58 protein-coding genes and 1 pseudogene (2 of these 59 only partly in view) are annotated in these 57,671 nt (G+C 44.4%); 47 read left to right on the forward strand and 12 right to left on the reverse strand.

The features are described 5' to 3' along the window. The 4 genes from FRY98_RS12635 to ltrA all read left to right on the forward strand — a co-directional run. Positions 1 to 23, forward strand: the 3' portion of a protein-coding gene (locus tag FRY98_RS12635; protein ID WP_148452221.1) for an endonuclease/exonuclease/phosphatase family protein. 778 nt of this gene lie to the left of the window's left edge; 23 of the gene's 801 nt are visible here — the last part of the coding sequence; the start codon falls outside the window, past its left edge; its stop codon occupies positions 21 to 23. Positions 24 to 103: 80 nt separating this feature from the next. Continuing rightward, positions 104 to 1,492, forward strand: coding sequence for an ABC transporter substrate-binding protein (locus tag FRY98_RS12640; protein ID WP_148452223.1), 1,389 nt, complete (start codon positions 104 to 106; stop codon positions 1,490 to 1,492). A 199-nt stretch (positions 1,493 to 1,691) separates the two neighbouring features. Beyond that, entirely contained in the window at positions 1,692 to 1,895 is a 204-nt protein-coding gene (locus FRY98_RS12645) for a hypothetical protein (protein ID WP_148452225.1), read from the forward strand. Positions 1,896 to 2,395: 500 nt separating this feature from the next. Then, on the forward strand, positions 2,396 to 3,688 hold the full coding sequence (gene ltrA, locus FRY98_RS12650) for a group II intron reverse transcriptase/maturase (protein ID WP_148452227.1): 1,293 nt from the start codon (positions 2,396 to 2,398) through the stop codon (positions 3,686 to 3,688). A 107-nt stretch (positions 3,689 to 3,795) separates the two neighbouring features. Here ltrA and FRY98_RS12655 read toward each other — a convergent pair whose 3' ends face one another. After that, a complete protein-coding gene (locus FRY98_RS12655) occupies positions 3,796 to 4,014 on the reverse strand; it encodes a helix-turn-helix domain-containing protein (RefSeq protein WP_148452229.1) in 219 nt (72 codons plus the stop codon). A gap of 150 nt (positions 4,015 to 4,164) precedes the next feature. Here FRY98_RS12655 and FRY98_RS12660 point away from each other — a divergent pair, with 150 nt between their 5' ends. From FRY98_RS12660 to FRY98_RS12740, 16 genes are all read left to right on the forward strand, one after another. Continuing rightward, complete coding sequence (locus tag FRY98_RS12660; protein WP_148452230.1) at positions 4,165 to 4,452, forward strand: DUF6809 family protein; 288 nt, start codon at positions 4,165 to 4,167, stop codon at positions 4,450 to 4,452. Positions 4,453 to 4,754: 302 nt separating this feature from the next. Continuing rightward, on the forward strand, positions 4,755 to 5,051 hold the full coding sequence (locus tag FRY98_RS12665) for a hypothetical protein (RefSeq protein WP_148452232.1): 297 nt from the start codon (positions 4,755 to 4,757) through the stop codon (positions 5,049 to 5,051). A gap of 463 nt (positions 5,052 to 5,514) precedes the next feature. Continuing rightward, a complete protein-coding gene (locus tag FRY98_RS12670) occupies positions 5,515 to 6,312 on the forward strand; it encodes an HNH endonuclease (protein ID WP_148452234.1) in 798 nt (265 codons plus the stop codon). Positions 6,313 to 6,798: 486 nt separating this feature from the next. Next, entirely contained in the window at positions 6,799 to 7,719 is a 921-nt protein-coding gene (locus FRY98_RS12675; RefSeq protein WP_148452236.1) for a Hachiman antiphage defense system protein HamA, read from the forward strand. Further along, positions 7,712 to 10,372, forward strand: a complete 2,661-nt coding sequence (locus tag FRY98_RS12680; RefSeq protein WP_148452239.1) for a DEAD/DEAH box helicase — start codon at positions 7,712 to 7,714, stop codon at positions 10,370 to 10,372. Before FRY98_RS12675 ends, FRY98_RS12680 begins: the two co-directional genes overlap by 8 nt. 172 nt (positions 10,373 to 10,544) lie before the next feature. Further along, complete coding sequence (locus FRY98_RS12685; RefSeq protein WP_148452241.1) at positions 10,545 to 10,673, forward strand: L-arabinose isomerase family protein; 129 nt, start codon at positions 10,545 to 10,547, stop codon at positions 10,671 to 10,673. 230 nt (positions 10,674 to 10,903) lie between these two features. Then, complete coding sequence (locus FRY98_RS12690) at positions 10,904 to 13,948, forward strand: P-loop NTPase fold protein (RefSeq protein ID WP_148452243.1); 3,045 nt, start codon at positions 10,904 to 10,906, stop codon at positions 13,946 to 13,948. 821 nt (positions 13,949 to 14,769) lie between these two features. Further along, the gene (locus FRY98_RS28655; protein WP_211373284.1) at positions 14,770 to 15,177 is read left to right on the forward strand and encodes a hypothetical protein; all 408 of its coding nucleotides are present in this window, start codon (positions 14,770 to 14,772) and stop codon (positions 15,175 to 15,177) included. Positions 15,178 to 15,360: 183 nt separating this feature from the next. Continuing rightward, entirely contained in the window at positions 15,361 to 15,894 is a 534-nt protein-coding gene (locus FRY98_RS12700; protein ID WP_148452245.1) for a hypothetical protein, read from the forward strand. Between the two features lie 253 nt (positions 15,895 to 16,147). Then, positions 16,148 to 18,784: a winged helix-turn-helix domain-containing protein gene (locus tag FRY98_RS12705; protein WP_148452247.1), complete on the forward strand. Its 2,637-nt coding sequence runs from the start codon at positions 16,148 to 16,150 to the stop codon at positions 18,782 to 18,784. Positions 18,785 to 18,940: 156 nt separating this feature from the next. After that, complete coding sequence (locus FRY98_RS12710; RefSeq protein WP_148452249.1) at positions 18,941 to 19,612, forward strand: DUF4386 domain-containing protein; 672 nt, start codon at positions 18,941 to 18,943, stop codon at positions 19,610 to 19,612. 338 nt (positions 19,613 to 19,950) lie between these two features. Beyond that, positions 19,951 to 20,409 (forward strand): hypothetical protein, encoded by a 459-nt coding sequence (locus tag FRY98_RS12720; RefSeq protein WP_148452251.1) that lies wholly within the window; start codon positions 19,951 to 19,953, stop codon positions 20,407 to 20,409. Positions 20,410 to 20,842: 433 nt separating this feature from the next. Further along, the gene (locus FRY98_RS12725; protein WP_148452253.1) at positions 20,843 to 21,235 is read left to right on the forward strand and encodes a hypothetical protein; all 393 of its coding nucleotides are present in this window, start codon (positions 20,843 to 20,845) and stop codon (positions 21,233 to 21,235) included. A gap of 57 nt (positions 21,236 to 21,292) precedes the next feature. Next, complete coding sequence (locus FRY98_RS12730) at positions 21,293 to 21,958, forward strand: hypothetical protein (RefSeq protein ID WP_148452255.1); 666 nt, start codon at positions 21,293 to 21,295, stop codon at positions 21,956 to 21,958. Positions 21,959 to 22,136: 178 nt separating this feature from the next. After that, on the forward strand, positions 22,137 to 22,562 hold the full coding sequence (locus FRY98_RS12735; protein ID WP_148452257.1) for a hypothetical protein: 426 nt from the start codon (positions 22,137 to 22,139) through the stop codon (positions 22,560 to 22,562). Between the two features lie 32 nt (positions 22,563 to 22,594). Beyond that, positions 22,595 to 23,119 carry a hypothetical protein gene (locus FRY98_RS12740; protein WP_148452259.1) on the forward strand — a complete coding sequence of 175 codons (525 nt, stop codon included), beginning with the start codon at positions 22,595 to 22,597 and terminating at the stop codon, positions 23,117 to 23,119. Between the two features lie 341 nt (positions 23,120 to 23,460). Here FRY98_RS12740 and FRY98_RS12745 read toward each other — a convergent pair whose 3' ends face one another. Next, entirely contained in the window at positions 23,461 to 24,183 is a 723-nt protein-coding gene (locus FRY98_RS12745) for a hypothetical protein (protein WP_148452261.1), read from the reverse strand. Between the two features lie 25 nt (positions 24,184 to 24,208). Beyond that, positions 24,209 to 24,538, reverse strand: coding sequence for a hypothetical protein (locus tag FRY98_RS12750; protein WP_148452263.1), 330 nt, complete (start codon positions 24,536 to 24,538; stop codon positions 24,209 to 24,211). Between the two features lie 156 nt (positions 24,539 to 24,694). On the opposite strand from FRY98_RS12750, the gene FRY98_RS12755 reads away from it, so the two are divergent. The 14 genes and pseudogenes from FRY98_RS12755 (at position 24,695) to FRY98_RS12820 (ending at position 34,033) form a co-directional block, all read left to right on the forward strand. Next, positions 24,695 to 25,162 carry a DJ-1/PfpI family protein gene (locus tag FRY98_RS12755; protein WP_416367234.1) on the forward strand — a complete coding sequence of 156 codons (468 nt, stop codon included), beginning with the start codon at positions 24,695 to 24,697 and terminating at the stop codon, positions 25,160 to 25,162. A gap of 179 nt (positions 25,163 to 25,341) precedes the next feature. Then, positions 25,342 to 25,791: a hypothetical protein gene (locus tag FRY98_RS12760; protein ID WP_148452265.1), complete on the forward strand. Its 450-nt coding sequence runs from the start codon at positions 25,342 to 25,344 to the stop codon at positions 25,789 to 25,791. 225 nt (positions 25,792 to 26,016) lie between these two features. Further along, complete coding sequence (locus FRY98_RS12765) at positions 26,017 to 26,985, forward strand: helix-turn-helix transcriptional regulator (RefSeq protein WP_148452267.1); 969 nt, start codon at positions 26,017 to 26,019, stop codon at positions 26,983 to 26,985. Between the two features lie 149 nt (positions 26,986 to 27,134). Beyond that, positions 27,135 to 27,630, forward strand: a pseudogene (locus FRY98_RS29290) (CPBP family intramembrane glutamic endopeptidase); the annotation flags it as partial. A 67-nt stretch (positions 27,631 to 27,697) separates the two neighbouring features. Next, complete coding sequence (locus FRY98_RS28660) at positions 27,698 to 27,904, forward strand: hypothetical protein (RefSeq protein WP_211373301.1); 207 nt, start codon at positions 27,698 to 27,700, stop codon at positions 27,902 to 27,904. Between the two features lie 229 nt (positions 27,905 to 28,133). Then, on the forward strand, positions 28,134 to 28,976 hold the full coding sequence (locus FRY98_RS12780) for a nucleotidyltransferase domain-containing protein (protein WP_148452270.1): 843 nt from the start codon (positions 28,134 to 28,136) through the stop codon (positions 28,974 to 28,976). A 153-nt stretch (positions 28,977 to 29,129) separates the two neighbouring features. Next, complete coding sequence (locus FRY98_RS12785; RefSeq protein ID WP_148452272.1) at positions 29,130 to 29,510, forward strand: VOC family protein; 381 nt, start codon at positions 29,130 to 29,132, stop codon at positions 29,508 to 29,510. Positions 29,511 to 29,621: 111 nt separating this feature from the next. Further along, positions 29,622 to 29,981: a hypothetical protein gene (locus FRY98_RS28665; protein ID WP_148452274.1), complete on the forward strand. Its 360-nt coding sequence runs from the start codon at positions 29,622 to 29,624 to the stop codon at positions 29,979 to 29,981. Positions 29,982 to 30,102: 121 nt separating this feature from the next. After that, entirely contained in the window at positions 30,103 to 30,600 is a 498-nt protein-coding gene (locus FRY98_RS12795) for an SF0329 family protein (RefSeq protein ID WP_148452276.1), read from the forward strand. 553 nt (positions 30,601 to 31,153) lie between these two features. Next, entirely contained in the window at positions 31,154 to 31,750 is a 597-nt protein-coding gene (locus FRY98_RS12800) for a DJ-1/PfpI family protein (protein WP_225038408.1), read from the forward strand. An 81-nt stretch (positions 31,751 to 31,831) separates the two neighbouring features. Continuing rightward, positions 31,832 to 32,305 carry an NUDIX domain-containing protein gene (locus tag FRY98_RS12805; protein ID WP_148452278.1) on the forward strand — a complete coding sequence of 158 codons (474 nt, stop codon included), beginning with the start codon at positions 31,832 to 31,834 and terminating at the stop codon, positions 32,303 to 32,305. 94 nt (positions 32,306 to 32,399) lie between these two features. Beyond that, positions 32,400 to 32,684 (forward strand): histidine phosphatase family protein, encoded by a 285-nt coding sequence (locus FRY98_RS29435; protein WP_148452280.1) that lies wholly within the window; start codon positions 32,400 to 32,402, stop codon positions 32,682 to 32,684. 130 nt (positions 32,685 to 32,814) lie between these two features. Next, positions 32,815 to 33,495, forward strand: coding sequence for a protein kinase family protein (locus FRY98_RS12815; RefSeq protein WP_148452282.1), 681 nt, complete (start codon positions 32,815 to 32,817; stop codon positions 33,493 to 33,495). Positions 33,496 to 33,568: 73 nt separating this feature from the next. Next, positions 33,569 to 34,033 (forward strand): VOC family protein, encoded by a 465-nt coding sequence (locus FRY98_RS12820; protein ID WP_148452284.1) that lies wholly within the window; start codon positions 33,569 to 33,571, stop codon positions 34,031 to 34,033. Positions 34,034 to 34,125: 92 nt separating this feature from the next. Here FRY98_RS12820 and FRY98_RS12825 read toward each other — a convergent pair whose 3' ends face one another. Then, positions 34,126 to 35,280: an epoxide hydrolase family protein gene (locus FRY98_RS12825; protein ID WP_148452286.1), complete on the reverse strand. Its 1,155-nt coding sequence runs from the start codon at positions 35,278 to 35,280 to the stop codon at positions 34,126 to 34,128. A 290-nt stretch (positions 35,281 to 35,570) separates the two neighbouring features. On the opposite strand from FRY98_RS12825, the gene FRY98_RS12830 reads away from it, so the two are divergent. Then, positions 35,571 to 36,425: a helix-turn-helix domain-containing protein gene (locus FRY98_RS12830; RefSeq protein WP_148452288.1), complete on the forward strand. Its 855-nt coding sequence runs from the start codon at positions 35,571 to 35,573 to the stop codon at positions 36,423 to 36,425. Positions 36,426 to 36,887: 462 nt separating this feature from the next. On the opposite strand, the gene FRY98_RS12835 is transcribed toward FRY98_RS12830, so the two are convergent. The 5 genes from FRY98_RS12835 to FRY98_RS12855 form a co-directional block, all read right to left on the reverse strand. After that, on the reverse strand, positions 36,888 to 37,796 hold the full coding sequence (locus tag FRY98_RS12835) for an EamA family transporter (protein WP_148452290.1): 909 nt from the start codon (positions 37,794 to 37,796) through the stop codon (positions 36,888 to 36,890). A 188-nt stretch (positions 37,797 to 37,984) separates the two neighbouring features. Then, positions 37,985 to 38,554, reverse strand: a complete 570-nt coding sequence (locus FRY98_RS12840; protein WP_148452292.1) for a YdeI/OmpD-associated family protein — start codon at positions 38,552 to 38,554, stop codon at positions 37,985 to 37,987. 4 nt (positions 38,555 to 38,558) lie between these two features. Beyond that, the gene (locus tag FRY98_RS12845) at positions 38,559 to 39,077 is read right to left on the reverse strand and encodes a DinB family protein (protein ID WP_148452294.1); all 519 of its coding nucleotides are present in this window, start codon (positions 39,075 to 39,077) and stop codon (positions 38,559 to 38,561) included. Positions 39,078 to 39,158: 81 nt separating this feature from the next. Further along, a complete protein-coding gene (locus FRY98_RS12850) occupies positions 39,159 to 40,076 on the reverse strand; it encodes a helix-turn-helix transcriptional regulator (protein WP_148452297.1) in 918 nt (305 codons plus the stop codon). Positions 40,077 to 40,110: 34 nt separating this feature from the next. Beyond that, positions 40,111 to 41,073 (reverse strand): hypothetical protein, encoded by a 963-nt coding sequence (locus FRY98_RS12855; RefSeq protein ID WP_148452299.1) that lies wholly within the window; start codon positions 41,071 to 41,073, stop codon positions 40,111 to 40,113. Between the two features lie 86 nt (positions 41,074 to 41,159). Here FRY98_RS12855 and FRY98_RS12860 point away from each other — a divergent pair, with 86 nt between their 5' ends. Both FRY98_RS12860 and FRY98_RS12865 read left to right on the forward strand, forming a co-directional pair. Next, positions 41,160 to 42,230, forward strand: coding sequence for a hypothetical protein (locus FRY98_RS12860; protein WP_148452301.1), 1,071 nt, complete (start codon positions 41,160 to 41,162; stop codon positions 42,228 to 42,230). A 72-nt stretch (positions 42,231 to 42,302) separates the two neighbouring features. Next, positions 42,303 to 42,500 (forward strand): hypothetical protein, encoded by a 198-nt coding sequence (locus tag FRY98_RS12865; protein ID WP_148452303.1) that lies wholly within the window; start codon positions 42,303 to 42,305, stop codon positions 42,498 to 42,500. 102 nt (positions 42,501 to 42,602) lie between these two features. On the opposite strand, the gene FRY98_RS12870 is transcribed toward FRY98_RS12865, so the two are convergent. Genes FRY98_RS12870 through FRY98_RS12880 form a run of 3 tightly spaced genes read right to left on the reverse strand, consistent with a single transcriptional unit; the run spans position 42,603 to position 43,851 of the window. Continuing rightward, a complete protein-coding gene (locus tag FRY98_RS12870; protein WP_148452304.1) occupies positions 42,603 to 43,073 on the reverse strand; it encodes a hypothetical protein in 471 nt (156 codons plus the stop codon). A gap of 16 nt (positions 43,074 to 43,089) precedes the next feature. After that, positions 43,090 to 43,332, reverse strand: a complete 243-nt coding sequence (locus tag FRY98_RS12875) for a VOC family protein (RefSeq protein ID WP_148452306.1) — start codon at positions 43,330 to 43,332, stop codon at positions 43,090 to 43,092. Between the two features lie 42 nt (positions 43,333 to 43,374). After that, positions 43,375 to 43,851, reverse strand: a complete 477-nt coding sequence (locus FRY98_RS12880) for a MarR family winged helix-turn-helix transcriptional regulator (RefSeq protein ID WP_148452308.1) — start codon at positions 43,849 to 43,851, stop codon at positions 43,375 to 43,377. Positions 43,852 to 43,968: 117 nt separating this feature from the next. Here FRY98_RS12880 and FRY98_RS12885 point away from each other — a divergent pair, with 117 nt between their 5' ends. The 10 genes from FRY98_RS12885 to FRY98_RS12930 form a co-directional block, all read left to right on the forward strand. Further along, a complete protein-coding gene (locus tag FRY98_RS12885; protein ID WP_225038417.1) occupies positions 43,969 to 44,553 on the forward strand; it encodes an RNA polymerase sigma factor in 585 nt (194 codons plus the stop codon). After that, on the forward strand, positions 44,534 to 46,039 hold the full coding sequence (locus FRY98_RS12890; RefSeq protein ID WP_148452310.1) for a hypothetical protein: 1,506 nt from the start codon (positions 44,534 to 44,536) through the stop codon (positions 46,037 to 46,039). The genes FRY98_RS12885 and FRY98_RS12890 overlap by 20 nt, the downstream gene beginning before the upstream one ends. Positions 46,040 to 46,148: 109 nt before the next feature. Next, positions 46,149 to 46,925, forward strand: a complete 777-nt coding sequence (locus FRY98_RS12895; RefSeq protein ID WP_148452312.1) for a DUF4367 domain-containing protein — start codon at positions 46,149 to 46,151, stop codon at positions 46,923 to 46,925. 243 nt (positions 46,926 to 47,168) lie between these two features. Further along, on the forward strand, positions 47,169 to 50,306 hold the full coding sequence (locus FRY98_RS12900; RefSeq protein ID WP_249043397.1) for a hybrid sensor histidine kinase/response regulator: 3,138 nt from the start codon (positions 47,169 to 47,171) through the stop codon (positions 50,304 to 50,306). A 250-nt stretch (positions 50,307 to 50,556) separates the two neighbouring features. Next, on the forward strand, positions 50,557 to 51,198 hold the full coding sequence (locus tag FRY98_RS12905; protein WP_148452314.1) for a FusB/FusC family EF-G-binding protein: 642 nt from the start codon (positions 50,557 to 50,559) through the stop codon (positions 51,196 to 51,198). Positions 51,199 to 51,514: 316 nt separating this feature from the next. After that, positions 51,515 to 52,081: a delta-aminolevulinic acid dehydratase gene (locus FRY98_RS12910; protein WP_148452316.1), complete on the forward strand. Its 567-nt coding sequence runs from the start codon at positions 51,515 to 51,517 to the stop codon at positions 52,079 to 52,081. A 309-nt stretch (positions 52,082 to 52,390) separates the two neighbouring features. Further along, positions 52,391 to 53,359, forward strand: coding sequence for a LacI family DNA-binding transcriptional regulator (locus FRY98_RS12915; protein WP_148452318.1), 969 nt, complete (start codon positions 52,391 to 52,393; stop codon positions 53,357 to 53,359). 173 nt (positions 53,360 to 53,532) lie between these two features. Then, positions 53,533 to 55,269: a sensor histidine kinase gene (locus FRY98_RS12920; RefSeq protein WP_148452320.1), complete on the forward strand. Its 1,737-nt coding sequence runs from the start codon at positions 53,533 to 53,535 to the stop codon at positions 55,267 to 55,269. After that, complete coding sequence (locus FRY98_RS12925) at positions 55,266 to 56,909, forward strand: response regulator transcription factor (protein WP_170287081.1); 1,644 nt, start codon at positions 55,266 to 55,268, stop codon at positions 56,907 to 56,909. Before FRY98_RS12920 ends, FRY98_RS12925 begins: the two co-directional genes overlap by 4 nt. An 81-nt stretch (positions 56,910 to 56,990) precedes the next feature. After that, positions 56,991 to 57,671: the 5' portion of an ABC transporter permease gene (locus FRY98_RS12930; protein ID WP_148452324.1), read on the forward strand. The gene runs 285 nt beyond the window's last position; 681 of the gene's 966 nt are visible here — the first part of the coding sequence; its start codon is at positions 56,991 to 56,993; its stop codon lies off the right edge, out of view.

Here is a 57,671-nt window from a genome sequence, read left to right on the forward strand (position 1 = left end):
ACATGGAAATGCAAGCAGATTAACCTGCCCATTCAGACGCAGACCCAGAGCACTGATAGGTAGTTAATATAAAAAAACACATAACCCTTAGGAGGATTTGGGAATGAGGAAAACCATAGCAGTACTTGCCGCATCGATCATACTACTTACCGGGTGCGGGACGAAAACCGACACAACCGCTTCTTCCATGGACGCCAGCAGCAGCGCGGTGGCTAATACCAGCCAATCCGGAACGGTTCATTTAACATTTTGGCATGCCATGGGAGGCACGAATGAAGGTGTGGTGAAAGAAGTCGTCCAAAATTTCAACGATACGATAGGCAAGGAAAAGGGGATTGAAGTTACGCCGGTATTTCAAGGCAGTTACCAGGACTTGCTGAAAAAAGTAAAAGCGGCCGTCCAGGCGAAGGATACCAAAAACTTACCGGATATCGTACAAGTTCCCGCATCGGACACGGCATATATCAAGGACGTGCCTAGTATTATCTGGGCGCAATCGATGATCGATAAAGACCCTTCTTTCAATATAGCGGATTTAGAGCCCAATACCGTTTCTTCCTTCAGCTTCAAAGGTAAATTGGCGGGCGTTCCGTTTGCTAACTCTACAGTTTTATTGTACTACAATAAAAACATGTTTAAAGAAGCGGGGTTGGACCCGAATAAACCTCCTCAAACCATTGATGAAATGGGCCAATACGCCGCCAAGATGACGAAGAGGAACGGAGATCAAGTGACGCAATGGGGTCTTTCCGTAACGCCGGACCAATATCACTTATCGAGCTGGATCGGGATGCAGGGAGGCTATATCGGCAATAACAAAAACGGTCGTGAAGACACCATGACCCAAGTAGAATTTGATTCGACAGGGACGATGAAAGAATTCCTAACCACTTGGAAAAAGGCTGTGGAATACGGCGGCATCCAAACGGGCCCGGAAGTAAAAACGAACGAGGTCTTTGCTGCAGGAAAGCTGGGTATGTTCCTTAATTCAACAGCAGGAGTAAAAGGAACGTTAACCGCGGTGGGCGATAAATTTGAAGTAGGCACCGCGTTCTTGCCTAAGGTCCATGAGAGTGACAAAGGCGGAGTAGCTGTCGGCGGTTCGGCGCTGTACCTGGTGGACAGAGGCGAACCATCGAACATCGATGCCGCATGGGAATATATGAAATACAGCACTTCTCCAAAAACACAATTTACATGGCATACAGGCACCGGTTATTTCCCGGTCAACAAAAAAACCTATGATTTGCCTGAAATGAAGCAGCATTTGGAGAAAAATCCTTTATTTAAAACCGCAATCGAGCAGCTCCACGCATCGTCTCCGGAAACTCAGGAACCCATGAACCCGGTCTCCGGTGAATTCAACCGCGCGATAAAGGACGAAACCCTGGCCTATGTTACAGGCAAAAAAGATATCGACCAAGCCATTAAAGATATGGCCGCCGCCTCCAACAAAGCTTTGGAAGACTACAATAGGGTGAATAAGAAGTGATCCTTAGAGTAAATAAAAAGTAATCCTTGTTAATCGTGTTGTAATGACAAATAGGAGACGTGCATGGGGAGCCTTGATCGGCCCGTGCACGTTCTTTTGTTGTAAATGGACACGATTAAGGAGTTTGCTTGAAGGGGATGCAGGTGGAGGATATCCCGAGTCGCTTGGCTAACATCGACGGCTAGGATCTTGACAAGATTTGAACGTGCGATATAATGCCGCGCTGGAAGAAGGCCAAAGCGGCGGGAGACACCACGATTGGAGCGGATCCGAGTTTAACGCGGCGAAATTGCAGGGATCGTTGGTGGAGAAGTATGGGGAGGAAAAAAGACAAGCCCAGTTGTATATGAACTTGGGCTTGTTTATTTTTTATTTAGCGTGCCCAGACGCACGCATCTTCTAGCCGGTGAAAGTCCGGTCACGGGAAGAGCCAAGTCCCCGTGTAGCTTGGATACTTGCGTATGGCGAAATCTGTGCGTAAAAGCGTATCGACAAAAGTACCTGTCGGAGACAGGGCGAGCAACATACCAGGCCGTAACATAAAGTGAATCCTGCCGCGTCGTCAAAAAGGCCTCGCAAGAGGGAAGAGAGGGAGCCGAGTCTCGTGAATATGGACGAAGGCCAAGGAAGCTGTTTTGAACTTGGAGCGACAGCGAAGAGCCCTCCGGCGTATGGGGATCGGCATGGTATGAAAGAAGACGCAGTGAACTGGGGAGACCCTCCCCTGCACGAAGAAATTTTTTTTTTTTCGTAAGAGGATGCTCTATAAATCCAAAGGTGAAGTGAGCCATTCGCAGGAAGGGAGTCCGAGGGGCTCGTAGTACTGAGGAACCGCAGGACAACATAACCTGCGGGAGGGAAGGAGCCCTGCTTTGTTCACGTTTCTTAAGGAGGTACGAGTCAGTGAATGCCAAGCGGCTAACAACACCAAAGGAAAACGTTCAACAACTCCAAGAGAAACTAGGTCATGCGGCCAAGGAAAGCAAGAAGCGCAGATTCCATGCGCTGTACGACAAGGTCTACCGAATGGACATTCTGTGGGAAGCGTGGCGAAGGGTTAGGGCTAATAAAGGGGCAGCGGGAGTGGACGGTGAAACGCTGTCGGACATCGAGAAGCAGGGAGAGCATCATTTCCTGCAAGAATGCCACCGCATCCTTAAGGAAGGAAACTACCATCCACAGCCTGTTCGACGGCACTACATCCCGAAGAAAGACGGGAAGCAAAGGCCGCTCGGCATACCCACTGTCCGAGACCGAGTCATACAGATGGCAACGAAGATGGTCATAGAACCGATCTTTGAAACGGACTTTCAGGAATCCTCATTTGGGTTCCGACCGAAGAAAAGCGCGAAGCAAGCGCTCGACCGAATCCGGAAGGCATGCAACCGCAAAGGCAATTGGGTGGTCGACGTCGACATCCAAGGCTACTTCGACAACATTAATCAAGAGAAGCTCATGAAGCTGGTGGAAATGCGAGTCAGCGACAAACGCATCTTGAAGTTAATACAGAAGTGGTTAAACGCGGGAGTCATGGAAGAAGGAAAGGCAAGACGCTCAGATTTAGGAACGCCGCAAGGCGGGGTGATTTCTCCGCTGTTAGCGAACATCTACCTAAACTACTTTGACATTCTGTGGGGACGACATGGCGACGGGATTGGAGAACTTACGCGTTATGCAGATGACTTCGTGGTTGTGTGCAAAACGAGGAAGGATGCAGAGCGAGCCTACGAGCTGATCCACGCGATCATGGAACGGCTCGAACTCACATTGCATCCGACCAAAACGCGCTTTGTCGGTCTTTGGACAGGAAAAGAAGGCTTCGACTTTCTAGGTATGCACCATCGCAAGACGAAGGCTGAAACCTCCGAAGGGCGGGTGTACTACACCACGCAACAATGGTTAACCCGGAAAGCGGAAGAACGCATCCGGGAAGTCGTTAAGGAACGATTGGCTCCACCGAACATGAGACATAAGTCATTATTAGAACATGTGAACTGGCTGAATCCCAAGATTCAGGGATGGAGGAATTACTACTATACGGCTTACAGTCAACGTAAGATGGCAAAATTGGATTGGTACATCTTGCAAAGGTTTGCAAGATGGTACGCCAAGAAACGCCAACGCAGACGATGGATGAGTTCGTTCCGCGAGATTAAAATCTTGACCAGTCAATTTGGACTCAAAACGCTCTTGTAATCTGCATGCACATGGATGACGAACATCGGAAAGCCGTATGAGGGAAAACCTCACGTACGGTTTGATGAGGAGGGGCAGAATTTATCTGCCCTTTACTCTAGACCAAACTATTTTTCCGTAGGTCGCTTAGAGATATTTGTCTGACCCAGAATGTAGTCGATACTTACTTTGTAAAATTCGGATAACTTAATCAACACAGAACTCGGCACATCCAAATTCCCGCTTTCGTATCTGGAATAGGTTGCTTGAGAGATGTTTAGATACTCTGCCAATTGTTTTTGCGTCATATCCCTGTCCTCACGCAAATCGCGTATTCTCTTGTACATCGTTCATCACCCAAGCTAAGTTTAATTTATGCGAAAACAGCATATTGAGTTTTATGCATTTTTCGCATAAAATCTATTTATACTAGAATTGTTGACCGTTTTAAATATTCTAAACTATACCGTTTACATAATTCCTAGAGGGTGAGTCGAATGAAGAGTATTTTGGAGGAGCTTTACAGAGGAAATCTAAACCCAGAAGAGCAAATGATCCCTACCGATCCTGAATATCGTCAACTCAATAGAAAACTATCTGATTTGATGTTGGAAGCCAAGAGAAGATTTTCGGAGGACGATTTCAAAACCCTTGAGGAGATCTTGGATTTGAACGGGGAGACTAGTTCTATGGTAGCGAGTGAGGCTTTTGTCCAGGGGTTTAGGATGGGGGCTTTGGTGATGGTGGAGGTGTTTTGGGGGACGGGGGAGGTTTTTAAGGAGTGAGGTTGGTGAGGGCAGTCTGGGGGGAATATAAAATCAGGAAGAATAGATGATATAAATCCGAAACTTTCGCTAATCATTTTTGCGGAAGTTTTTTTGTTTTTTTGAGTAAAGATTATTAGTTTGTATTCCATTTTATAGTAGAATAAGGCTGTAGTTCATTTAGACTATTTCATAATATTTTCAATGAATTCTGTTATTCACGTACTTTGTAAATACACGTTATCCGAAACTACTGAACCTATTTTTAGACAAAGGAGATAGTACATATGATTTAGGCGTCTTCGTGTTGGAAAAATGATCTTTTGGCACTTTCAGAGAAGATAAAAACTAAATATGCAGTAACATCATTTTCTGAGGAAATGGCTGTTGATTTTGAGAAAGATATTCTGATAGCCCTATATTCGGTTCGAAAACTAGAAGAAGCAGGTAAACTGTCTTTAAATACAAAAGGAATACAAATTCAAGTAAAGTCATACAAAAACATGAAGGATGTTACAAGACTTAATTGGCATAGAATAGACGAACTGTATACATTAGATACTCCCGAGATACTCCCGTTACTGAAAGGCTGGGCGCAGACAAATTATATAATCAAATAATACACAGCTATATATTTTTAATATCAACTGATGAAAAGAAGTAATTGATGGTTTCTTTTTTTGTTCTGATAGAATGAGAGACAGGAAACTATATTTTATTAAATTACTCGAATTGGATAAATTCATATCTACTGGGAAATGATTACCCTACTAAAGTAAAATACGATTTTGATGAGTCAATTAAAGATTATAGAGTCTATTCAGAAGCATAGGGAGGCTAACTAGAAGAACAAGTTTATTATTCGAAGAAGAGGTGATCGTGATAACAGCGTATTCACGCGCCGGCCCTCTAAGCCCTTTGTTCGTCAGATGATAAGGAGCCAAGAAAGTTGAGTCAGGCGAATAACCCTGCAGCCCAAGTCCTCGCCACGTTCGCTTCGCCCACTTAGGGCTCTCAGGTTTGTGAATACCAGAGCGTTATCTGAAATTAACTAGTTGGTTTTACTCAAAGGAGTATATTAGAATGATGGAATCATTTAAAGAATTTAAATACAGATTTACATACCCAAATGTTTCATTTATTTATGAAACAGTATTCGATAGGGCGGAAGAGGAATATTTGGAGGATTATTTTGATCCTGAGGATGGAGCCTTTAGATTAAGGATTTCTAAACCCCAAAAAGATACATTATTACACGATTTTTTAAGAGTTCGACTCAAACTAGATTATGAATATTTTGAAGATAAGGTTGGTTACTCTGAAATTATTGATGAGTATGAGAAAATCTTAAACACGTACCATGTTCCATTTCTGCCGAGTAAAGAGTTTGAAGGCTCAGTTAATGACGATGGTTTATTAAAAGAATGTGAGGACACAAAATTCAATTATATTCAAAATCTTAAGCAACTATTAATTCCAATATTCGAACAAATTGTGCAAGAATCTTTTACAATATTGTTTGGCGATAGGATGTTTTTATTAAAATTCAATGAGATTGTTGCCTCTATAACAAAAAAGATGAGGAAATACGATTATCCTGAGATAATGAAACGTGATGGGGTAGTAAAGAGAGCGACTTATATTCCTAGATGGCTTAAGGATGCAATTTTTCATAGAGACAAAGGGAAATGTCAAGTTTGCGGAAGGGATTTATCAGGATTAATGTTTCTAGGTGAGGAAATTCATTATGATCATGTTATTCCGCTAAATTTAGGTGGAAACAATGACCCTACGAATTTTCAATTATTATGCAAAGAGCATAACTTATCAAAAAGCGGAACCCAGATAATAACTTCTGAAAGATATCAAACCTATTGGTAATACTGCGATAACTATGGGATTGACTACATAGAACTTAATTAAAATTTGATGAAGTATATATATATTATGAAGGATGTTTTTATTCAATTTATGAAAATTTAGAGACAACGCCTATATTGTAACTTAAAGTTGAGAAAACAAAGGAGAAAGTCAAATGCAGGGAATTAACTCGATAGTTAGCTAGTTTGATTCAACATGTAGAATTGTAATTGATGAATTTACTTTCATTTTTAAGGGATATACCAAACAAGATTGGAAATAATTCAATTGTAAAAAAGACTTGCCCTTCTATGTAAGGGCTTATTTATTACCCTAGAACTAGGGGTTGTTAACTTTTTCCAAATAAGGTACTATATTTATAGGTAGAATGTATGATTGTGTATTCTGGATATTTCAAAATTTCTTGAATGTATCAAGTTAATTGACTTGCATTTAAATTATTTTATTGCTTTTTTCGATAAAAGTTAACCTAAAGGTAGTGAATTTATGGAGTGGAAGAAACTCGTACAAATCGATAAAGAATGGATTAACAAATATTTATTAAATCAACACTTCGCGCAAGATTTTAAACTAAAAATCAGGGGCTATAGTATTAGGTTTTCTGGCAACCTATTAGACTTTAATTCTTTAGGTCTATTTACTGCGGAGTCAATCGAGAAATACGTTTATAGTTCAAAACAAATCGAAGAACTAGGAGAAAAAAGGGCATGGATTCAAGCTCAAAAGTACTTTGGGAAAAAAGATCCGAATACCGATGGTAAATATGGTGAGGTTTTACTTTTTTTACTAGTAGAGAGTGTTCTTGGCTGTCCTATGGTGGCTCATAAGATCAAGTCACTGACTAATCCAAAGGATCAGATAAAAGGTGGGGATGGCATTTTTCTTGGTGAATATGAATATCAGAGTGGAAAGTTCCATTCTGCATGTTTAATAGGGGAATCCAAAATAATGGATTCCTTTGCTGGAGGAATAGAAGATGCTTTTTTATCACTGGATAGGTTCCATAATGAGCTCACCTCAGCACAATTTAGTTCAACTGAATTTATGGTTGCTAAACAAAACTTAAGTGATGATTTCGACCTTGATTCTGTTTATGATGCTATAACACCAGGTTCTGAAGAATATCGAAGCAATATATTAGTTCATCCCATATTTATAATGTATAACACAAACGAAATAAATAATATTGAAAGACAAGCACTGACTCAAGATGAAGCCGAAGAGATGATAAAGAAATATTTCAGTCGAAGGGGGAAAGAACACTTACGATTAATTCAAGATAAGCTGGCGAACTCAAGTAATTTACAAAAGGTATTTTTAGACTTCTTTATTATTCCTGTGCATAATGTTCAAAAATTTAGAAATACTGTATTTTATCATATTCATGGAGTAGATTATAATGGCTAGTATTTACGATAATGCTTATTATCATGAAACATTTAATTTTATGCTTGATACGCTATTGGATAATTATATTCGTAAGCAATTAAATATTCCTTTTAGTAAAAACATTGATTTTAGTCTATTAAGAAAAGCGGGTTGGATTGCATCTATTCTTGCTGGAAGTAACGAAGAGATTCACAAACAAAAAGCACAGACATTCGCTGTATTATTGTTTTTATATAATACTAGTGATATCAATTTTAGTAAACTGAGCTATGTCTTATTTTCAAGAACTGGTAATTTATTGGCGACAAAATTTTTGTCTCAGCTATTTAACATAGTGCCTAATCTTCCTAACCAAGTATCCTTTAAGGAAGAGTTTGGTACATTGTTAGATTTTGAAGTTGGATTGAAACTATACGAAAACACAATAGAGTTGAACGACGATTTCGTAATAACAACAGATTTTCAAAAGAAGTTATGGACAGCTCTTAATATTTACCAAAATGTTTCTATTTCAGCTCCAACTTCTAGTGGGAAATCATTTATCATTCAACGCTTCATTAAGTATCAATTTGAAAATGCAGAAAATTTTTCTGTTTTATACATAGTACCTTCAAAGGCATTATTAAACCAAGTTAGTGAACAATTCAGGGCGGTTTTAAATAAATCAATACAGATTAAAACAGCATTTATAGGGGAAAACACTGATAATATAAGTGAATTTGTTCGCCAGAAACAAATGTATGTATTAACACCTGAAAGGTGTTTGAATGCATTAAACCAAACCAGTACAGTGGAATTTTCCCCGAATTTAATCTTCATTGATGAAATTCAGAATGTAGAGGATGAAGAAGGCCGCGGCGTTCTTATGGAGTACGTACTTGGAGAATTAAGCAAGAAATGGGCAAACGCAAAAATTATAATAGCAGGGCCAAGTATTTCTGAAAGTGATGAGTTATTCAAGGAATTGTTTAATCAGGAAAGCGAGAATGTCGAAACCTTACTCTCACCGGTGATTCAAATTAAGGCATTGGTAATACCGGATAAACAAAGTAACCAATTGAAGCTTAAAGTCAAGTCTTTTAGTGATACAAAAGATATTACTATTCCAATCGAAGTTGATTTTGATGTGAAATCAATTTTTGAATCGAGTCAAGGATCTATTGTTTCAAGAGTTATTTCCAATATATCAAGAGGAGAACAAAGTATTATTTATGCTCCGAGAACAGACTTCGCAGAAAAATGGGCACTAGAATCACTTAGTTTTTTTCCTTCAGTTGATTTACGCTCTATCAGTGAGTTAATTGACTTTTTAAAGGAAGAAATACATCCTCGTTATTATCTAATTGATTGCTTAAGGAAAGGAGTGGCGTTCCATCATAGTAAATTACCAGAGTTAGTCCGAAAAGAAATAGAATACCTGTTCGATAAGGGCCAAATTAACTACTTGTTTTGTACTTCGACCTTACTTCAAGGTGTTAACTTACCCGCCAAGAATTTGTTTTTAATTTCAGCTAGAAAACGGAGTGATAGTTTATCTCCATTTGAATTTGGTAATTTAATAGGAAGAGCAGGGAGAATTAAAGATTCGTTGTATGGTCAAATTTTTTTTATAACTAAACAAAGTGTAGATGAAATTATTGCTCAAAAATATTTTTCTGAAAATTATCAAAAAGAAGTTATATTAGCAAGTACGAAGTCCTTCTTGAAAAAAGATTTCATCGATAAAGATTTGAAGAATACAGAACTGGACAGCAATAAAAATAAAAATGGATATACCATTACACATTTAAGGCAGAAATATCTTGCAGGAAAAGATGAATTAAGAGATTATTTGATCAGGAAACAAATTAATAATACTCAGATAGAGCAAGTCGTTACACAACTAGGTGAACAACTTTCAGATATAAAAGTACCCTACGAAATTATTAAGTTAAATCCATCAGTTGATCCATTACTACAAAATAAACTCTATCTTAGAATAAAGGAAGAAGGATACCAAAACTGGGCGATAACACCTAACCCGAACTTTAATAGAAGAATAAAGAAAAATAAAATTGTGGAACATCCTTTTCAAGATTTAAGTTTCTTTTGGCAGTTTTCTATTATATGCCAAAAATTAGATGAAGTGTTTGAGATAGGGAGAGAAACCTACTTTAAACACAATATATCTAACTTAAGTATAGGTAGTATTTCTTATTTCGGGTTTAGATGGCTTCAAAATACTGGATTTAGAGAAATAATTGAGGATGATATTAATTTTTACGGCAATATTAGAAAGAAAATAAACCCAGATAATGTTGAAGATATTAATAATAGAATAAAAGAAGTTATGAATATTCACTCAAAGGTAATTACTTTTACATTAGTTAAATATTTCAAAGTACTTACTGATATTCTTGAACTATTCTTTTCTGAAGATGACAGGGAGAAATACAAATTAACGCTTTCCCTACCTGTTATGCTTGAACTGGGGACTATGGATCCTATCATGATACGAATGATTTCCTCTGGTATTAATAGAAGTGTTGCGTTACAAATTTATCATGAATTTATTAAAGTAAATAATTATTTAGAAATTGATGTTATCAATTGGTTATATGAGAATGGTGAAAACATCAAAATAAAGCCAATATACACAAAATATCTAAAGGATTTAGGTTTTATTCAATAGCTATAGAAAGACTACACATTAAATTTGAAGGTAAGGAGCTTTTTTAACGGTATTAATAAAGAAGTTAGTTTATTACGGCTCTCTTCGAAGGGCCGTTTTTTTACTCGGACAGATCAAATCAATTTAAATAGCGGTAAATCTGTTATCTTTAGCATAACGAAGGGGAGATAATATGCAGCTTACAGGCTTGGCAATGCTGCGCCTGATGAAAGCAGGTCACGGCTTCGTTGGCGAAGGCGATTGGAAAACCTCGACCCTGACGCGCGTGCTGAATGTGCTAGGATATTCAGGGAAGTCTTAAAATACTCGCATATATCATTATGGATCACTTTTACAGTATAATCGAGGACCTCTTCCTCCCAAATCGTTTATAACAAAAAAATTAGTAATTTTTAATTCGGAAGGAATAGCATAAAATTTTATTTAAGAGCTTTCTCAGGTATTGATATCATATAACACTATTTTCATGACTGGAGGCGCTGACAAGCCTTTTAATTTAAACAATAATAATTAGCAGATAGGTGAAATATAATGGAGAAATTTAATTATAGATTGATAAATTTTATTGAACAAGTAATGGTAAAAGTTAATCATTTTATTTCGAAAAGCTACTTACACTTTAGTGAATTTATAGAAAATTATAAAATCGTCATTTTGTTATGTATTTTACTGTCTGGTTTAATTTACTGGTATAAAGCCAAAAAACAGAAGAAGTTGTTAGTAAATAAATTGCAATTTATTAACTTATTAATTCATATAGTGCTAGTATGTGTATTTGGTTGCGTAATAAATCTCTCTAATATACCTAAAATAAATGAGTTATTATCCATATACTGGTCAATCGGATGGATTCTGTATCTCTTCTTTTTTATTGTGTTCATAAAAGAATTAGTTAATTATCAAAAGTCAATGAAAAAAATTATTCTGAACTTTTCTAAGGTATATTATTTTTTGGGTTTGACTTATATTTTTACGGCATTCTCCACCAATCAGTTATATATCGTCAATGACTTATTACTGATTAGTTTATTTATTGTTGGATGGTTTATATTGCAGTTGTTGTCTCGCGAAATTGCAACTGAAAGTTTTGATAAAGTAAATGAAGAATCAGATGTTGATATTAATACATATGAACAATTGCTACCTACTCGAAAGCAGGAATTTAGTAGTTTGCTTGAAGTTTTAAGGATAAATAATTATGACGAACCCTTTGCTCTGATATTAAATGGGGATTGGGGAACAGGGAAAACTAGTCTAATAAACGTTTTGTCAAAAAAATTATCGGAGGATGGAAATTATACGATCTTCATACAACCGATGATCTTAGATACAACTGAAAAGCTAATGGAATATTTTTTTAGCCAACTTAAAGATATATTAAGTTCCAATAGGATTTTTACAGGGAAAGATAGCCCGTTTAAGAATTATGTGAATATTATTTTTCAAACATTAAACACATTAAATTTAAAACAAGTAATAAAATTAGATAAGTTATTGGAAAGTTTGGATAATGATGAACTGAGTGATTTTAGAAAACGCAAACAATGGTTAGAAAAGGATATACATAAACTGTTATCGAGTAAATTGAAGAAAAACAAAAGAAAGATGGGTGGTAGTGGAGATGAGGAAGATGAAACTAGGAATAAAAGTAAAATTTATATTATTATAGATGATTTTGATAGAGTTGAAGAAGAGACTTTTAAATCTACATTAATATTTATAAAAGAACTAGTCAATTTTAAAGGTTTCAATGTTATTTTCTTGATGGATGAGCAAAGAATAGATGGAAATAAAAAAGTAGACCGGTCTTACTTGGACAAATTTGTAAATAGAAAATTCCAGCTATCTAAAATAAACTTTCAAGAAATATTTAGCTATTTTATAAAAAATATTGGTGTAGACCAATTACGTGCAGGATTGACTCAGGAAATCAGCAATAGAATAAAGCAGAATGTAATTTATTACATAATGGACTTAATAAAAGATATTAGTAATAAATTAACTGACATTCAAGGGGAAATTGATTCAATAAGCAAGAAAACTAAAACTAATCAATACAATAATGATGAACAAGTGTCCCTAGAAAAGTTAAATAATAGTAAAGGGGAAGTTGAGGATATTCTTCGGAGGTTAAATGATGGAATAACAAATATAAGGAAAGTTAAGAAAATAATTAGGGAAATAAAAGAATTGTTAATAACTATCGATCATCGAATTTCTGAACATGAAATTTTTAAATTGAATTTAAGTGGAGTAGAACGAATTGACGAAATAATTGTTAGGACCATGATACTTAAAATACTTTTCGGAGAATATGTAGATAAATTAATACAACAAGATAATGATTTTTCTAATGTTATGTTCGAAATTAAATATTTTAAGAAAAATTATTTGTTAAGTTCATTTTTTTCGGTGTTTTTTAAAAATCATATTAGTGAAGAACAAGGATTGAAAATGGATATTTTGAATGATTTTTGTAATGCAATAGTACTTAATAGATCACTCGATAAATTAAATGCGGATAAGGAAACAAATACTAAAAGAATTCTTAATAAATTGGACGATCCGAATCATTGTTTGACCATTAATACTATTGAGGAAATAAAGGAATACTTAAAAGTGATTTCGTACAATAACTATGGAGTTGCGAGTCAGTTAGTTAACTCAAGAAGAAATAAATTAATAAAGCATATAATTGTTTTATTTGAAAAAGGAATCGTTTCCCTTATGAATCTTTTTGAGATTCTTGGAGAACCCCAAAGAAATCCATTGATAGAAACCGATGTTTATTTTACGGAATTAAACGAAATATTAGGTAGGGATACATATTTTCAAAATGCAAAAGATAAAAATGGGAGTTATTTTTATGTTAATGAGACAACAACACCTATTTTTCTACCCTATAAAAACTATATCGTTATGATTATAAGTCTATTGAAATTGAAGGATCTATCGTACAGTTATGAAAGCATTAGTGCAGATTTGAGTGGTATTTATGAACTCAAAGAAATGGTAAAGGCAATCGGAAGGATAATTAATGAAGAGAATCTCTATATCTCGGAGTTGGACTTTTTTGATCAATGGGTTAGTAAATCAATCAACTGTATAGCTACAGAGAATAAAGATAATGAATATATTATTGAATCAATTAAATATTACCAATATAGACTTAACGAATTTATAAGAATATATCGTTTAAAAGAGCGAATCTCAGAAAAGATTAAAAGCATTTCAGTAAAACCTATCAACAAATTTAATGGAGAGCCGTTTGCACAATCAGAAGAGGAGCTGATTTGTGAAATTCTAGAATTTCACGACTATTTTTACATTCAGAAAGAATTAATGACGTCACAGAATCTAAGATATTTTAGTTCCTTACTTGTATTATTGGAAAGACATACAAGAAATAATAAGGTTGAAGACGAAATTATAATTAAAATGGAGGAGCTTTACCTGATTATACCCAAAGATGGATATGATGAAAGTTCTGAAGAACACAAAACATGGATCTGGTGTACTGTGAAGTTAGGTGTAATAACAGAAAACCAAAAATCAATTACGACCAGAACTGTATGAATAGAATAAATTAAGCTACTTTCTTTTAAATAAGAGCTGTCACTCTTGGGCAAACCAATGGACAGCTCCTTTATCCAAAGATGTGCAGCCAACACTTCGGTCTCGAAGGTTTCCGTAAGCATATAGCGATCCGTTCGTTTGACGATGTCTTGTTGAACCGAGAGATCCGGCTTCGTCTCAAAAGTATACCGTAACACGACCCGTGTCGGTAAGGCGACCGTCTTCAAGGACTTGATCTCAGGGATCACCTGGCTAACTTGTTCCCTGAATGCCTACAATGAAGGACTGTTCAGCTCCTTGTGCGAAGTACAGCCGCTTAAAAGAACGGTCCAAACAAGTAACATCATTATTCCAATTTTCTTTATGGAAATTGCTCTCCGCTCGTTATTTGAAATACCTGAAACCTCTGCCTAGGCTCAAGAATGAGGTGATGGCGTCGAAATGGGTCGATAGTTGATGCTGCGCCGGTCACCCCATGTCGAAATGGCGATCCAAAAATTATCGTTCGGGTGCGGTAATATATCGTAATTGTCATCCAGCGCCATTTGTACTCATAGCTTGAAAACTTGGACAGATTGAGTATGGCGATCGGGGAGTCAATCTTAAGGCCTGCCTTTACGAAATCGGCCGTATTGTCCAGCGTGAACGAGGCATTGCTGATAACGGCGCAACGTTACCTTCTTGTCTTACGCGTATTTCTCAATAGCGGATGAGAACGGCGAAGCGAATTTTGAGTACTTAGCTTCGTTTCAACAGGACGGTGAGTGGACGTGGTCATACAGTGATTACCAAAATAAGGCGGAGGGAGTAACACTTCCTTAATGGACGGTAAAGGACAACAGTCTCATAATCCACCTTTTACAAAAGAACTGCGGCTGAAACCCTTCCGCAGCTCTTTATTGACCTTGTTTAATCTACTCGTCATACTTAAGGCCAATATAAATTGGAAGATACTAAACATAAATATAGGAGGAAAAATGGAAAAAATAAACTACTTAGAATCTAGAGCTTCAAGTCGGTATGATGACTATGATCCTGAGCAAGATAGAAATAAAAACACGAAATTTGCTGATCTAATCATTGATGGCAGATCACTTTATCAAATGCTCAAGAAGTACGATATGGTTCCGTGTCTCGGATGGGGGAGTGAAGAGAATCAAAGACAAATGATTGATTACTTTTTAATTGAAGCATTATATTTTAAGTGCAAAACTATGAAAGTGCGATAAATAATACATATGGAACTGCAGGGATTTAATAACATACTATTGAGCTTTCTCGAAGAAGCCAGAGACTGCACCCAACAATGCATTCACGCTTCGGAGTCGGCAAAACCGTCTTTTGGTCCGTAAGAAGGAGTTCGAATAGTTGGATACGGGAACGTTTGCCGAAATTCAATTAGAGGTGAGAACATGAATAAAACATTTATTGAGAATAGATTGAAAAATGCATTAAAAAGACTTTACTATTTTGATCATGAAATTATTTCCAATAATTCACATGAAAGATCGATAACTCATCGGCTAGCAATTCACTTGGGAGAAGTGTTTTATGAAGGGTGGGATATCGATGTTGAGTACAATAGAAACCTTGGAGACATGAAGAAAATAGATGTAAACAATAAGCTTGCTCAAAGACTAAAGAGCAAAATTGATAACCATGAAGATATTATAACTGGGCGTAGATCCGTCTATCCTGACATTATAGTTCATCGAAGAAATTCTACCGATAATCTATTGGTTGTTGAAGTTAAGAAGATGAATGTTTCAGAGCAGCTTGAACAATATGATATCGATAAACTAAAAGCATATATTACTGAAGAAACGTTGGAATATCGATTTGCTGCTTTTATTAAAATAGGTGATCCAGAAGATAATCCCAGATATGATTATAAAGTTATATCAAGAGAGGAATGGTTAACTCAAGGGGAATTGAATCTCGGCTAACATTAGATTCAAGTGGTGGAGCCTTAAGGCCCCCTGGTTCAAATTGATACTTATTAATGCTCCGTAACTCCAGTTGAGTTTGGGGCTTTTTTATTTTGTTGTATACTCGGTGGTCTCCTTGAATTCCCCCACCATCTCGAATCATAATAGACCTAAGGATAGACAATGGGAAGTGAAAAAAATGAACAAGGTCCTGCTGCTAAGAAGCTACTTCAATTCTGCGTAAAAATGAAAAGCGTGGTGTAGTAATTATATGAACATACCTATATTAAACACAAAGCTGCATATTCCTCCAGCGCGATCGAAAGCGGTTTTACGCTCACATTTGTTCGAACGCTTGTCTGAGGGGCAGCAAGGAAAGTTAACGCTAATCTCCGCTTCTGCGGGCTATGGTAAAACCACGTTGGTCAGCGAGTGGCTGGCTGGCTGCAGACGTCGAGCCGCTTGGTTGTCGCTGGATGAGGGTGACAATGATCCCGGGCGATTTCTCCTTCATCTTATCGCTGCCATAAAGAACATCGTTGACGTTAACGACCAAGGTGTATGGAAAGCGCTGCAATCTCCGCAACCGTTGCCGATCCCATACATCCTTACTTCTTTAGTCAATGCAATATCATCCGGTTCAGATTCATTTATTCTCGTTCTTGATGACTACCACGTCATTGAATCTCAAACTGTGCATGATGCTCTGTCTTTTCTGATCGATCATCAACCGTTACAGCTGCATTTGATCATCATGACGCGCGAAGAGCCGAAGCTGCCGATCGCCAGATTACGGGCAAAAAACCGATTAACCGAACTGCGTGGAAACGACCTGCGTTTCAACCGGGATGAAGCGACGTTATTTTTTAACCAAATCATGGGGCTTCATTTATCATCGGCAGAGGTGTTTGCTCTGGAGGCACGCACAGAAGGGTGGATTGCCGGGCTGCAATTAGCCGCGATCTCGATGCAGGGTTGTTCGAATACGACCCAATTTATTTCATCCTTTACCGGCAGCCACCGTTTTGTGTTGGACTATTTAATGGAAGAAGTCCTTATGCAGCAATCCGAAAAGGTTCAGACCTTTTTGCTTCATACCTCCATTCTTGATCGATTTTGCGGCTCCCTCTGTGATGCCGTTCTACCGCAGGGGATGGGGGGAGATGAAATCCTGGCGTATCTTGAGCGTTCCAACCTCTTCATGATCCCGTTGGATAGCGAGCGTCATTGGTACCGTTACCATCATCTTTTTGCCGATTTGTTGCGACAGCGTTTGTATCAAGCCAACAAGGACAAGACCGAGGAGATCGCCGTTCTACATACTAGAGCAAGCCATTGGTTTGAAGAGAATGACCTTGAGATCGAAGCTTTTCGGCACGCTGTGGCGGCTCAGGATGTGGATCGGGCTGCCACATTAATCGAGGGAAAGGGAATGCCTCTACATTTTCGTGGCGCCGCTCAGCCTGTATTAAATTGGTTGAAGCGCCAGGACGCGTCCACCCTTAACGAACGGCCGTCGCTCTGGGTGATTTATGCCTCCGCCTTATTGATGATCGGCCAAGCGGACGGAATCGAAGAAAAACTATCCGCTGCCGAGGCGGCCATGAAACAGATCGATTCCAAAGAGGTAGATCCTGATCTAATCGGGCATATCGCATCGATCCGGGCCACGCTTGGAGTTACTCGGAACGAGACGGATACCATTATTGCCCAATCCCTACTCGCGTTGGAGCATCTGCATCCGAATAATCTGCCTGTGCGCGCGGCGACAAGCTGGACGTTAGGCGTTGCCTACCAGCTGCAGGGCGATCGCGCAGCCGCCAGACGAGCTTATACTGAAGCCTTATCGATCAGCAAGCGAATGGGGCACTTGATTATTACGCTAATGGCAACATTAGGTACAGGCCAGATTCAGGAGCTCGACAATCAGTTGAACCTGGCCGTGCAAACCTATAAACAAGTGATTGAACTGGCTGGCGAACCGCCATTGCCGGCTGCTTGTGATGCCTACTTGGGCATGGCTCGTATCTTCTATGAATGGAACGATTTGGAGGCAGCCGAACAGCATATCCAGCAGAGTATCCTGTTGGCCAAGCAGATCGAAAACACGGATAGGCTATCCGATAGTGAACTATTTGCGGCAAAATTGAAACTCGCCAGACAAGATATTTTAGCCTCGGAAGCTTTGTTAACTAAAGTTCGTCATGAAGTGCAAGAACGATCCTTTCCTCACCTTTTGGGTGAAGTTCAACATTTGGAACTTCTTATTTCTCTTCATCACGGCAACTTTCCGGAAGCCGTCAAGCATTTGGAAACTAGTGAATGGCCTGTTCTGCAGTCAAGAATGCATATGATCCAAGGGAACGCAAGCGCGGCTCTGGCCATACTGGCTACTTTGTATGACCAAGCGAGAGCGAAGCAATGGAAGAACGAACAGCTTAAGCTTCTTGTACTCCAAGCCTTAGCCTTTCAGGTCCAAGGCGATCTGGAGAGGGCGCTTCAAAGATTAAAAGATGCTTTGACACTGGCAGAGGATGAAGGTTTCGTTCGTCTTTTTGTTGACGAGGGTAAGCCCATGCTTGATTTGTTAACGGAAGCGGCTACCCGTCGGATCCAGCCGGAATATACCGGGTTTTTACTGTCCAACATGCATCATGAACAGAAGCTCAATGATTTCGCGATTCACAGTCCCCCCATCCGCTTCGAAGCTTTCAGCGATGCCTTAAGCCAGCGTGAACTGGAAGTTTTGCAACTGATTGCCCAAGGCCTATCCAATCAAGAAATAGGGGAACGGCTTTTCCTCGCCTTAAGTACAGTGAAGGGGTATAATCGCAATATTTTTGACAAATTGCAGGTTAAACGGCGAACCGAAGCGATCGCACGTGCCAGAGAGCTCGGGCTGATATAACTGACTCCGGTCTTAAGCAATGCCTAAAGGCAAGGCTTGGGACTTTTTTAGTTCGCACCAACTTTAATACTTTAGTATCTACTCGGTCATGCCTTGCAGCCAATATGCTATTTGTAAAACACTCTGGCTGATCATCAGGTAAAAGGGGGAGGCGTCATGCAAACCAACAGAAAAACGGCAGTCTATCTTGGGCTGCTGCTCATCTTCAGTTTTGTTTTTGGAATATTTAGCTCCGTTCCTGCATTAGAACGTTCGGATTACCTTGTAAAGTTGCCAGAAATCGAAATGCAAGTTTTGGTGGCCACCTTTTTTCAAGCGGCAATGGCTGTAGTTTATGTCACGATAACCGTATTGGTATATCCCATCATTAAAAAATACAACCAAAGTCTGGCGGTGGGATATTTCGGTTTCAGGCTGATTGGCTCCGGCTTTCTCTTTGCCGGTATAGGCTCCCTGCTTCTTTTATTAGAGGTGAGTCAGAGTTCTACAGTTGCCGGCCAAGCTGACTTATCGTATTTTGAAGTTATCGCTGAATTGCTTAGACAAGGCAGAGATACTCTGAATCATATAGGAATGATATTGCCCTGGAGTATTGGCGGCTTGATCCTCTATTATGGCCTATATAAAACTAGATTTATCCCAGGGTGGCTCTCGATCGGGGGGATGATTGGTTCTTCCTTGACTCTTCTGGCTACGTTGCTGTTGATGTTGAACATCATCAAATTAGCGAGCCCCATCTACTTTATCCTAAATGCGCCGATAGCTATTTGCGAGATGTTTCTCGCTGTACTTCTAATATTTAGAGGATTCAATCAAGTTAAAGTGTGAGAACAACCTGACGAAAATGTCAGATGGGTTGCCGTACGGCCGGATACATTAGTCAATCATGATGAAGAGAGTGCCTATGATGATTTTGAATCTCCGGTAAGAAGCCCCATATTCAATGCGGGTAAAACAAGCAGAATCAATGTAAGTCATTTTATGGCTGAACTTGCGACGGATGATAGGTTGTGGAAGTATTGGGAATTCAAAACCCCGTTGATTTATAATAAATAGAGAGGCGGCGCAGCATCAACTATCGGACCCATTTCGACGCCATTACCTCATTCTTTAGCCCCTAGGCGGAGGGTTCAGGTATTTCAAATAACGAGCGGAGCGTAATTTCCATGAAAAAAATCGGAATCATCATGTTGCTTGTCTGGATTGTTCTCCTAAGCGGCTGTACTTCCCACAAGGAGCTGAACAATCCTTCATTGAAGGCATTCCGGGAACAAGTCAGCCAGGCGATCCCGGAGATCAAGTCCTTGAAGATGGTAGCCTTACCGACACGGGTCACATTCCGGTATACTTTTGAGACGAAGCCGGATCTCTCGGTTCAACAAGACATCGTCAAGCGGACGGATAGCTATATGCGTACGGAAAACTTCGAAACCGAAGTGTTGGCGGCTTATTACGAAGCGTTCAGCAAGGAAGATCGCCTTCCACCCGATATCGTCGTCGCGATGGATACGGATGAGAACGGCGAAGCGAATTTTGAGTACTTGGCTCCGTTTCAGCAGGACGGTGAGTGGACGTGGACATACAGTGATTACCAGAATAAAGCGGAGAAAGTAACATTTCCTTAATGGAACGGTAAAGGACTTCTTCTCTGCTTCTCTGCTTTGCTTCTATGGTTCAGAGGTTGATGCGCACGAATGGGGACAACCTGGAATCCGAGAAGAGAGATGCATGAATTTTATATTCTGCTGCGAGATATTTTTAATGAAGTCCATTTTATTGTGGGTGGGTGTGCTTTTGAAGAAGATGTAAAAGCTTTCTTTGATACGGATGTATGCTGGCCTGATCCTAGTTATTCAGTGGAGAATATCACTTCGAATCGAATAACCCGTAGAATGAACTCTTTTAAACAGATCATTATAAATGACATCCTCAATAACAAGTTGGAGTGGGGTTCGAAAAATATAATTTTTAATAAAATACATAACGGAATTGAATGGATTAATTAAACTTCTCTGAGAAGGCGAATATAAGAAAACAATCACTTTGGTGGTGATCTCTATGAAGATAAAGCTTTTAGAATTGCGTTTTCTGAAGCAAAATAAGGTAAATGTTACTTTTTCTTCTGATTTAGGTATAGGCTTTGGGTATTGGAATTCAAGTAATCATGTTAAAGAGGGCATGGAGGTAGAAGTTGAGTTAGATATTCCGGGAACACTGTGCTTTGGTAAAGATATCGTCGAATCTATGGATGAAGAACCGAAGCTATATATAAGTATGGATAAAGTAAATCTCATTGGTCGAGTGGAACAAATTGAATACGATAATATTATAGCTGTTCGTCTAGGTCACAGTATTTTGTTGATTGAAGTTGATGACCCTTCCATGTTTGAGGCAGGGAGATGGATCAAGATTCAAACTAATGAACTACAGATAACCGATTTTATGTTTTGAGATCTCTAAGACGACGTGGATGGAATTGGGCGATTAAATTATACAAGGGGTATTTTTATGAAGAAAAAGATCGAAAAAATTGTTGAGCTTGTGTATAAAGTCTCCTGTTATGATATCGCTGACAACCAGTATAATAGGACCTTTAATACTATAAGAAAACTTACAGAGGAAGTTTGGAATAGTCATTACAGAGAACTATTAAATGAGCTGGAAAAGTTAGATAATCCAGAAGCAAATTATCAATTATTTTGGCTTGAATGTTTGGGTTATCCAAGAAAAACACCTAATTTATTTGGGCATGATGGAATGCCGCTTGGTTTAAATTACGGAGCTCTGCCTTCTGATTTCAATAGATTATTAGGATTTCACGATTCAAAGTTAGTTTCAGTTTTAATAGAAAATGAAGATATTAGAATGTTTATAGAGCTTGATTCATGGGAATATGAAAGAGCAGAACTTATGTTTTACAATGTTATATCTTCCTATCATCTAGTTAATGACGAAATAGTAGTGGATCATCTGAAAGGCATTTCTAATTTTACTATTTTGTCCGATTGTGAAGCACCAAATATAGAATATTGTATTAGGCATTTAAAGATAAACGATACTGCATTAAGTAAAAATCATCAAGAAAAAAGATTGTTCTGTATCTTCGGAACGCAACGTGAATCATCCGATTCGCTTTATATTTTTGCAGATCGTTGGGGATTAAAGACCTGTTAGTACTCTAGAAAGGCTCCAACTTCACCTCCTGATAAGATAATAAACCTATTCATTAGGGCCATTTTATTTTAAGTGGCAAAACTATGAAAGTGCGATAAATAATACATATGGAACTGCAGGGATCCAATAACGTTCTAAGTAATCTCAGCGTATGATCAATTATTGAAGGTGAATCTATATGTTTGACAGTAGTTCTATAATAAAAATGATTGATATAGCAGCAACCCAAAAGAATTATAAAGAAATAGAAAAGCTAATAAATATGATGGACATCCGTGTTCAACATGGAATACATAGCTTATTAAATGAATCCACGATTGAAGTAATTACTGAAAATAAGGACAATATCAATATTGCTTCAAGTGTAAAAGAGCATATCATTTGGTTTCATTTTTATAAAGTACCTTGGTCGGATGAGATGCTTGATAAACTGATCAAAATATATAAAGAGGAACGTTATCTTGCACTAGAAAGCAGAGTAATAAGCGCAATAAAATCAGATGAAATTGATCATAGTCAGATAAATAAATTGGAAAGCACATTTAGTTCAAAGGAATTTATAAAGCAAATTGAAATTTGGAAGAAGAGAAATAGTTTATCTTAGGCCCCGTAGGGGAGACATCGCTGGTTAATTTCGTGAAAAAGGCTACAACAAAGGATGTGATCGACACGCTTACTTATTTAAGCAAACATGCGCAAAAAGCCTATAAAGAAATTCTGCGTATTATAGAGCGACCGGACTTTCTTTTTTCAAATGACAGAACTCTAACCCCTTTAGAAGCGCTAACTAATTATAGATATATTCACGGCTTTACTCGTTTACTAAGAAAAGGAACTATAAGTTTAAATGATGTCACGCAATCATTCATCTTTTTAGAAGCCAAGGTAGAGGAATACTTAAAGAATATATATAAGGATAAAGATTTCAAGTTAATCGTTTACGGGGACGTTGGAATCCCTGGATTTACATTAACGGTGACGTCTTTTTATGAGAATCAAGATGATGAAGGGCGTTATGAGTTGAACGATCTGGTGAAATGGTTTGCTGAGAACGCATTATATAATGGATTACATATCGAAGAGGGAGCAGCAGAAGAAGTTACCGATGAAAGTAGCGGAAATATGTTCAAAAGATATTATTCAAAGATCATTAAGACCTAGATGCCTGGTTTTTCACCATATTGCGCAAAGGGACCAAGTTTTAGTTTCAAGAATATGACAAGAAATTGGCTTAGAACCCCCCGCTGGATACGGGCTCTGGTGGGACTATGTTCTTATCCACCAATAAATAGAAATTGATTGACACTAAACTCCCCTTATTAACTGCGGAACTTAAAATATAATGATATTGCCTCTAATAAAATTTGAATATCCGTTATCTATTCAAGGTGATTCTATGGTATCACTCCGCTGATTATTATTAGAAACTTTTTTTGTTTTGTCGGATAATGAGTCTCATAACAAAATGGGAAGCAGCTATTTTGGCTGCTTCCCGTGTGCATCTATCTTCCAAAACTAAGGATCTCATTGCCAGCATCAGATAAGATGATAAATCTGCCATCGTACTTGTTCTTGTACTTATGGGCTGGTGTTGCACCAGAGTTCACTGTTTTTGTATAGTTCGACGGATTATTTGCGACATCATCCCTGCATTCACCTGCTTTTACCAAGTAGTCGTAAATATTGTTTACGCTGACTTCAGATTTATGTTTGTCAAAGTGATATTGTAACGATGCTGCCCGAGTAGAAAATGTCCCTTTATGCCAACCTATGGAAGCAAGTTTTGTGTCATCATATTCTAATTTAGCATCGCCATTTAATACCCGTGTCCCACTCCCGTCAACAACTGTAATTGTGACGTAATAATTCATGGTAGTCTTTGTCATTGGAATATTCCATGTGAATGTTTTTCCAACAACAGCCGGTACCTTGCCCGATTTTGCAGGTAACCTACCATAATCAGTTGCAGAACCAGTTACTGTTACATTATCTAAGGCGTCAACTCCAATATTACCTACCCACACAGAAAGTACATTATAGCTAGGAGTAACAGTTATAGGAATCCCATTTGGTACCATAGGATGTACTCTACCATCACCTACCTGGAAGGTAGCTGTAGGAGCATACTTATCAGATACAGCAGGGCTTTTTTCTGCAAATACAGTTGAGCTCAAAGAAAACAACAATAGAAAAGTTAATAACGAGCTAAGGATTTTTTTCTTCATCGAAAACACACTCCTATTTCTTAGATTATATGCCGCAGATAGTGAAGCAGGAATGAGACTTAAAACAATTTTTAGCCCATTCATCAATCTCATTAACTAACTGTTTAGCAATCTCAGAATTAGATGCGTTTACGTTCTGCATAATCTGGTTCCACTCTTCTTGAGTAACCTCAGTAGGACCATAGTAATTGAAATCCCTAAGAGTAAGGGTCAAATAATCTACTAATTGTGTTTCAGCTATAGTTTCTTCAGTTAAATAAATTGAATCTTCCAGCCAATGAGTGCCACTCAAGCGCCCTTGCATAAACTCAAATACATCATGACTTGTCAGATCCTTCTTTTTAAGAATACCCATTGACTTCCTCCATACTTATACCTCTGGCTGTTTCATGGTAATGTTAACAGAAAAAAATGAACTTATAGTCATCCCTCCCTTTCGAATTTTAAAGGGGTAATTTACTTTATATACCAAAATATCCCTTCCCTAATAATAGATCAAAAGGGCGGTTTTGTGAACCATTTATATCTATTTTTCTATTTATTTGTAATAATAGATATCTCCTATATGAAAATACAACTGATACAGAAAAAGGATTGTTTTCATAAGGATCGCATTGATTTGGGGACGAGGAAGCTCAAAGATGATGCGGACTTCATCGATTGGATCAAGACGGCGGGGCCGGTTAAGTTTAAGGTATCGGTATGTACGGGTTCATTGTTGTGGGGAGTGGCGGGGTTTTTGAAAGATAAAAAAGCAACAACTCACCCCAATGTCTATGAATTGTTGGAGCCTTATTGTTCAGAGGTTATTCCATCCCGGATTGTGAAGGATGGGAACGTAATCACCGCAGGAGGAGTAGCGACATCCATTGATTTAGGCCTTTTAATAATTCGATTGTTTGCTGGAGCGGAAGCGGCCCATGTGGTGAAGAAGCAGTTGGATTATCCATATACGGCAGTTGGAATTGTGGAAGTGTAGGCAATTTATGTGGACCGTTGAATCCTGCAAAACCGTGTTTGTATATTGGGTCTTTCGCCCCTTGCTCGTAAAATGTATAATCATGGAAGAGGGCCCGGACAACAAACGCCCCAACCTAGACAAGAGCTATCTAAGGTTGGGGCGTTTCGTGTATTAAAGATAAGTGGAGGGAGTAGGGTATGCGAAACTTCTATCGGATTTTTATGGTTTCTTTTCTTATAGTGATTTGCGGATGCTCAACACAAAAAGAAGTGAATTTAGAAGACCGTATGAAAGGCGTTATTGAATACAAACAATATGAAGTAGGGGCAGAACAGTCTGATGAGGTAAAGCAATGGTTAGACCAGGTCCGTTCTACCGGGGAAGAAGACCGATATTTTATTCTTCAAGATCCCGATGAAGACGAAGGCTATGTGTATTCGTATGTATACCGAAAGGGTTCATCCGATTATGAGGTTTCATTTATCTACGACCCAAGCGATCAAAGCAGCACAGAGAAAATTCATGTAACCGGAATAAACAACGACCCCTCCAACGAAAAATTTGTAAAGATTAAATCCATAAAAAATGGCGAATCCACACTCTTTATTTTCTCAGATGAAAGTTTGAAGAATAGATTGATAAATTAATATAACGAAGGCAGAAGCCGGCTCCCTATAATGGAAACCGGCTTTTGCAATATGGGCGGGCGTTAGCTCTGTATTTTAAAAGTGAAAGAAAATATGTCACTGAAATTTATATTGGGCGAGTTAGGGAAGAAGCTATATCCTCGCTTTCAGCAAGTAAAATCAAACAATGAAAATTCCATCACTCTATAATGGGTATAGAGTCGTTGAAACGAGGTGAACAGACGAATGTACGAGTGGCACAAGCAAATCCAAATCATCGTTGACGAAATTGACGAGTGTATTCAACATCGTAACGGTGAAGCGATATCTCTTGGATTTCTTTCCCGCAAGTTAGGTTATTCCGAATTTCATACGACGAGAAAATTTAAGGAAATATCAGGTATGCAATTTAGGGATTATCTGCGGCATAGAAAATTGGCCTTTGCCCTAAAAGAGGTACGGGATAGTGACAAAAGCCTGTTGGATATTGCGTTTGAATATGGTTTTTCATCGCATGAAGCTTTTACCCGAGCCTTTAAGGGAACCTATGGTGTAACTCCAAGTGAATACCGAAAACAGCCTATGCCTGTTGCCCTTCGTACAAAAATCACCCCTTTCGACCGCTACTTTTTCGGATTGGGAGAGATCGGTATGATCAAATCGGCAGATGGGGTTAACGTTTATTTTGTAACCATTCCCGCGCACAAATTTTTGCATATCAAAAACGATGAGAGTAATGGGTATTGGGATTTTTGGCAAAAGCAAAGTCTTATTCCCGGCCAGGACTGCGAAACCATATGCGGCTTGCTCGATAGCATCAAGGGTAAATTGGATGACGATGGCGGGAGCGTAACGAACAGCGGCAGCGGTCAGATTATGGCGTACATCATTGACCCGGGCGGCAGACTCTGCGGTTGGGGGATTCCACGTACAGAGTGTTATGGTGTGCGACTTCCTTTGGATTATCAAGGCGAAGTCCCCCCACAAATGCTTTTGATTGATGTTCCCGAAGCCGATTATCTTGTCTTTGAACATGGGCCGTTCGATTATGAACAGGAAAATCGCAGTGTGGAGGAAAAGCTGGAACAAGCAATGGCAACTTTTGATTTTGCAGGCACCGGTTACTGTCTGGATGCTTCCCCCGGTAGAATCATTTACATGTATCATGATCCGGAGCGGTTTTTTAAGTATATCAGACCGGTGCGAAAGTCATAATCGTTAGAAGCATCTGCCCAATGCGGCAGGTGCTTTACTACATCCGATTAAGTCCTGATGACACCGCTCCTCAACCAAGTGATAAAAGTCAAAGCGCCCATAAGCTAAAATTAATATATAGTTCAATAAAACGTGAGGGTGAAGAAACCATGACGGACAAAAAGATCATAGTACAATTTACTATGCTGACATTTTTCATAGCCTTTCTTGTATCCGGTGCTTTGATTGCTCTTGGGCCATTCGGATATTCGGTTCACAATTGGGTTCACACATTCCAGCAATTCATGATGAATATTCCTTTTGCAATCTATATCCTGTCGCCCGCTATTGCTTCGTATATCGTTCTAAAGAAAAACAAAAAAGTAGCAAATCCCTCTTTTCTTCATTCCGGGGACGAATCACGGAGAGGGACTCATTAACTTTTGGATGTTTGCCGTTCAAGTTATGGCGTTTCGGTTTTTTTACGGGGCAATCTACACAATATCAGGAAAAGGCCGTGTGTTTATGTGCGTATTATTCCACACCATGTTCAATGCCGCATCCCCCATCTTCGGCACGATGACTATGACTTGGGCGGGGACAATTGCCGCTAATGCTCTGATTGTTCTTGTTTCAATTATAACCGTTGTATTGTACGATAAGAGGATAATTAAATCCCTTGACATTGACGTCGTGTCGCACTTTATGATCTGTATGAGAAAGGAGATCAGGCATGAGCAATTTAAATGCTGGCAACTGGGATTCCGGAAATATGTTCGGCTGGCTTGAAGAATCTTTAAATTATGTGAATCGAGTGTATCTTCCTGACCCGCAAGGCGAAGGCTTTCAGCTTGATCTATTAATTCCAGTCAAAGAAAATTTGAAAACAATTCCAAAGCTTCGGTGTGTTACTTTAAAGACTCTAATAAAGCAAATTTAGAACTTGCAGATACAAAACTAGGTAACCAATATCATCGATTCTTTCGAAATTCGCTTGGAGTCCGGCGGACTCATATGACTGGGCGACAGCCTTGCTACGCGAGAAATATACAGAGTTGAAAAAGGCATCCCTTGGCTGAGGAGGAGGCAGGTTTGATGCAGATTACACCCAATCTTCATTTTAAGGTTCGATGTAAACAGGCAATTCAACTATACAAGGAGGATATACGATGTTAAACGAACTTCAATCCGTACATAACGACTTTATAACAGTCATGAAAGTAGAACAAGGTGTGCTGGGGGCATGGTATTTTGGCTCTGCCGCTCATGGGACAATGGACGTTCATTCCGATATCGACATTGTTTTTCTCGTGGAAGAAGGCGCTTATTCGTTGGTGGATGAAAAACTCACAGTTATGCTTGAAGACGTATGTGATGAAGTTATCCTTTGTTGGCCGGAGGATTTTAACAGCCAGGCCATCAAAAACTATGGCTATATTTTACGGCAGAAGGAGCATCTGTTTCAGTATGATGTGTTCCTATTAAACAAAGGGAAAATAGACGACGATATGTGCCGGATTCATTACACCGAGTTGCAAGCAAAGGATATCGTCTTTGATCGGGATGGTAGTGTGCAAGCGTTGATAAACGAAGGTATTAAAGGGGGGCTATGGCAGGATGACCTGCATAAGCTCATCACGACTTACTGGTTTCATGTGCAGATGTCAGCCAAATATTTTGCACGTAAAGACTTTTTTAAGTTAAACGGGGTCCTGCGCATATTGATGGATACGCATAGCTCTTTGCTGTTGACGTCATATGATCAAATCACCTGGGGCGGCGCTGCCAGCAAGCTACATTATATAGATGAAACAAAACAAAAGCATTTGATGAAATATGGCTGTACAGAAGATTTGGTGATGGTCAGAAAGAACCTCCTGCAAGCCATGGAATGGTTTGAGGACGATGTCAGAGAAATCGCAGTGCCGGATGAAAGCATACTCAGCCCAAGAGCCATCGATCTTATCAAGCAGGACTGGATTATAAAAACCGGATCTATTATTAATTTGTAATGGAGGAGATTGTAATGATCAAAAGTTTCGGCGGGATTAATCTTGCAACAAAGGATGTCGGCGCGTTGGTTCATTTTTATGATGACGATTCGAATATGTACGCATGGTATAGAAAAAAACGAAAGGGCTTTCAAGTGCAAAGGAGGGCTCCTTATGAACATCAGCTCACAGGTTTATGTTAAAGGCAGTATGGAAGCTGTCGGTCTATATTGCCGGGCATTCGGTTTGGAGAAAGGCCTTGAAATTAAGGACGAGGCAAAAAATGAATATGCGCACTGCGAGTTGACGCTAAACGGCAAGCTGTTCATGGCCGTCAGTGAAGCGCCTAAGGAATGCGACACCAGCCAAAAAACGGCTTGGCAGACCATGGCCTTTAATGTATACGACATGGGGAGTGAGGAAGCTGTCCGGCAGGCCTACGATATCCTGAAAGACGGCGGTACCGTCATCGACCCGCTCGGTCCGTGTGACTGGAATCCTTATTGTTCAAACTTGATTGACCGTTTCGGCGTCTTTTGGTGGATTGCTATATGACAAAGCAAGGCTCGCGTATGTAAACTGTTTTCTTCCCAAAAAGAAAATGTCGGAGAGTGGAATATCTATACTTCTAGTCCCGAGATGGAGGGGAGCGGGAGTTATCTCTTCATGGTTGCGACAGAATTTAATAATTCACTTGATTTGTCTAAATTAGATGGAATGACTCTGGATTTTATGCATATTTTGCCGGCGAAATGGTTGATTATTCGGGTTTCGTCTCACGAGGAGATGGATCATGTACATAAACGTACATTAGTAGATCGTTGCATAGAGGATGTTGGATATAGATTAGACTTTGATAATAATAAGCCGATCATGGAATTTCAACCCATTGCCTGTACACAAAAAAGGAGCGTGAAGACTATGAAATTTAGGATCATCTCGATCCCGCCGTTTAAGGCGGTATCCTCGGGGGGTGATAAGCACTCCATTATGCGATGGGGCATATCATCACGCCGCCGGAAGTGATTAAGGCCACAAGATATGCACCCAGCCAAAGATCAGAGCAATCTAAGGCTGGGTCATTTCGTTGAATGCAAGAACGCTATGCGAAACGTAGGAGAAAACATGAAAGGTATTTTTTAACTTTATGGATTGGTCTAAACTTAGAGTACTTATAAAAGATTTTATTACTCCTGAACTAAGAAAACGAATAGATATCCATGAGACAAGATACCGAAAAGCTCATGATGGCTATGGGGAAGTTTGGATTACTTTAGACGGCGAAAAGATATTCGGTGGTGGGTATTATCATTGGTACATGAATACTTTGCCTATAGATGGTGCTTCTTTAGCTGTTGAATATGGAATTCATAAAGACTTTTACAAAACCCATATTGAGTCAAAGCAAGTAGAAGAAGTGATGAGATCAGGATTACATGAAACAAGCCATATTACTATGAACTTGAGAAGTTATTTGTCAACCCCATTCCAAGAAATCATTGAATCTAATAACCCAATATATAAGGCATTCGGATTGGTAGATAGGAGATTGGGAAGAAGAAGATTTTATAAAATACAATTAGAAGAGCTTCAAGCGTATGGAAGAAGTCTTTTGAAACGAATATATAATAATCAGTTAATATGAAAGGAATTCATATGGAACGTTCTGAAGACATAGTAACGAATAATGCACTATCCGTTCTCGCATACATAATTATACAAGTCGCTGGAGACGTCATCTTATTCTATTATAGTAACCAAACAGTAGTGTTTTATTTGGTCACTGGTGTGTCGTTAATCATTTATCTTATTATAGGTTTCACAGTATTAAAAAATAACAGAACCTATCTTTCTGATTACTTTTCCGTCTCAACCATAGCTATTGTAGGAATCTCAATATGGTTACTGTTCTTTTTTTACTATATATCGGATTCTAGCGGATTTATGCCTGATTTGATTTGGGCTTTATATGCGTACTATAACAACCTCAGTATGATTGTGATGATAAGAGAATCCGAATATGAATATTATTATGTAATCATGTTGCTTTTGAATCTCGTACCCAGTTTTATGTTTTGGCTTGGGTTATCATTAAAACGATACTATATGAATTATAGACGAGGGATGAAATAACTTAGAAGAGGGATCCTTCTCATCTACTCGGGACGGATCTTGTTGATCAAGGTATGGTATACAACATGGGAGCAAGTCATATTAAAAAGGATGAAAATGCAAAGATGAGTATAAAAAAAACAGGTGTAATCCTATTTCCTCTTTTTAGCGAGTATGAATTAACTGTTGCCTTATCTATTTTGAAACAAGGAAACCATCCAATAACAACCATTGGAATCACCTCAGATATGATTAGGGGGGAGTCAGATTTAAAGTGTGTTGCCGATTGTACAATATATGATGCAGATATTGAGAGTCTGGACAGTATTTTGATACCTGGTTGTATGGATATATCCACTTTATTTGATAATGAGGATTTAGTATCCTTCATTAAAAGATGCGCTGAGTACAATAAAGAACTCATCATAGCAGCGATATCGAGTTCACCTTATTTACTGGCGAGAGCCGGAATACTTGAAAACCGGAAATATACCACCGGCATCAATGAAGAGGATAGAAAACAGCTAGGGATATTTAATGAGGATAATTATTGTAATGATTTAGTCGTGCAAGATGGAAATTTATTAACTGCAAGAGGAAGAGGATTTACAGAGTTTGGAAATAAGTTAGGACATTTATTAAACTTGGATTTTAATTCGGATTGGTATACGGGAAAACCATAAACGGGAAATTCAATAAAGGATCGGAGCTATCATTGAGGCTAAGTCATTTTGTATATATAAGAACAAGGAGGCATTTTTTTCATGGGAATGTCAGACTATTATAAAAACCTGCGAGAGAAGATGGGAAGCGAGCTTATCCTTTTGCCGAGTGTAGCTGGCGTGATTAGAAATGATCAAGGTGAAATTCTTTTCGGAAGAAAACACAATCAAGAGCACTGGGGCTTAATTGCCGGCGCAATTGAGATTGGAGAAACCCCTGCTCAAGCTATGGTTAGAGAAGCATTGGAAGAGACGGGGCTTGATGTTGAACCGGAGCGAATTATAGGAGTATATGGTGGGGAAGAACAGAGGTTTACTTATGGGAACGGTCATCAAGTCGAATACCTAACTATTGTTTTTGAATGCAAGATCAAGGCTGGACAGTTAATCTCAGATAATGAAGAGATGAAGGATCTCAAGTTCTTTCCCGAAGACCAAATACCACCGATCGCAATCAAGTACCCGGATTATATATTCAGTTCAAGACAAGATGAAAAGGCACATTTTATAAAATGAATAGAGAACTAGTTACGTCATATCTACGCCCTTGGTTCGCGGGAAAAGAAAGGCGGGCGATTTTGCGCCTTACTCATTTACAGAAGCAAAGCGGATGTTATTTGAGAACTCTTCATTTGCATTCCCGGAAGGCGAATCGAATGAGGAAGCTCAGAAAAGAGCTACAAAGGTTATACTGAACATTCTCAATAAATACGAAGGTAAGAATATTGTAATCGGGACTCACGGAGATATCATGACGTTAATGATGAATCATTTCGATCCCCAATACGATTATCAATTCTGGCGCACTACAACGATGCCGGACATATATAAGGCAGTGTTCCAAGGACAGAAATTAGTAAGTACAACAAGACTCTGGGAAAAAATGCTCCGTTAACCGCATCGCGGCTCGCTCCTGACGAAACTTAAGTCGATGGAACGTCGTAAATAGGGTAACCTTATACGTTACATACGATTACTCTAAATTCAAACAATGTACCGCTGGCGAAACAAAGGAGGAGGCGGCCATGGATTCGGATTGGAAGCGGGCGGAGGAAGCCTTAAAGCTTGTCGAGGTGACAGGTTATGAAAACAATAAGCCGGTTTCGGTCATTCATGTCCCGGAAAATTTACGCTGTATCGGGATCGGTACGGATGCTGCCGTTTTTTATGATCCGGCCACTCCTGAGTACGCGTACAAAGTGTATACCGCTCAGGCTTTAGAAAAGAAGGATATTGAGGCAGGGATTTATGATCGGATAGCAGGATCGCGTTATTTTGCCAGGTGCTATGGTGTGGGTCCTAACTATTTGGTGTTAAGTTTGGAACAGGGAATGACGTTATACGATTGTCTTCTGCAGGGTGTGCCGGTTCCCGAGCAAGCCATCCTGGACGTGGAGGAAGCGCGTCAGTTCGTCCGAAGTCGAGGGTTGAACCCCAGGGACATTCACCTTAAGAACGTTCTCCTGCAGGAGGGGAGAGGAAAAGTCCTCGATGTTTCGGAATACATCCAAGAGGGGAACGACAATCGTTGGGAGCATTTGGTCTGGGCGTATCAGCACGTTTATCCGCTGGTCAAAGGGACAAAGGTTCCGTTATGGATGCTGGAAACCGTGACCAACTGGTACAACCGGATCGATACGGCAAACTTCGGGATCGAAGACTTTGCGAAGCGAGTGAGCGGGTTGTTTTTTGGTAAGCGGAAATAAGTGAGGGCCGCTCCACCAAAACATTTATAAGAACGAATTTGAAAAGGAAGCGTTGAAAGGAGAAAGAACACCGATGATACTTGGATTATATGAAGCGCATCTACCCGTGAGCAATTTACAAAAATCCATCGAATTCTATTCGAATTTAGGACTGGAAATGGCCTGGAAAGATGAAGATACCGCTTTCTTTTGGATTGAAAGAGAAAAGAGCTGGATTGGTCTTTGGCAAGGAGAAGAACATAAAACATCTTATCATCCGTCACTAAGACATATCGCGTTTAGGGTTAGTTATGAAGATCTTAAGGATAGCTTAAATTGGCTTCGGTCTATTCATGTTACCCCGGTGCCGTTCGGAAAAAGAGATTCCATCGATCCCTTTGTTCGACCGAATCAGGGGAACGCATCGGTATATTTCAATGATCCGGATGGGAATAGTTTGGAGTTCATGTGTTTTATAGATGTCCCTGAAAACTTGAAGAATATATCAACGAAATTATCAATAGAGGAATGGGAAGCTCTTTTAAATGAGTCGAATTAAAAGCCCGATAGAGATATTAATAGAAACACAGTACCTCGTCAAGATTAAAGAGGGAGGCTAACCGCTCGGGTTAGCCTCTTTAAATTTCTTTCTCAATTCTTCGCCCTAAAAGGCCTGTAGAACTCCCGAATGTCCTCGGCCAAAGCCTCCGGTTCTTCCCAAGCGGTAAAATGTCCGCCCCGAGGCATCGAAGTCACGCGGGTTACATTCAGGTGGCGTGCAGCCCACGCTTTAGGCGGAAGCAAGACATCCGCCGGGAATAAGGCTAGGGCTGTCGGAACCTCGATGTAGCCGAGCGGCGGCAAAGAATGCGCGTTTTCATAGTATAGATGCGCTGACGATCCGATGGTGTTGGTCACCCAATAGACCATGATATGCGTGATGAGTTCGTCTTCACTGAATCTTTGCTTGAGGTCACCTTGGCAATCACTCCAAGCCCGGAATTTCTCCATCAGCCAACCCGCCAATCCTGACGGGGAGTCGGAAAGTCCATAAGCCAGCGTTTGGGGGCGTGTCGATTGAATGGACATGTAGCCTCCCTCTTGAGCCACCCAGGCCGATGCCGCTTGCTTGTAACGCCGTTCTTCCTCCGAAAGTTTGGCCTCATCGGCAGCAGACATCAGATCCCTGATAATCCCGATATCGGTGAGGTGAATTCCGTATAACAGCTCGGGATGGTTGGCCGCCAGGTATCTGGTCACGCCGGAGCCGACATCCCCGCCTGCGGCGCCAAATTTGGGGTAGCCTAATTCTTCGGTCATAAGCTTGGCCCACATGTCGGCGACACGCTTATTGTTAACGCCGGGCTGTTTAGGGCGGCTAGAGAACCCGAATCCGGGTACGGAAGGGACGATCACGTCAAAAGAATCCTCAGGGTTACCGCCATAGCTGGCCGGATCGGTTAGAAGCGGAATGATTTTTTGATAACGCAGGTAACTGTCGGGCCATCCGTGGGTGAGAATCAGGGGCAACGGGTTAGGTCCCTTCCCGCGCTCATGTACAAAATGCACGTCGATGCCGTCGATATGACAGCGAAACTGGGCTAAGCGGTTCAACGCGGATTCTTGCGCGCGCCAATCATATTGGTCTCTCCAATACGAAACGAGCGATTTTAAGGTGGTTAATTCCGTGCCGCGTTCCCAACCCGTGTCTTCGACTTGATCCGGCCAACGGATGTGCCGCAGCCTGTACTGCAGATCGTCCAGGATCTCATCGGGGACGTGAATATGAAAACGTTCAACAGCCATGTTTGACTCCTCCTTTTGTTGCTATATAAATTGAACTTGAGTTTTACGAATAGGCAAGAGTGTGAAATGATTCTGGAGAAGCGAAGCGTTCGCCTTTGTGAACGGATTTTCACATTAAAAGTCAATTAAAAAAATCTGGGAACAACAGCGATCGGAAGAACATTACACACGGCTGCCTTACAAGTAAATCAATAGTTCAATTTATATACAACGTCATTATATCCCTCCCCCCGGTGTGATACACTGGCATAAATGAAGGTTCTGACTATACTATTTGATAGGTGAACGCTATGCCGCAATTCGACCGATACAAAAACCGCCTGGTGAACATTGAATTTGCCCCCGTGGAGGATCTGAGTCATCTTCCTTACCCCGATCGGCTTTCTCTCGTTTTCGTCACGTCCGGGAGCATGAGAGGGATACTGAACGAACGTCCCATATCGGTTGCCGCTCCCTGTATCCTGTGTCTGGCGGAAGAGGATGAGCTAAAAATTGCGGAGGAGCAGAACGTGGCTGCACAATCCTTTCATTTTCAACGCGAATTTCTGAACTCCGTACCTGATTCCGAGACGCAGCGCGATCTTCGGATGGCTCCGAGAATTCGGACGGGCCTTTCCCTTTTTCAAAGAGATGATGCCCATACAGGTGTGCCCTATATAACGGAAAAAGCTTATCCGCTCCTGTTCGAATGGTTTTTTGTGCTCGGTACGGAAGTGCAGGCGCAGAGCGATGAGCGGTGGAGATGCCGAATCAAGAAATACCTGATCCAGATTTTGGGCATGCTCGAGGATTTAAATCGGAGCAGCGAACAATCGCCGGTGGATCTGGTTCTGGAATACATCCATACAAATTATTTCAGGAAAATTGCTTTGGAAGATCTGACGAAATGCGCCCATTTGAACCGGGTGAGTCTGAACAAGCTGTTTCAGGAAAGATGCGGAACTACCGCCATGGGTTACTTGCTTACGCATCGCTTGAAGGTAGCGGGCGATCTGTTAACGCATACGGATATGAATCTGAACGATATCGCACGTGCCACCGGATTTGAATACGACACTTACTTTATCAAGCAATTCACGTCCAAGAGAGGGCTGTCGCCGACCGCGTATCGGGTGGCCTCCCGGAAGCTAGCGGCATTTCTGTAGGAGGCTTACTCTCGTAGACCGAATTGAAGTTACCCCTTATGAATAAACCAAAGAAGCTGGCGCCTAGAGTGCTTCCAGACTCCCAACTCCAAAAGGATGCAAATCTGCAGGTATTTAGACCGATTCCCGAGGGAATGTGAAAAAAGATGCAAATCTGCAGGCATTTCCAGCGATTTTAGAGAAACGAGCCGGTTTCGTCGAAAATTCCTGCAGATTTGCAGGAATTTAGAAATTTTGAGTCCAAACAGGAAAAAAGCATGCAGATATGCAGGAATTTTATGTTATCAAGGTTGTCTGAAGGGGTACTAGTAATAATCGCACCCCTTCAGGGGTAGGCAAAAGCGGCAACGGCATAGTAGCTTGAACGAAGTGAAAGCTGGCGCCTTTAGATGCGAGACGGTAATAAAGGCTTATGGCCTAAGAGCAAACCACCCGCTCAACGGGTGGTTTTGATTTGTTACTCTAACCGGCGGACTTCTGAACTTTTAAAGATGGAGGGTTCGAGCTTCCCGCCCGGAGATTGCTGCTAACAATCCCTAGCAGAATAATGATTACCCCGATCCACTGCGGCAAGCTGATCGGTTCCGCCAGTACCAAAGAGGACATGATCAGAACCACCGGCAATTCGGAGGAGGTAAGAATGGTCCCCAATCCTGAACCGACATGCGGCATTCCAATGGAAAACAAGAGGGGAGGAAGGACGACCCCGAACACACCCAGCGCTAATCCATAAGGAAACACCCCCACTAAAACATCCATGTCGAATAAAAACGTTGGCGGAAATACGAGAAAGACGGTGATTACGCCTCCCGTGGACAGCAGAGCGCTTTTTAAAATGGGCGGGGCTTCTTTTTCGACAGAACTGCTCAAAAAAACAAAGGTGGAAAAGCTGCATGCCGCAAGCATACCCCATACGGTCCCCTGCCATGACAACGTCAGGCTTTCCTGAAAGAAGATATTGGCCGCCAGAACGGAACCGACCAGAAGCAGCCCGATCGAGACAAGCTTACGCTTCGTAGGCTTTCTCTTATGGAACGCCCACTCCAGCAGGGCCCCGATCCATACGAACTGAAACAGAAATACAATAGCGAGAGAAGCGTTTAGGGTTTGTAAAGCTTGATAATAAAAGATACCGGTTGCCCCGAACGGAATCCCGGATAAGATCAGCTTGGTAATTTGCCTGCGAGTCAGTCTTTTCTTTTTGGTAAATAGGACGGCAAGCCAGGCCAACACAACGCCGAAGAAATACTGCGCTCCGGTCACGGCCGACACGGTGAATCCCGCAGCATAGGCCAATTTTACGAAAGTGGATAATATCCCGTAACAGCAACCTCCTAAAAAAACAATCAGTGCATAGTGCCAAAATTTCATGATTCTCCTCCTTCGGTGGACGCAAAAAAGCCACACAAAAGACCGGTAAGGCCTTCCGTGTGGCGAAAATAGAGATAGTCTCCAGAAAAGTCCACATCATCCTGATTAGGTTTTAGATCGTATTCCGTTCCGGTAAACAGTATAAAAGCATTCTTGGCGTGTTGTCAATCCTAAATCCGCTTAACAACTTAATCGTCCAGCAGGCGTCCATCATCATGCCATTGCCCGTACGTTTTATTTTCCCGCGTGTGGGTTATCAATTTGTCCAACCGGCTCTTAAACAATTCGGGTTGGTTCAGGACGCTTTGAATCGTGTCGATTCGAACCCTTTGATAAAGCGCCGGAAAGGCCAAGAAATTGGCATAAACTTGCGGTTCCTCCCGCAGCCTCTGCTCAATAAACCTATCGATTTTAAAAGAATCGGGGTCCATATCGGGAAGTACTTTTCTGCCTTCGTCTGTCATAAGCCCCAGCTTTTCGAGGCGGCGGACACGCGCTTTGTTGAGTTCGGTCCATGAACTTTTTGGGCTTCGGGGTGACAGCCTTTGCCCCGTCTCCGTTTCGGATATTCTCTTTTTGATGCCGTCGATCCATCCAAAACACAGAGCTTCTTCGACCGCGTCCAGATAAAGAAGGGTATCCGGAGTCGGCTTCATGCTGACGACCACCCAACAAGCTTTCTCGGTCATGCTATGCTCGAGGAGCCAACTCCTTAACTCTTCTCTCGATTTGGCAGGGAGGAGATTTTCAATTTTCATAGATTTAGCTTATAGATGCGGTTGGTTCCATATACCAAAAGAGCGCGTAGTCGTTCATAGTGGATGCGTGCCCCAATTGCCGCAGCATCGTGGAAATATTGCCCCGATGGTAGGTCCCGTGATTAACGACATGCAGCACCATTTCCGAGAAGCGGGTTTGACGGACTCCGGCGAACGGATTGTTAAGCAGCACGCTTTGCTCCAGATCGGCATGGCTTCGGAACCATTGTCCGTATTGTTCGGCTAATTTCCCGAAAGCATTGGCGTACTCCTCCACGGAACCCAGGACATTCTCATTTAGCGGTTTCGCCGCTTGAAAAGCCTCAGGCATCTCCATGCCCGTCAAAACCAGATACCACATCGTGTCCACAGAGTAAATATGACTCAGAGCGTGGGCGATAGTGGGGAATGAACTGTTCACTTCCTGGCTCAGCACGGAGGACGGGAGTTCCTTGATTCTCCCCAGGATCGTTTGGTTGGCCCAGGCGTGATATTGGTACATTTCTACGGGATGATTCGTCATTCGTATCGTCTCCTTCAATTGTTCTTGGATTTGTTTTTGCTTCTGACCCGATTATAAAAAAAGAAGTATGACATCAGTCTGTCATACTTCTTCATAAAGCTTGAGCGCCTGCTGAAGCTGTTCTTTGAGAATGTCCCGAAGGGGAACCGGCTCGAGGACTTCGGCCCCGCTGCCAAAACTGAGCAGGATGGACCAAAGCCAACGCGCCTCGAGCGGCCGGTAAACGGGAATCCGCACGGTCATGCTCCCGTCGGCGTGAAACTGCTTCTCCGCCTGGTGAAACTGATCCATCACATCCGCCAAAGCCTCAGGCCGTACCTGGAGTACGACTTCTTCAACCTGGCCATCCCAGGCCTTTTTTGCAGATCCCGTGTCCTCCGGAAGATTGTGATGCGGATGAAAGGTATTCGGCGTCAGCGTCAGATGCAGCATCCGGGATAGCCGGAACTCCCGATAATCCCGTCGTGTCCGGCAATACCCATAGATGTACCAGTTGCCGAATTTAAAATGAAGCCGCACCGGTTCCATCTCGCGGGTGGTCCGTTCATTCTGCGCGCTGATGTAATCGAAACGGATAATATTTCGCTGCGAAATGGCCGTACGTAACAGAGGTAGCACGCCCAGATCCGTGCGGCGGGTATCCAAATCGACGGACAAACTCGTAGTCCGATGCTCCGGTCCGATCGTCTGCAGCCGTTCGATGGTGCCCTGCGCACGCGTGTCTTCAAACACGGTGGAGAGACTTTGGAGTACGGTAATCAAGGAATTGACATCGTATGAACCGAGCAGGCTTTTATCCATTTTGTACCCGTCCATGATGCCGTATCCGCCGTTCGTTCCCTGATGCGATACCACCGGAAACCCCGCCGCACAAATCGCGTCGATATCCCGATAGATGGTTCTTTGCGAAACTTGAAACTCTTCAGCCAGCTTGGCGGCGGACAGAACTTCGTGATTCAGCAGCTTGAAGATGATGGAGATCAATCGCTCCAATTTCAATAGGGATCACCGTCCGTTTGCTCTATTCTAATGGTCAGGGCGAAGTATACCGCCCATACTTGATGTCCAACTCTCCGAGGTTCTCCCCGTCCTCCAGCAGGAAAAAAGAATTGACGCCTTCCGCTCCCCACCACGACATCCCCAGCAGGAGACCTTGCTTGGTTTCCGCGGCCAATAGCAGCGGGAACATGCCCGGCGACACCTCACCGCCATCATCCACGCGCCAGACGGAAATATCGTCTTCAGCGACCGCCGGATAATCCCGAAATAAGAAGTTCTCGCCGTTAAACAAGGCGATGCTGAACAGCCGGTCTTTTCCCTTGTCCGCAAATCTTACGAGATAAAGCTTGCGTTCCGAGCCGATGCCCGCCAGCGTCCAGATTTGCGTCACATCGCGGTCTCTCATGAGGGAGATGTTTTCCTTGAGCGTTTCCTCAGCTTCAAGTTCCGCATCCGTTCCCGTCTGCGCCGGGGGAGTGATTTCAAGCAAGGATTCAAGGTCAAAGTCCTGCTTCTTCACCACATAGTAGGTCTCGTTGGGAGCGGCCTTCCCGTCTAGGATATCGAAGACGTAACCTTCCAGGTTGGCAAAATTGTTGGCGGTCTCCCGGCCGCTGCTTTGGTCGGAGCCGGTTTGCCAATTCGCAAATCGGACGCCGTAGGTTTTTCCGCCTTCCCCGATGATGTGGTCGTATTCCGACAGGGACGTCTCCAGCCCGGCTTCCTGCCCGGTTACGATGATTTGGCTGCCGTCCGCGTTCGCGAACCCGAAAAAGGGGCTTAATTTTTCAATGTCGGCAACATGTTTCTGCTCATCGAGGTGATCGTCAGCTTTATTCGCTATCGCACCCGTGTCGATATTCCCTAGCTGCGTTTTCGCCGGAGGCGGAGCCGCTTCTTCCTTATGAGCCCCCGAGCCGTCGTCCTTACTAGAACAGCCCAGGGTCAGCGACGTCAGCAGCGATGTTAGCGCGATCGCCGTGATCCATTTTTTCATATTCCAGTGAACTCCTCTCCGATCTATTATAAAATAGACGTTATGACAAAGGTATTTATCACCAAAAGCTTTAGAAGGAGAATATCATGCTTCGACAAACGGAACAACTCATTCATCTGCTCCATAGCCAACCGAGGCTTTCGGCCGCGATTCTCCAAGCCTATTGCCAAATGATTTCGACCTACGGAGACCGTGAAGACGCCGCCGCACTGTTCAAGCTTTTTCTGGAGCAGCCGGAAGATTATCGTCATGTGATGCTGCTTGACCCCGTCATGCGATGCGGGGATCTGGCGTTGGCGCAAGAGATCGATCATCATAGCTTTGAGCAAAATAAGCTGAAGCGGGAGATGCCGAGCGATATTTTACACGTATTGGGATATATGGGCTATGAGAAATATGTTGATTATATGGTAGATTGCATAGAGATGAGCGACTGGGATCTGTCCAAGGATGCGTGTCTTGCGCTGATGCACCTTGCGCTCGGGCCGCGTCATGAAGACCGGCTGAGGGCGGAATTCGAAAAGGTATACGGGGAGCCGCTGTTCCCTGAGTTTTTGCCGGCGCTCTCGTTCAAGTTCAGCGGTCCGGAGCTCGTTCCGAGGCTCTTGGCTTGGGGGGAGAGGGCTTCCACGGATTGTAATGCCGGGATTGTTTTAGGCATAGCCGCATATGGGGAAGGTCAGAGTGAAACTCTAAAGCAACTCCTTTGGAACCCGGGATGGGAGTTATACGCCATAGGAACCGGAAGTCACTGGTGGGCTTACATGGGCATGCAGATGGTGAACTTGTCTTTTCGCGAACTTATTCTGGATATTAAGAAGGACACCCCATTGGAACAGGAGAAACGTGATTCGGAAGAGACGGATATGAGGCTCGTAGAACATAAGCTGGACATACTTCATGATTTGCTTGACCTTAAACTGAGCCGCGCGTTGAGCCCGTTTCGGTTTGTCCAGGGAGTTCAAGAGGACTTAACGCAGCTGTACACGTTAATGTTTGAATGGAGTACCGTGCATCAGGATGACTCGTTCCTTGGCCGAATCGGCCGTTATTTTGGGTCCGATCACCCGCTGGTGAACAAGTATTTGCAGTTGAACAAGAGAATGGAAGAGGGGATATTCCGGGAGTTGGAGCGGGATCTTCTTCAGATGAGTTGAAGCTTTTTCTTTAATTTAAGTGAGATCGTCCACCTCCATTATGCTATAATCGTAAACGGGAGGTTGGTACTCGTGAATGATGAATTATTGAAGTCTATAAGTGAACTGCTTGATCAGAAACTTGCGCCATTACAGCAAAAAATTGAAGTGGTGGATGATAAGGTAAGCCGATTGGAAGAGAAAATGGATACGTTGGCGGCAGATGTCGAGTTTACATACCAAAAAACTTCCCGTAATGAACTTGAAATCAACAGGTTGAAACAACAGTAACGGTTTGATTAACAAGCAAAAGCCCCGCTCGGTTAAGGAGTGGAGGCTTTTTTATATGCCTTGTAATACGCTGGCGTTTCATTAAACCTGACATGGTGCTGCCTATCCGCCATTCAACAATTCATTCATTTTATCCATATCGCCGCGAACCTGTTCAAGCTCCTGATCCGTAAGGATCAGCTGTTTGGCTTGGGCCAGTAATTGCTTGGCAAGATCGGTATCGTCGCTGGAAAAAGCCAGGTCCGCGCGCAGAATCAGGGCTTTATAGCGCAGTGTGTTCGCCGCTTCCTTATCGCTCGCCAACATTTTATCGAGCACTTTGACGGCCGCCGTGTGGTCGTCTTTCGCGTAGGCCAATCGATAAGCGATTTCATAAGTATTCAGCGGCCGGTTTGGCGTCTCCCAGATGGATTCGTCGTGCGGTTTCAGTTTGGAGCTGTCGTGCCTTTGGCCGATTAACAGACGGTTTCCGGCAGGATCGATCAGATTAAATCGGCGGTCTTCCGATAAATCGGATAGGCGGGTGATTTTCGGGATTCCGGACCGCGGGATTTTATGATACGTCTGCTTCAAGCGGGCACAAAAATCCTCATATACGCTCATCCACGTTAGGAACATGAATATAACACATGGCGTAGGACTCGGCGGGGACGAGCTGTTTGAGGCCGAAAAAGTGAAGCTCCACGATGGGATGCCGCACACAAGCATAAATATTCGGTTTGGCTTGGCGATAAGTAATTTCGAACCCCAACGTTTCATAAAAATCCAGTTGCTCGTCAATAGACTTGCAGGGAAGCAGGGGAATGACAGATGGACTCGGTTCCATCGACAAATTGAAACACCTCCATAGTGAATTTGTAAACGACCCTGACCATTACATATCGGGTGATTCAAAAAGAGAGTTGCTCTGATCCATGAGCTCGCGAATGCGGCGAATCTCATCGAGCATGTGAGTTAATCGTTCGATGGAGAGCGACTCTGTGATATGGCTGGTCCATACGGCATGACGACGTTGAATTTCATCCAGCGCGGTTCGGCCTTTCGGCGTGATGACCATAAGTTTGGCCCGGCGGTGATGGGGATTGTCCTCGTAGCGCATATACCCTTCCGCCACCAAGGAATCGGCCACCTGTTGTATCGCTTGCCGCGTCAGCCCCATTTCGCGGGCCACATTCGGGACGGTGACCGGTCCGTGTTCGACCACACCAAGCACCTGCCAACGGGCACTGCTGAGTCCCACGGGCTGAGTCAGTCGATCCCCGGCATCGAGCAGTTGGCGATTGAGGCGGAATACTTCAATGACGAGATCGGAAAAAGCGCTGTTTTTGGGAGGTAAAATATGGTTTTCCATGACAATACATTAACAAAATGACAATACCTTGTCAAAAGATTTATTGAAAAATCACCAGGAAGCGAACCTGTTTCCCATATGCTTCGACTATATTACCGAAGACAACTTTAGGAAGTGATGATGATGCAAGAGGATCAAGCGTGGATCCAGCGGTGCAGAGACGGCGACCGCGAGGCTTTTTACCATCTGGTGGAGCCTCTGCTGGACCGGGTCTACAGCACGGCGGCGGCGATTCTGCGTTCGGCCCATTTGGCGGAGGACGCCGTACAGAACGCTCTGATCGAAGCTTACCAGGCGATTATGAAGGGGAAGGAAATTCGTTATTTTGCGGCCTGGTTTAAACAGATGGCGGCGATGAGAGCGATCGATTTGGCCCGAAAGCGGTCGCGGATTGACCGCATGTCGGAGGACTTGGAACAAGTGGAACCGGTGGACCGTCAGGCGCAGCCGATGGAGGTTCTTTTGATAAAGGAAGAGCAAAACAGCCTGCTAGCCCAAGTTATGTCCCTCGACATTCCCCATCGTTCCGTGGTACTGCTGTTTTACTATCAGGAGCTGTCCCTGGAGGAAATCTCCATCGTGCTGGGCGTGAAGGTAGGCACGGTCAAATCGCGGCTGCACCGGGCACGGCTTAAGCTGCTGAAGCTTTATCAATCCGATGAAAACAAGAAGGTGGTGCAACATGTTGGATACAAGGAATGAGTTGGATATGAAAAAGGAGATCGAACAGTCGCTGGACCGGTTGACCGCTCCCGAGTCGCTGCGGGATTTTGCCCGGAATATCGCATGGCACAGCGAAAACAAAAAGCCCGACCGGCGTCGGGCAGGGAGAAGGCCATGGGTCACCGGTTTCGTCGCGGGAGCGGCCGCCGTCTCGCTCCTGTTCGTGACGGCCGAGATGTCCCCCGCGTTTGCCAGCATGCTCAAGCAAATCCCCGGCGTTTCGGTCGCCGCCGAATGGCTGGATACGCTCCGCCGCCAGGACGGGGTCGAGAACGCCGCCGCTCACAAGTACATGCCTTTTGAACCGGTGGTGCAGCAGTTTGGCGATATGAAGGTGAGCCTTGCGGATGTTTATCTGACCAGCGATAAACTGATGTACAAAGTATTTATTCGGACGGACGCCCTCAAGGAGCATATTGCGAAAAATCCGGACGGAAGCTTGAGTCTCGACCGTACCGCCGATTTTTACGCCGTGGAAAGCGTGGATTTCGATATGATCGAAGGGAGCGGCAGCGAAGATTTGATTACCGACCAGGAGACGGGAGAGCCGATCCTCGTCATTTCCAACATCATAGATTTGGAACCGGAAGCGGTGCAAGCGTTTCTGCAGGGGAATCCCGACACTTTGCGATTTGAAATTTATGCGGGGACCCATGCCTCCGGCCGCGTGGACCGGCAGTATGCCATGAAAGTGCCGTTTTCGCCCGACCAGCAGTTGAAAGACCGGATTATCCAAGCCAACCGGCGGATCGAGGTGAAGGGGGACCCGGATATCGGGGCTGTGGTGCTGGACAACATCCGGGTTACTCCGCTGAACACCTATGCCGAGCTTCGGTTGGACAACAGCGCAGAATATTCGCTGGATCTTCGGTTAAACGGGGACGGTAAGGAAGATCCGGTGAAGCTGACGGACAACAACGGCAAGGTGTATCCGTTGGTTTCTTACGAGACGAAGTATCAGCCGGTGCATGACCGGTTTCAGCCGGGGGTAATTAAGCTGACGTTCAATTCCTCTCCGTTTTTTGACGAGACCGTGGACCGACTGACGCTTCACGTCGGCGCCGTGGAGGTCTCGGACTGGACGAAGAGCGGCTCCTTTACGCTCGATTTAAACGAACCGCTGCCGAAGCCGATCCGCTTTAAAAACAAGGAAATGACGATTACCGAAACGCGGTATGAGGATGGGTTTTTGAAGCTTAAGGTGCGGCAGAAATCCGAAGATCGCATGAGCGTCCGGTTCGATATTCCTTCCTTACGTCCCGACAAAGAGAAATCTCCGGAGCTCTGGGAGGCGTATTACGGGGAAAAAGCGGATTTAAGAAAGGAACGGATAATGCCGACCGAAGGAAACGAGGAATACGAACTGGCCTTCATGGTTCCCAAACAGGAAACTTATGAAATTCGCGTGAAACGGGAGGCCGATCCCGTACGTATCGACCGGACGATAGCGTTCGATCTTCGCTAGGGCAAGATCAAATCACTTGAACTTGATTTGAGTGTCCCTTTTCCGGAGGCTCAGGCGTTATACAAGTAAAACAAAATCAAATGCCTGACTGGCCGAGAGGAGATTATCCATGAACGTTACGAAAAAGACCCTGATTACCGCCGCGAGCATCCTGTTGATGTTTGGCTCGGCAAGCCCTATTGCCGAGGAGGCTGCAGCCGCGCCGCACAAATCGTCGAAGACACAGGCGGCCTCGAACGAGACCCGTCTCGAACAGCAGAAAAAAGCGGCGATAGCGATCCATTCCAAACAGAAAAAGCCGGGAGAGCTCACCGTCATGTATGATGGAACGGACAATTCCCTGTCTTTTAACTATCTGTCCATCAAGACTTCAAATGATGACGAGTACACGAAGCTGTTGTCCAAGTACAAAGCGCCGGAGTTAACACAGCCGGCCTGGCTTCCGGAAGGGTACGCTTTTGAATCCGGTGAAATCATGCCGCCATATCCTCATTTTCTCAGCAAGAGATATCAAGGGATGTTAAAGGAACTCCAAACGGAAGCGAAGGGCAAAACGTATTACGCCAAGAAGCTGAACTGGAGCGAAGCCGGAGAAACGGCCATCGTCTTCTCCAAAGATTCGGACGTCATTCGCCTCAGCGCCAAAAAGATGCAGCCGTTCTTTACGGAGGTCACAAAGGTGCCGGGGAAAGGGGAAAATTTTGAAAAGTTGACCGTCAACGGGATCGAGGCTTTATACGCCACGAATTCCGACGCCCTCTTCTCGACCAGACTGATGTGGGAAAATACGAAAGACCAGTTGGAGTACGAGATTTCCACCTACAAAAATAGCTCCCTGACGAAGGACGATCTCGTCGCGATCGCGGAGAGCATGGGCAAAGAGTGAACTGAAACAGAAATAATCCATTCCCGGAGTCTGCGTATAGGCAGGCTCTTTTTTATTTCGATGTATTTTTCGTTCGGCTCGGACCGCAACCTTTCCACTGCGCCAACGTTCAACTATATAGTTGAAATTTGAAGTCGGCTTCCTGGCCGCGATAGGTTTGTATTGAAGTGTACATATTTAAAATTTGAGACGCATTCGACAGGGAAAAGGAAAATTGTTGTTTTTTGTCGAATCTTTGTGACTATGATGAAAAGAAGAAAAATTGCGGCGATCGTCGGCTTGTTCTTTCTTGTGCTGACGGGGATTCGCCTCGTATGGATCAATATACAAACGACCTCGATGCGGATCGAAGCGGAGGATGGGCGCGTGGATTTAAGCGATTGGCTCCCTTCGTCCAAACCGATTCTTTCCCTTGATGGACAATGGGAGTTCTATCCTTCGCAGTTGGCGACCCCGGGTCCCGATGGGGCGTTTGTGCCCGAGGCCGGCTCCACCATGAAGATGGCGGTCCCCGAAAGCTGGCAGCGGTATTTTTCCCCGCAGCAGCGTTCGACCTTCGGCTATGGGACGTATCGCCTGCGGGTTATTTTGCCGCAAAGAACGGAGGAATTGCCCAAGTTGACCGTTCGCATACCGCGGATTTCGACCTCTTCGGCTTTATATGTGAACGGGCGCTTAGAGGGCCGCTCCGGTCAGCCGGCGGAGCAAGCTTCGTCCTACCGGGCGGGTAGTATGCCCTATTCCGTCACAATCACCGCCGACCGCGATGTCCTGGACTTGGTCCTACACGTCGCCAATTACGATAACCGCGTCATGGGCGGGTTGACCGAACCCGTCAAGCTCGGAACGGCGAGCGCCATGGAGCGGGCATATTGGTACTCCGCCGGCTCGCAAGCGGCGATGGTTCTGCTGATGGTCATGCATGCGGGGTATGCCTTCGTGCTCTATTTCATAGGTGCCCGACACAAGCCGCTGCTGATCTTTTCTTTGCTGGCGGCTTGCGGTGCGGCCGCTGTCTCCGTGGATCAGGATCAAATTTTGTCCGCCTGGTTTGGGGTCGGTTATGAAACGGCTTCTAAAGTGTTCTATTTATCATACGTTGGCGTGGCCGGGCTGCTGCTGCATTTTTTAAAAGGCTTGCTGCCGGAAATTCCGATCCTTCGCTACTCCCGTTGGCACTTGGTCGCCTGCGCGGTATTCGGTTTGGGTGTTTTGGCGCTGCCGGCCAGGCTGATCACTTACGCTGACGGGTTACATACGCTGCTGATGCTGGTTTCGTTCGGCAGTGCTCCGGTCTTTCTCTATTTGGCGGTAAGGAAAGGGGTTCCGGATGCAATCTATTTGTTGCTCGGCGTGGTGGCTATGGCATCGAATCTCATCTGGGGACTGTTGAATTACACGTTTTTTCTCGATATCGGCTATTATCCTTTCGATATGCTGGCCTTGTTTGTGGCCTTTGCTTTGTACTGGTTTAAGCAGTATTTCCGCAGCGCCGCCGAAACCGCCACACTGGCGGAGCGTTTGAAGGAAGCCGACAGACTGAAGGATGAGTTCCTGGTTCAGACGTCGCATGAACTGAGGAATCCGCTTCACGGTATTCTGAACATGGCCCAGACCGTACTGGACAGCGCCGGAAAATCCGACGACGAGGCTAACCGTGACCGGTTAAAGCTGCTGGTTTCCGTAGGCAAGCGGATGTCCTTTTTGCTGAATGACCTGGTCGACCTGACCCGGCTTCGGGAGAACCGGGTCCTGCTGCAACCCGGTCCGCTCCGTCTCCAGGCGGAGGCATCCGGCGTGCTGGATATGGTCAGGTTCTTGACCGAAGGGAAGCCGATCAAGCTGGAAAACCGGATTCCCGATTCGCTGCCGCCGGTGCTGGCGGACGAGAACCGGCTGCTGCAAATCCTGTTCAATCTCCTGCATAATGCGGTCAAGTTCACGAATGAAGGGCGCATCGTCATCGATGCGGGGATTGAAGGAGACATGGCGGTAATCCGCATTTCGGACACCGGCATCGGAATGGACGAAGCGACAATGAGCCGGATATTTCTGCCCTATGAACAGGGTAGGGAACAGACGGAGACGAACGCGTCGGGCTTCGGGCTGGGTCTTTCGATCACCAAGCGGCTGGTCGAACTACACGGCGGCGAGCTGACGGTCACCTCCGTTCCGAACAGCGGCTCGGTCTTCAGGTTTACTTTACCCGTGGCGAAGCCCGACGAACTCGAAGCCGCGCCGGAGGCTATTTCGGCAGGAAAGCCGAACGAAGCGGATGCAGCTCTTAACCGCGCCGAGACGGCCGCCGCCGCTTCCCCGCCGGAAACTCCCGCCCACAGGGACGTGCCGCGCATTCTTGCCGTCGACGACGATCCGGTGAATCTGCGCGTCTTAACGAACGCGCTCGCCCGGGATCGATACGAGATCGTAACGGCGACGAGCGGCCTCGAAGCGCTGTCTCTTCTGAATGCGGGAGCCTGGGATTTGCTCATCGCGGACGTGATGATGCCCGGGATGTCCGGGTATGAGGTCTCACGGACCGTCCGCTCCATGTTCTCCCATTCGGAGCTGCCGATTCTACTGCTCACGGCCCGGCACCGGACGGAGGATATCGAAGCGGGCTTCCGTGCTGGAGCGAACGATTATATCGTCAAGCCTGTCGATGTCCACGAACTGCGAGCACGGGTAAAGGCGCTCACGGACGTCGCCCGGACCGCCCGCGAGCAGTCGCGGATGGAGGCGGCATGGCTCCAGGCGCAAATTCAGCCGCATTTTCTGTTCAATACGCTGAATTCCGTCGCCGCGCTCGTCGAAGTCGACCCCGACCGCATGCGCAACCTGCTGCTGGCTTTCGGCGATTATTTGCGGGCCAGCTTTGACTTCGCGAACCTGGAGCGGTTCGTCCCGCTGGACAAGGAACTGGAGCTGGTGCGGGCTTATCTTTACATCGAGAAAGAACGCTTCGGAGACCGCGTTCAGGTGGAGTGGGAGGTGGACGACGGTCTCCCGCTGCAGGTGCCGCCGCTGTCTATCCAGCCCCTGGTGGAGAATGCGGTCCGGCATGGTCTGCTTCGACGCAACCGGGGAGGCACCGTCCGGATCCGGGTTTGCGACTTTGGAGACTATGCGGAGATCTCCGTCGAGGACAACGGCGTCGGATTCGACCCCGAGCTCCTGCGCGGGGTTCTGTACCCAAGGGAGACCCCTGGCAGAAAATCGGGCGTCGGCCTGGCCAACACCGACCGCCGCTTGAAACAGCTGTTCGGGAAAGGCTTGCAAATCCAGGGGGCTCCCGGGCAGGGCACGGTCGTTTCTTTTATCGTCCCGAAGCAAGCGACCAGCGGCACGTTACTGCCCCGATACGGTTTAGAGGCTAAGTAATAGATGAATTGCAGAACCTGGCATTTGGTGCTATACTTTTGCGCATGAAATAGGAATGGGGGTTGTGGAGATGGCAATGCAGGATTGCTCATTGGCTAGGAAGTCCTCATGCAAAGCCTGATCTAGGGCGATACTTTGCGTGAGGTGCGATAGGATGGATTCGATCGCCCAAACTCTTCATTTTATCGTTTCTAATAACAGGCTTTGCACCTTATTGAGATTTTTTATACAAAATAAGGGGCTGAAAGCTATGAGTACACCATTTATTAGAAACCATCAATTTAATGTGATTAAGAAACAAGCGGAATTTCTTCAGAATACGTTGCGGACGGTTGCGGATCGGCGTGTTCTGGAAACGGTAAGGTATCGGGCCGCGGAGAATATTGTGGAAGCATTCCTCTATCTGTCCGAGGAACAGAAGAAGATGCTTGAACAGATCTCTACCTTCGAGACGGCGTTCGAATTCCAGCGATATCTTAACGAGTTGGAACCTTATCTGGAGCCATATCCGCCCATTACGCCGAAACAGATTCAGAAGTTGTTCCCTAAAAATAAGAAGCTGAAAGTTCCGGATTTAAACTCCATCGACTTCCGGTATGTCACCTATCTGAGTTGGGTGGATATCGCCACGAACCGGTTATTCATCGTATATCCGTTCGAAGATCGGTTCATCGGGGTGGAGGGGCGAATTACACCGACGAACAAGAAGGGGTATTGCCTGTTCTGCAACCGTGAGCATGAGCTTGCTCACTTCTCGGTTCGAACGCCCCACACTTCACCGGATAACATATCCGCCGTAGGTCAATATGTGTGCATGGATAACCAAGGGTGCAACCGAAGTATTACAGATCCCGGCTCCCTGGAGAAATTCATTCTCTCGGTGAGCAAATAATAAGCAACTAGGCTGCCTTCGGGCAGTCTATTTGTTTATTAAAATCACGCTGTTTTCCCAAATAAGAGACCGGTTGTCCCACTGGGAGTAATTAGGTAAAATATCATCGTAGACTCCAGTTCCGGGTATTTTTAACGTAAACCGTTTTCAACAGGGATGGAGGATTTCATTTCGTGACGATACAGGAGGATATACCCATGAAGTTCAAACATTAACGCCTTGCTGAGATTGGATACAGGGCCCGGGCACCTCCATGCATCGATTTGTTGATTTCCGATTTGATGCGAACAAATCCAGCATGTGGAGGATGAAGAAGATGAGCAAACCCTTAATGAATGTGGCTTTGGTATGCGGCCCCGATAACGATATGGAATTGCAGGCCATGCGTGCCGCTTTGGAATTATTTGGCGCAAGAGTTTTTACGTATTGGATCGGCCGGCCTAATGACCTGATTTCCGTGTTGAACGGAGAGGACATTTATCCGGATACGGATTTGATCGTGCTCCATTTTCACGGAGACGAAGGCAAAATGATTATGCCCGAACTGGGCGAAGACGTTTATGAAGACGGGGAACCGAAAGGGGATTTTGGTCCGGACGAGATTCGGCGCTATGCCAAGCTGGAAGGTAAAACCGTGATCGGCAACGGATGCACGCTGGGGGACCCGGCTTTGTCCCGGGCTTTTCTGGACGCCGGCTGCCGGATTTACATCGGACCGGACGATTACCCGGAGGGCAATGCGGCGCTGATGTTTTTGCTGCGTCTTTTTTACGAGATGTGCCAAAACCAGAAATCTATGAAAGAGGCTTACCGACTCGCCAGGTCCATGGATGAAGAAAACATGACGATGTATCGAATTTATGAAAACGAGGCGTTGGTGTAAAAGCCTGACTTCGACTTAGGGCAGGAATCTAGTACCCCATCAGCCATCGTAGTAGGAAAAAATGAGTCACTCACAGAAATAGCGGTCTTTTGGGCCGCTATTTCTGTTTGATTTGGCTCTAAGGGGATAATAGTACCGTTATTACCTCCCACGGCTGTCAGAGGATAGCGGGCTAAACCGAAAAGCTATAAAACGAGAGCCGGAGTGCCGCTACTGCCATAGCTTTTAATCCGGCGATTCTATTTATTGAAACGTTTCCATTCCAATGTTATGCTGATGTTCAGAGAAAGTTAACAACGGGGGAGTTCTATGACGAGTATCAAGGATATCGCGCAAATAGCCGGTGTGGCTGTAGGAACGGTCTCCCGGGTGATCAACAACTCGGGACCGGTCAAATTGGAAACGCGCCGGAAGGTGGAAGAGGTCATCCGGCGGATGAACTATGTGCCCAATGAAGTAGCCCGGAATTTTAAAATGCAGAAGTCCAAGATGGTTGCGCTGCTGCTGCCCAGTATCTGGCATCCGTTTTTTTCGGAATTAGCTTACTATATCGAGGATGAGCTTGATCAAAGCGGTTTCAAGCTGATGCTCTGCAACAGCGGGGGCAAACCGGAGAAGGAGCTGTACTACCTGGATATGCTCCGGCAGAACAAGGTGGCGGGGATTGTGGGAATTACTTATAACGATATTGAGAAGAATGTCGGTCCGGAAATTCCGATGGTCAGCATCGACCGGCGCTTCGACCGGAAAATTACCTGTGTGACCTCGGACAATTTCGAAGGAGGGCGGATCGCTTTGCAGGAACTCGTTAAGGCAGGTGTCCAAAGACCCGTCTTCATCGGAGCGGTGGCGGCCATGTCCAGCGAAACGATGAACCGCAAGGCGGGTTTTGTCCATGAAGCGCAGCGGCTTGGCGTGGATGGTTCCGTCTTTGAGCGACCGGATCCCATCATGGACGAAGAGGCTTACTTCGATGAATTTTTCCGGATTCATCCGGAAGCCGACGGCGTGTTCGCCATTAATGATATGTTTGCCGCCAAATATATCGACCGGGCGGTGAAGCTGGGATTAAAGGTGCCGGAGGATGTCAAGGTTATCGGCTATGACGGAATTCAGAGCCATACCTATTTCCATCCGGTGTTGTCCACGATTCGTCAACCTGTGGAAGCTATGGCGCGAACGGCCGTTCAACTGCTCTTTCGGAAAATGAACGGAGAGGGTCTGCCGCGGGAAACCTATCGGCTGCCCGTTATTTTCAGGCGGGGCGAAACAACCTGAAGCATTCCGGCCGGTTGTTTCACGAAAAAGTGGAAACGTTTCACTTTTTTATGACAGCGCTTCCTTATTGGCGTTCGAGCGCCGGTTCTCACCCCAAATGTCTCAAATAGCATCGGCTCTTGGCGACGACGAACGCGGGAAGCCTAGCGACATCAAGGAAGGGGTTGTCTTCTATGAACCGCAAACCGCACAAAAAAAACAATCTCGTTTTCAACATGCTTTATAAACGTTTTCTTTTGGTGATCGCTTCCATCCTGATCATCGCCATTCTTTTCGGCGTCGCCTTGTTTTTGCGCAGTCAGCGGTATTATTCGGAGATCATCTATAACAAACAGGTCGAGCGGCTAAAATTCGTTCATCGCGATATCGAAAGCGAAATCGAAACGATCAAACGCATTCAGTACGGAGTCTTGATGGACGAAAGTGTCGATAATTTGCGCTATCTCTATTCATCCAGCCCTTACTTCCTGCGCTATCAAATGATTCATTCGATGATGGATCAAATGAAATCGCTGAAAAACAGCAGCCGCTTGGTATCGGACGCGGGCGTTTACTTTAAATCCATCGGCAAAGTGATCGGCAGCGAGGAAATTAACGATATGGAACCCAAGGCCTGGATGGAGATGGAGCAGGTTTTGTTTCCAAACGCTTCTACGCTGATGACCTACCATAATCGCTTAATCGTTTTGGAAGCGGTTACTAACGCGCAGGACAACCCGTCTCTGGATTGCGTCCTGATCGTGGAACTGGACAAGCGGGCGATCGAAGAACAGTTAAAGAACGCGCTGCTGACCGACGAGGACATGATCGTGCTCACCGGCGGCGAGCGGCAGTTTATCGTGGCCAGCGGGCACGAGGGCTACACCTTGCCTATCGATGAGGCGATTTCCGGGCAGCACGTGAAACTCGCCGACAAGAAATTCGACGTGATCCGGAGCGAGTCCGAAGTTCTCGGAACCCGGCTTCTATGGCTGTATGTCGATAACTCGAATCAGGTTCTGATCGGAATCGGACTTACGCTTTTGCTGTTATTTATCGCGCTCATCGCGCTCATCGTACTGTCCGGCTTTCTCGACTCCTACCGCCGCGTCTACCACCCCCTGAAGCTTCTGCTGGAGGATGCCTTCGAGCAAGTGCGATCCGGTAATTTCAAGTACAGGATAATCCACCACGAACAGACGTATTTTGCCGAGCTGTACGACAGCTTCAATGAAATGGTCGGCCAGATCGACTTCTTGATTGAAAAAGATTTAAAGCAGCAGCTTCTGATCAGCCATGCCCAGTTGAAGCACCTGCAGGCGCAGATCAATCCTCATTTCATGTATAACAGCTATTATCTTCTATATCGCATGATCAAAATGAGAGATTACGAAAACAGCGTCGTATTCTGCGAGCATCTCGGCAAATTTTACGAGTATATTACCCGGGACGGCGAGGATGAAAAAACGCTTGCGGAAGAGGTGGCACACGCGCGGAACTACGCGTCCATTCAAAGTTTTCGCTTCAAAAATCGCGTGAGCATCGAATTTGCCGAACTGCCTGTCCGGTGGACCCACACGCCGGTTCCCCGCCTGATTCTCCAGCCCTTGCTGGAAAACGCCTTTCAGTACGTGTTTGAAAAAGTGCCTACGGACACGGCCGGCATCTTAAGCGTCTCCTTCCGGGAGAATGGGGAGGAGTTGGTCATCCGCGTCGAAAATAGCGGAGACCTCGACAGGAGCGCGTTAGAGCCTATCCGAGCCCTGATCGAGCAGGGAAGTAAGGTTGGACAGACCACGGCGTTAAGGAATATTCATAAACGAATGCAAATTTATTTCGACGAACGTGCCGGACTGAGCATATCGCAATCACCGCTTGGCGGACTATGCGTCGAGATTACTATACCGCACGGAGAAAGCGAGGGGGAATGATGAACCATTCGGGTCAAAAACTGCTGATCGTGGACGATGAGCCCACCATTGCCGACGGATTACGGATGATGTTTCGCGAACGGAAGGAGCTCGGGCTGGCGGTGGAGGCCGCTTATTCTTCGAAAGACGCACTTCTTCTATTTACGGCTTTTCGCCCGGATGTGGTTCTGCTTGACATTCATATCCCGGGTATATCCGGGCTCGAATTGGCGGGACGGATGCGCGAAATTCACCCCGCCGTCAAAATTATTTTTCTGACCGGCTACGATTATTTCGAGTACGCCTACAAGGCGATCAAGCAAGACGCTTACGACTATATTCTGAAAACCGAGGGAGACGACAAAGTGATCGCGGCGGTGGCGGCGGCCCTGGACCGGATCGCGTACGAGCAAGGACTGGAAAACCAGTATGTTGAGGCCCAAGCTCGCCTTGCCACCATGCTCCCGGTGTTCAGGGATCATCTGCTGTCGGCGCTGCTAGCCGAATCTTCGCCCGACGCGGACGCGATGTCCCTTACGATGAACGAGTTGGGGGATTCCTTCATGCCGGATCACCCCGTGCTGGTTCTCCTCGGGCGAAACTGCTCCGAGCAAATGTCCTTCACGAGGAAAGGGCTCGTTCAATTGACTGTGGAGCAGATCCTTAAGGCCCAATTGCAGCCTTCTCCTCTGCAAATTCTCAGCACAAGCCATCGGGAAGATATTCTCTGGTTTCTGGTCGGCCGGGACAGTGAACTTGGCCCGCCTACCGTACCGATGCCGCTCCTGGAGGACATTCAGGGGATTCTGGCGGAACGTACGGGATGCAAACTATCTTTTGTACTGGCGAAAGAAGCAGGAAGCTGGATGGAAATCGGCCGCGTTTACCGGTCGCTTCAAAGGACGCTGGCGCTTTTTGATCTGTGCAGCCAGGAAGGAATCGCTACGGAAGGAGACCGATATCCGGGAGAGTCGTTCACTTCGGAGGACGAAGAGTGCGCCGTTGTCTTACGTTTGCTGCCGCGTGTGGAATTGCTCCGGACTCATCTGCAAAGCGGCAATCTGGAATCGTTCCGAAACCTACTGGACGAGGTGTGCCGGGTGCTGTCCCGGATTCGCAACGCCTATCCGCTGCATACGATGGAACTTTATCTTGCGGCCGGCAAAACGCTGCTCGGCCATTTGAACGAAACCCGGCTGTACTCGGCGTTGCCGGAGGACATCGATTTGACGCTGCTGTACACGCCCACGCAAATGCAGAGCTGGGTGGAGCGGGCCGCGTATCTGAACAAGCTGGGCCGCGCGCTGTGCGAAGCGGCGGACACGGAGCGTCGGGCCAATGCGGAGACGACCATAAGCCGGATCAAAGAATATATCAACCAGCATTTGGCGGCGGATCTCTCCTTGAACGCGCTCGGGCGGGCGACAGGCTTCAACCCCAGTTATCTTTCGCGGATGTTCAAGCGAGAGGTGGGAATTGGGGTTCACGATTATATCACCCGCTGCAGGATCGATCTGGCCCGGTCGCTGCTGACCCACACGAAAATGAAAATTTACGAGATTTCCCAAAAATGCGGATATGACAATACCAACTATTTTATCCGGAACTTCAAAATACTAGAAGGCCTTACGCCGCAGGAATACAGGAATCGCCACGCTTAAAGGGGGAGCGCCAAAACAGGTAAAGGGATAGAGATAAAAGTCCAAAGATTAGCATGGGAATGGAACGCGAAAAGCCGGATAATGAAATTGCGATCGCAAAGTAAGCGCTTTAAAAAGGGGGAGATTAGAATCGCAGTATCCGGCAAACCGAAGAGAAAATGGTTTCTGGCAGAGCTTCCGTTCCATGTCATGCTTTTGCCGGCGGTCATCCTGACCCTCATTTTCCGTTATGTTCCCATCGCGGGTTTATCCATCGCCTTTATGGATTACCAACCGGTTTTCGGTCTTTCCGACCAGAGGTGGGTAGGCTGGGATAATTTTGAATACGTTTTCAATTTGCCCGGATTTTTCAACGTGCTGTGGAACACCTTGTTTATCGCCGTGATGAAAATCGTCGGCAATCTGATCGTGCCGGTCGTGTTCGCCCTGCTGCTTAATGAAGTCCGTAACCGGTGGTTCAAGCAGTCGGTACAGACGATGCTGTATTTGCCGCATTTTCTGTCGTGGGTGGCGCTGGCCGGCGTGCTCATCGATATTTTGTCTCCGTCGTCGGGCATCATCAACAATCTGCTGACCGGGCTGGGGATGAAGCCGATCTTTTTTCTCGGGGATCCGGCCACCTTTCCGTACACGCTCGTCTTCACCGACGTATGGAAAGAATTCGGCTGGGGGACGATCATTTACCTCGCGTCGATCACCACGATCGACCCGACGCAATACGAGGCCGCTATTATCGACGGGGCGGGCAGATGGAAACAAACC

The organism is Paenibacillus faecis, assembly GCF_008084145.1.
Classification (GTDB): Bacteria; Bacillota; Bacilli; order Paenibacillales; family Paenibacillaceae; genus Fontibacillus; species Fontibacillus faecis.

Bases quoted from the DNA above. Each gene is read 5' to 3' on its own strand.
- FRY98_RS12640 (WP_148452223.1), top strand. From the start codon at position 104: ATGAGGAAAACCATAGCAGTACTTGCCGCATCGATCATACTACTTACC.
- FRY98_RS12655 (WP_148452229.1), bottom strand. From the start codon at position 4,014: ATGTACAAGAGAATACGCGATTTGCGTGAGGACAGGGATATGACGCAA.
- FRY98_RS12660 (WP_148452230.1), top strand. From the start codon at position 4,165: ATGAAGAGTATTTTGGAGGAGCTTTACAGAGGAAATCTAAACCCAGAA.
- FRY98_RS12670 (WP_148452234.1), top strand. From the start codon at position 5,515: ATGATGGAATCATTTAAAGAATTTAAATACAGATTTACATACCCAAAT.
- FRY98_RS12675 (WP_148452236.1), top strand. From the start codon at position 6,799: ATGGAGTGGAAGAAACTCGTACAAATCGATAAAGAATGGATTAACAAA.
- FRY98_RS12680 (WP_148452239.1), top strand. From the start codon at position 7,712: ATGGCTAGTATTTACGATAATGCTTATTATCATGAAACATTTAATTTT.
- FRY98_RS12685 (WP_148452241.1), top strand. From the start codon at position 10,545: ATGCAGCTTACAGGCTTGGCAATGCTGCGCCTGATGAAAGCAGGTCAC.
- FRY98_RS12690 (WP_148452243.1), top strand. From the start codon at position 10,904: ATGGAGAAATTTAATTATAGATTGATAAATTTTATTGAACAAGTAATG.
- FRY98_RS28655 (WP_211373284.1), top strand. From the start codon at position 14,770: ATGGACGGTAAAGGACAACAGTCTCATAATCCACCTTTTACAAAAGAA.
- FRY98_RS12700 (WP_148452245.1), top strand. From the start codon at position 15,361: ATGAATAAAACATTTATTGAGAATAGATTGAAAAATGCATTAAAAAGA.
- FRY98_RS12705 (WP_148452247.1), top strand. From the start codon at position 16,148: ATGAACATACCTATATTAAACACAAAGCTGCATATTCCTCCAGCGCGA.
- FRY98_RS12710 (WP_148452249.1), top strand. From the start codon at position 18,941: ATGCAAACCAACAGAAAAACGGCAGTCTATCTTGGGCTGCTGCTCATC.
- FRY98_RS12720 (WP_148452251.1), top strand. From the start codon at position 19,951: ATGAAAAAAATCGGAATCATCATGTTGCTTGTCTGGATTGTTCTCCTA.
- FRY98_RS12725 (WP_148452253.1), top strand. From the start codon at position 20,843: ATGAAGATAAAGCTTTTAGAATTGCGTTTTCTGAAGCAAAATAAGGTA.
- FRY98_RS12730 (WP_148452255.1), top strand. From the start codon at position 21,293: ATGAAGAAAAAGATCGAAAAAATTGTTGAGCTTGTGTATAAAGTCTCC.
- FRY98_RS12735 (WP_148452257.1), top strand. From the start codon at position 22,137: ATGTTTGACAGTAGTTCTATAATAAAAATGATTGATATAGCAGCAACC.
- FRY98_RS12745 (WP_148452261.1), bottom strand. From the start codon at position 24,183: ATGAAGAAAAAAATCCTTAGCTCGTTATTAACTTTTCTATTGTTGTTT.
- FRY98_RS12750 (WP_148452263.1), bottom strand. From the start codon at position 24,538: ATGGGTATTCTTAAAAAGAAGGATCTGACAAGTCATGATGTATTTGAG.
- FRY98_RS12760 (WP_148452265.1), top strand. From the start codon at position 25,342: ATGCGAAACTTCTATCGGATTTTTATGGTTTCTTTTCTTATAGTGATT.
- FRY98_RS12765 (WP_148452267.1), top strand. From the start codon at position 26,017: ATGTACGAGTGGCACAAGCAAATCCAAATCATCGTTGACGAAATTGAC.
- FRY98_RS28660 (WP_211373301.1), top strand. From the start codon at position 27,698: ATGAGCAATTTAAATGCTGGCAACTGGGATTCCGGAAATATGTTCGGC.
- FRY98_RS12780 (WP_148452270.1), top strand. From the start codon at position 28,134: ATGTTAAACGAACTTCAATCCGTACATAACGACTTTATAACAGTCATG.
- FRY98_RS12785 (WP_148452272.1), top strand. From the start codon at position 29,130: ATGAACATCAGCTCACAGGTTTATGTTAAAGGCAGTATGGAAGCTGTC.
- FRY98_RS28665 (WP_148452274.1), top strand. From the start codon at position 29,622: ATGGTTGCGACAGAATTTAATAATTCACTTGATTTGTCTAAATTAGAT.
- FRY98_RS12795 (WP_148452276.1), top strand. From the start codon at position 30,103: ATGGATTGGTCTAAACTTAGAGTACTTATAAAAGATTTTATTACTCCT.
- FRY98_RS12800 (WP_225038408.1), top strand. From the start codon at position 31,154: ATGGGAGCAAGTCATATTAAAAAGGATGAAAATGCAAAGATGAGTATA.
- FRY98_RS12805 (WP_148452278.1), top strand. From the start codon at position 31,832: ATGGGAATGTCAGACTATTATAAAAACCTGCGAGAGAAGATGGGAAGC.
- FRY98_RS29435 (WP_148452280.1), top strand. From the start codon at position 32,400: ATGTTATTTGAGAACTCTTCATTTGCATTCCCGGAAGGCGAATCGAAT.
- FRY98_RS12815 (WP_148452282.1), top strand. From the start codon at position 32,815: ATGGATTCGGATTGGAAGCGGGCGGAGGAAGCCTTAAAGCTTGTCGAG.
- FRY98_RS12820 (WP_148452284.1), top strand. From the start codon at position 33,569: ATGATACTTGGATTATATGAAGCGCATCTACCCGTGAGCAATTTACAA.
- FRY98_RS12825 (WP_148452286.1), bottom strand. From the start codon at position 35,280: ATGGCTGTTGAACGTTTTCATATTCACGTCCCCGATGAGATCCTGGAC.
- FRY98_RS12830 (WP_148452288.1), top strand. From the start codon at position 35,571: ATGCCGCAATTCGACCGATACAAAAACCGCCTGGTGAACATTGAATTT.
- FRY98_RS12835 (WP_148452290.1), bottom strand. From the start codon at position 37,796: ATGAAATTTTGGCACTATGCACTGATTGTTTTTTTAGGAGGTTGCTGT.
- FRY98_RS12840 (WP_148452292.1), bottom strand. From the start codon at position 38,554: ATGAAAATTGAAAATCTCCTCCCTGCCAAATCGAGAGAAGAGTTAAGG.
- FRY98_RS12845 (WP_148452294.1), bottom strand. From the start codon at position 39,077: ATGACGAATCATCCCGTAGAAATGTACCAATATCACGCCTGGGCCAAC.
- FRY98_RS12855 (WP_148452299.1), bottom strand. From the start codon at position 41,073: ATGAAAAAATGGATCACGGCGATCGCGCTAACATCGCTGCTGACGTCG.
- FRY98_RS12860 (WP_148452301.1), top strand. From the start codon at position 41,160: ATGCTTCGACAAACGGAACAACTCATTCATCTGCTCCATAGCCAACCG.
- FRY98_RS12880 (WP_148452308.1), bottom strand. From the start codon at position 43,851: ATGGAAAACCATATTTTACCTCCCAAAAACAGCGCTTTTTCCGATCTC.
- FRY98_RS12885 (WP_225038417.1), top strand. From the start codon at position 43,969: ATGATGATGCAAGAGGATCAAGCGTGGATCCAGCGGTGCAGAGACGGC.
- FRY98_RS12890 (WP_148452310.1), top strand. From the start codon at position 44,534: ATGTTGGATACAAGGAATGAGTTGGATATGAAAAAGGAGATCGAACAG.
- FRY98_RS12895 (WP_148452312.1), top strand. From the start codon at position 46,149: ATGAACGTTACGAAAAAGACCCTGATTACCGCCGCGAGCATCCTGTTG.
- FRY98_RS12900 (WP_249043397.1), top strand. From the start codon at position 47,169: ATGATGAAAAGAAGAAAAATTGCGGCGATCGTCGGCTTGTTCTTTCTT.
- FRY98_RS12905 (WP_148452314.1), top strand. From the start codon at position 50,557: ATGAGTACACCATTTATTAGAAACCATCAATTTAATGTGATTAAGAAA.
- FRY98_RS12910 (WP_148452316.1), top strand. From the start codon at position 51,515: ATGAGCAAACCCTTAATGAATGTGGCTTTGGTATGCGGCCCCGATAAC.
- FRY98_RS12915 (WP_148452318.1), top strand. From the start codon at position 52,391: ATGACGAGTATCAAGGATATCGCGCAAATAGCCGGTGTGGCTGTAGGA.
- FRY98_RS12920 (WP_148452320.1), top strand. From the start codon at position 53,533: ATGAACCGCAAACCGCACAAAAAAAACAATCTCGTTTTCAACATGCTT.
- FRY98_RS12925 (WP_170287081.1), top strand. From the start codon at position 55,266: ATGATGAACCATTCGGGTCAAAAACTGCTGATCGTGGACGATGAGCCC.